Annotated in this window: 54 protein-coding genes (1 of these 54 running past the window's edge); 31 read left to right on the top strand and 23 right to left on the bottom strand. The window is 73.5% G+C overall.

Annotated elements, in window-relative coordinates; translation table 11 throughout:
* The 3 genes from ACFVFQ_RS09975 to ACFVFQ_RS09965 all read right to left on the bottom strand — a co-directional run.
* Positions 1–349: the 5' end (the start) of a glycine C-acetyltransferase gene (locus ACFVFQ_RS09975; RefSeq protein ID WP_383411728.1), read on the bottom strand. 845 nt of this gene lie to the left of the window's left edge; the window shows 349 of its 1,194 coding nt (coding positions 1–349); it begins with the start codon at positions 347–349; the stop codon falls past the left edge of the window.
* Between the two features lie 57 nt (positions 350–406).
* On the bottom strand, positions 407–1,435 hold the full coding sequence (tdh, locus tag ACFVFQ_RS09970; protein WP_383411726.1) for an L-threonine 3-dehydrogenase: 1,029 nt from the start codon (positions 1,433–1,435) through the stop codon (positions 407–409).
* 293 nt (positions 1,436–1,728) lie between these two features.
* On the bottom strand, positions 1,729–2,520 hold the full coding sequence (locus tag ACFVFQ_RS09965; protein ID WP_383411723.1) for a VOC family protein: 792 nt from the start codon (positions 2,518–2,520) through the stop codon (positions 1,729–1,731).
* A gap of 213 nt (positions 2,521–2,733) precedes the next feature.
* On the opposite strand from ACFVFQ_RS09965, the gene ACFVFQ_RS09960 reads away from it, so the two are divergent.
* The 4 genes from ACFVFQ_RS09960 (at position 2,734) to murJ (ending at position 8,085) form a co-directional block, all read left to right on the top strand.
* Positions 2,734–5,145 carry a SpoIIE family protein phosphatase gene (locus tag ACFVFQ_RS09960; protein ID WP_383411720.1) on the top strand — a complete coding sequence of 804 codons (2,412 nt, stop codon included), beginning with the start codon at positions 2,734–2,736 and terminating at the stop codon, positions 5,143–5,145.
* A gap of 100 nt (positions 5,146–5,245) precedes the next feature.
* Positions 5,246–5,437 (top strand): hypothetical protein, encoded by a 192-nt coding sequence (locus ACFVFQ_RS09955; RefSeq protein WP_383411717.1) that lies wholly within the window; start codon positions 5,246–5,248, stop codon positions 5,435–5,437.
* Positions 5,438–5,532: 95 nt separating this feature from the next.
* Positions 5,533–6,042 carry a DinB family protein gene (locus ACFVFQ_RS09950; RefSeq protein WP_383411714.1) on the top strand — a complete coding sequence of 170 codons (510 nt, stop codon included), beginning with the start codon at positions 5,533–5,535 and terminating at the stop codon, positions 6,040–6,042.
* Between the two features lie 231 nt (positions 6,043–6,273).
* Entirely contained in the window at positions 6,274–8,085 is a 1,812-nt protein-coding gene (gene murJ / locus ACFVFQ_RS09945; RefSeq protein ID WP_383411711.1) for a murein biosynthesis integral membrane protein MurJ, read from the top strand.
* Between the two features lie 46 nt (positions 8,086–8,131).
* Here the strand turns inward: murJ and ACFVFQ_RS09940 are convergent, their stop codons facing one another.
* Positions 8,132–8,590 carry an Lrp/AsnC family transcriptional regulator gene (locus ACFVFQ_RS09940; protein WP_383411706.1) on the bottom strand — a complete coding sequence of 153 codons (459 nt, stop codon included), beginning with the start codon at positions 8,588–8,590 and terminating at the stop codon, positions 8,132–8,134.
* 179 nt (positions 8,591–8,769) lie between these two features.
* Here ACFVFQ_RS09940 and ACFVFQ_RS09935 point away from each other — a divergent pair, with 179 nt between their 5' ends.
* Both ACFVFQ_RS09935 and ACFVFQ_RS09930 read left to right on the top strand, forming a co-directional pair.
* On the top strand, positions 8,770–9,414 hold the full coding sequence (locus ACFVFQ_RS09935; protein WP_383412336.1) for an AzlC family ABC transporter permease: 645 nt from the start codon (positions 8,770–8,772) through the stop codon (positions 9,412–9,414).
* Positions 9,407–9,736, top strand: coding sequence for a branched-chain amino acid transporter permease (locus ACFVFQ_RS09930; RefSeq protein ID WP_383411700.1), 330 nt, complete (start codon positions 9,407–9,409; stop codon positions 9,734–9,736). Before ACFVFQ_RS09935 ends, ACFVFQ_RS09930 begins: the two co-directional genes overlap by 8 nt.
* Positions 9,737–9,792: 56 nt before the next feature.
* Here the strand turns inward: ACFVFQ_RS09930 and ACFVFQ_RS09925 are convergent, their stop codons facing one another.
* Positions 9,793–10,821, bottom strand: a complete 1,029-nt coding sequence (locus tag ACFVFQ_RS09925; protein WP_383411695.1) for an alpha-hydroxy-acid oxidizing protein — start codon at positions 10,819–10,821, stop codon at positions 9,793–9,795.
* Positions 10,822–10,828: 7 nt separating this feature from the next.
* On the bottom strand, positions 10,829–11,503 hold the full coding sequence (locus tag ACFVFQ_RS09920; protein ID WP_383411692.1) for a nitroreductase: 675 nt from the start codon (positions 11,501–11,503) through the stop codon (positions 10,829–10,831).
* A gap of 111 nt (positions 11,504–11,614) precedes the next feature.
* On the opposite strand from ACFVFQ_RS09920, the gene ACFVFQ_RS09915 reads away from it, so the two are divergent.
* Both ACFVFQ_RS09915 and ACFVFQ_RS09910 read left to right on the top strand, forming a co-directional pair.
* Positions 11,615–12,046 (top strand): PPOX class F420-dependent oxidoreductase, encoded by a 432-nt coding sequence (locus tag ACFVFQ_RS09915; RefSeq protein ID WP_383411689.1) that lies wholly within the window; start codon positions 11,615–11,617, stop codon positions 12,044–12,046.
* Positions 12,047–12,257: 211 nt separating this feature from the next.
* A complete protein-coding gene (locus ACFVFQ_RS09910) occupies positions 12,258–12,425 on the top strand; it encodes a hypothetical protein (protein ID WP_383411686.1) in 168 nt (55 codons plus the stop codon).
* A 169-nt stretch (positions 12,426–12,594) separates the two neighbouring features.
* Here ACFVFQ_RS09910 and ACFVFQ_RS09905 read toward each other — a convergent pair whose 3' ends face one another.
* From ACFVFQ_RS09905 to ACFVFQ_RS09890, 4 genes are all read right to left on the bottom strand, one after another.
* Positions 12,595–13,482, bottom strand: a complete 888-nt coding sequence (locus ACFVFQ_RS09905; protein ID WP_383411683.1) for a GNAT family N-acetyltransferase — start codon at positions 13,480–13,482, stop codon at positions 12,595–12,597.
* 33 nt (positions 13,483–13,515) lie between these two features.
* Complete coding sequence (locus tag ACFVFQ_RS09900; RefSeq protein WP_383412333.1) at positions 13,516–14,967, bottom strand: amino acid permease; 1,452 nt, start codon at positions 14,965–14,967, stop codon at positions 13,516–13,518.
* 169 nt (positions 14,968–15,136) lie between these two features.
* Entirely contained in the window at positions 15,137–16,093 is a 957-nt protein-coding gene (locus ACFVFQ_RS09895) for a hypothetical protein (protein ID WP_383411680.1), read from the bottom strand.
* 219 nt (positions 16,094–16,312) lie between these two features.
* Complete coding sequence (locus ACFVFQ_RS09890) at positions 16,313–17,740, bottom strand: MFS transporter (RefSeq protein WP_383411677.1); 1,428 nt, start codon at positions 17,738–17,740, stop codon at positions 16,313–16,315.
* 488 nt (positions 17,741–18,228) lie between these two features.
* On the opposite strand from ACFVFQ_RS09890, the gene ACFVFQ_RS09885 reads away from it, so the two are divergent.
* Positions 18,229–18,774, top strand: a complete 546-nt coding sequence (locus ACFVFQ_RS09885) for a winged helix-turn-helix domain-containing protein (protein WP_383411672.1) — start codon at positions 18,229–18,231, stop codon at positions 18,772–18,774.
* A 54-nt stretch (positions 18,775–18,828) separates the two neighbouring features.
* Here ACFVFQ_RS09885 and ACFVFQ_RS09880 read toward each other — a convergent pair whose 3' ends face one another.
* Positions 18,829–20,562, bottom strand: coding sequence for an enoyl-CoA hydratase-related protein (locus ACFVFQ_RS09880; protein ID WP_383411669.1), 1,734 nt, complete (start codon positions 20,560–20,562; stop codon positions 18,829–18,831).
* 377 nt (positions 20,563–20,939) lie between these two features.
* On the opposite strand from ACFVFQ_RS09880, the gene ACFVFQ_RS09875 reads away from it, so the two are divergent.
* The 8 genes from ACFVFQ_RS09875 (at position 20,940) to ACFVFQ_RS09840 (ending at position 27,705) form a co-directional block, all read left to right on the top strand.
* A complete protein-coding gene (locus ACFVFQ_RS09875) occupies positions 20,940–21,104 on the top strand; it encodes a hypothetical protein (protein ID WP_383411664.1) in 165 nt (54 codons plus the stop codon).
* A 122-nt stretch (positions 21,105–21,226) separates the two neighbouring features.
* Positions 21,227–22,468, top strand: coding sequence for a hypothetical protein (locus tag ACFVFQ_RS09870; RefSeq protein WP_383411657.1), 1,242 nt, complete (start codon positions 21,227–21,229; stop codon positions 22,466–22,468).
* Entirely contained in the window at positions 22,465–22,995 is a 531-nt protein-coding gene (locus ACFVFQ_RS09865) for a hypothetical protein (RefSeq protein WP_383411654.1), read from the top strand. Before ACFVFQ_RS09870 ends, ACFVFQ_RS09865 begins: the two co-directional genes overlap by 4 nt.
* Positions 22,992–24,200, top strand: a complete 1,209-nt coding sequence (locus ACFVFQ_RS09860; protein WP_383411652.1) for an MFS transporter — start codon at positions 22,992–22,994, stop codon at positions 24,198–24,200. Before ACFVFQ_RS09865 ends, ACFVFQ_RS09860 begins: the two co-directional genes overlap by 4 nt.
* Before the next feature lie 264 nt (positions 24,201–24,464).
* On the top strand, positions 24,465–24,878 hold the full coding sequence (locus ACFVFQ_RS09855; protein ID WP_383411649.1) for a hypothetical protein: 414 nt from the start codon (positions 24,465–24,467) through the stop codon (positions 24,876–24,878).
* Between the two features lie 100 nt (positions 24,879–24,978).
* On the top strand, positions 24,979–25,581 hold the full coding sequence (locus ACFVFQ_RS09850; RefSeq protein ID WP_383411646.1) for a carbonic anhydrase: 603 nt from the start codon (positions 24,979–24,981) through the stop codon (positions 25,579–25,581).
* A gap of 17 nt (positions 25,582–25,598) precedes the next feature.
* Positions 25,599–27,053, top strand: coding sequence for a SulP family inorganic anion transporter (locus tag ACFVFQ_RS09845; protein ID WP_383411643.1), 1,455 nt, complete (start codon positions 25,599–25,601; stop codon positions 27,051–27,053).
* Positions 27,054–27,258: 205 nt separating this feature from the next.
* Complete coding sequence (locus ACFVFQ_RS09840; RefSeq protein WP_383411638.1) at positions 27,259–27,705, top strand: nitroreductase family deazaflavin-dependent oxidoreductase; 447 nt, start codon at positions 27,259–27,261, stop codon at positions 27,703–27,705.
* A gap of 76 nt (positions 27,706–27,781) precedes the next feature.
* On the opposite strand, the gene ACFVFQ_RS09835 is transcribed toward ACFVFQ_RS09840, so the two are convergent.
* From ACFVFQ_RS09835 to ACFVFQ_RS09825, 3 genes are all read right to left on the bottom strand, one after another.
* The gene (locus tag ACFVFQ_RS09835) at positions 27,782–29,947 is read right to left on the bottom strand and encodes an ABC transporter permease (RefSeq protein ID WP_383411635.1); all 2,166 of its coding nucleotides are present in this window, start codon (positions 29,945–29,947) and stop codon (positions 27,782–27,784) included.
* Positions 29,948–30,046: 99 nt separating this feature from the next.
* A complete protein-coding gene (gene modA / locus ACFVFQ_RS09830; protein WP_383411632.1) occupies positions 30,047–30,832 on the bottom strand; it encodes a molybdate ABC transporter substrate-binding protein in 786 nt (261 codons plus the stop codon).
* A gap of 178 nt (positions 30,833–31,010) precedes the next feature.
* The gene (locus tag ACFVFQ_RS09825) at positions 31,011–31,406 is read right to left on the bottom strand and encodes a molybdopterin-binding protein (protein WP_274917466.1); all 396 of its coding nucleotides are present in this window, start codon (positions 31,404–31,406) and stop codon (positions 31,011–31,013) included.
* A gap of 337 nt (positions 31,407–31,743) precedes the next feature.
* On the opposite strand from ACFVFQ_RS09825, the gene ACFVFQ_RS09820 reads away from it, so the two are divergent.
* Complete coding sequence (locus tag ACFVFQ_RS09820) at positions 31,744–32,166, top strand: molybdopterin-binding protein (RefSeq protein ID WP_383411629.1); 423 nt, start codon at positions 31,744–31,746, stop codon at positions 32,164–32,166.
* 19 nt (positions 32,167–32,185) lie between these two features.
* Here ACFVFQ_RS09820 and ACFVFQ_RS09815 read toward each other — a convergent pair whose 3' ends face one another.
* From ACFVFQ_RS09815 to ACFVFQ_RS09805, 3 genes are all read right to left on the bottom strand, one after another.
* Entirely contained in the window at positions 32,186–32,698 is a 513-nt protein-coding gene (locus ACFVFQ_RS09815; protein ID WP_383411626.1) for a molybdopterin-dependent oxidoreductase, read from the bottom strand.
* Between the two features lie 216 nt (positions 32,699–32,914).
* A complete protein-coding gene (locus tag ACFVFQ_RS09810) occupies positions 32,915–35,713 on the bottom strand; it encodes a molybdopterin-dependent oxidoreductase (protein WP_383411623.1) in 2,799 nt (932 codons plus the stop codon).
* A complete protein-coding gene (locus ACFVFQ_RS09805) occupies positions 35,710–36,552 on the bottom strand; it encodes an FAD binding domain-containing protein (protein WP_383411621.1) in 843 nt (280 codons plus the stop codon). The genes ACFVFQ_RS09810 and ACFVFQ_RS09805 overlap by 4 nt, the downstream gene beginning before the upstream one ends.
* Before the next feature lie 205 nt (positions 36,553–36,757).
* Here ACFVFQ_RS09805 and ACFVFQ_RS09800 point away from each other — a divergent pair, with 205 nt between their 5' ends.
* On the top strand, positions 36,758–38,266 hold the full coding sequence (locus ACFVFQ_RS09800; RefSeq protein WP_383411618.1) for a helix-turn-helix domain-containing protein: 1,509 nt from the start codon (positions 36,758–36,760) through the stop codon (positions 38,264–38,266).
* Positions 38,267–38,279: 13 nt separating this feature from the next.
* Here the strand turns inward: ACFVFQ_RS09800 and ACFVFQ_RS09795 are convergent, their stop codons facing one another.
* Positions 38,280–38,684 carry a molybdopterin-binding protein gene (locus ACFVFQ_RS09795; protein ID WP_383411615.1) on the bottom strand — a complete coding sequence of 135 codons (405 nt, stop codon included), beginning with the start codon at positions 38,682–38,684 and terminating at the stop codon, positions 38,280–38,282.
* Between the two features lie 151 nt (positions 38,685–38,835).
* Between ACFVFQ_RS09795 and ACFVFQ_RS09790 the strand changes: the two genes are divergently transcribed.
* The 9 genes from ACFVFQ_RS09790 (at position 38,836) to ACFVFQ_RS09750 (ending at position 45,343) form a co-directional block, all read left to right on the top strand.
* Positions 38,836–39,255, top strand: coding sequence for a hypothetical protein (locus tag ACFVFQ_RS09790; protein WP_383411612.1), 420 nt, complete (start codon positions 38,836–38,838; stop codon positions 39,253–39,255).
* On the top strand, positions 39,252–39,719 hold the full coding sequence (locus tag ACFVFQ_RS09785; protein WP_383411609.1) for a thiol-disulfide oxidoreductase DCC family protein: 468 nt from the start codon (positions 39,252–39,254) through the stop codon (positions 39,717–39,719). The genes ACFVFQ_RS09790 and ACFVFQ_RS09785 overlap by 4 nt, the downstream gene beginning before the upstream one ends.
* 78 nt (positions 39,720–39,797) lie before the next feature.
* Positions 39,798–40,448 (top strand): TetR family transcriptional regulator, encoded by a 651-nt coding sequence (locus tag ACFVFQ_RS09780; protein ID WP_383412330.1) that lies wholly within the window; start codon positions 39,798–39,800, stop codon positions 40,446–40,448.
* Positions 40,449–40,485: 37 nt separating this feature from the next.
* A complete protein-coding gene (locus ACFVFQ_RS09775; protein WP_383411606.1) occupies positions 40,486–41,274 on the top strand; it encodes a GNAT family N-acetyltransferase in 789 nt (262 codons plus the stop codon).
* A 179-nt stretch (positions 41,275–41,453) separates the two neighbouring features.
* Positions 41,454–41,639, top strand: coding sequence for a hypothetical protein (locus tag ACFVFQ_RS09770; protein WP_066979831.1), 186 nt, complete (start codon positions 41,454–41,456; stop codon positions 41,637–41,639).
* A gap of 11 nt (positions 41,640–41,650) precedes the next feature.
* Complete coding sequence (locus ACFVFQ_RS09765) at positions 41,651–42,352, top strand: hypothetical protein (protein ID WP_383411603.1); 702 nt, start codon at positions 41,651–41,653, stop codon at positions 42,350–42,352.
* Entirely contained in the window at positions 42,349–43,335 is a 987-nt protein-coding gene (locus ACFVFQ_RS09760) for a DUF6895 family protein (protein ID WP_383411600.1), read from the top strand. Before ACFVFQ_RS09765 ends, ACFVFQ_RS09760 begins: the two co-directional genes overlap by 4 nt.
* Entirely contained in the window at positions 43,332–44,276 is a 945-nt protein-coding gene (locus ACFVFQ_RS09755; protein ID WP_383411597.1) for a DUF6895 family protein, read from the top strand. Before ACFVFQ_RS09760 ends, ACFVFQ_RS09755 begins: the two co-directional genes overlap by 4 nt.
* Positions 44,276–45,343 (top strand): serine hydrolase domain-containing protein, encoded by a 1,068-nt coding sequence (locus tag ACFVFQ_RS09750; RefSeq protein WP_383411595.1) that lies wholly within the window; start codon positions 44,276–44,278, stop codon positions 45,341–45,343. Before ACFVFQ_RS09755 ends, ACFVFQ_RS09750 begins: the two co-directional genes overlap by 1 nt.
* Here the strand turns inward: ACFVFQ_RS09750 and ACFVFQ_RS09745 are convergent.
* From ACFVFQ_RS09745 to ACFVFQ_RS09735, 3 genes are all read right to left on the bottom strand, one after another.
* A complete protein-coding gene (locus tag ACFVFQ_RS09745; RefSeq protein ID WP_383411592.1) occupies positions 45,327–47,357 on the bottom strand; it encodes an ATP-binding protein in 2,031 nt (676 codons plus the stop codon). The two genes, ACFVFQ_RS09750 and ACFVFQ_RS09745, sit on opposite strands and share 17 nt — an antisense overlap.
* Positions 47,358–47,414: 57 nt before the next feature.
* Positions 47,415–49,313, bottom strand: coding sequence for an alkyl/aryl-sulfatase (locus ACFVFQ_RS09740; protein WP_383411589.1), 1,899 nt, complete (start codon positions 49,311–49,313; stop codon positions 47,415–47,417).
* Between the two features lie 78 nt (positions 49,314–49,391).
* A complete protein-coding gene (locus ACFVFQ_RS09735; RefSeq protein ID WP_383411586.1) occupies positions 49,392–50,471 on the bottom strand; it encodes a methyltransferase in 1,080 nt (359 codons plus the stop codon).
* Positions 50,472–50,755: 284 nt separating this feature from the next.
* Between ACFVFQ_RS09735 and ACFVFQ_RS09730 the strand changes: the two genes are divergently transcribed.
* Entirely contained in the window at positions 50,756–50,944 is a 189-nt protein-coding gene (locus tag ACFVFQ_RS09730) for a hypothetical protein (RefSeq protein ID WP_383411582.1), read from the top strand.
* 280 nt (positions 50,945–51,224) lie between these two features.
* On the opposite strand, the gene ACFVFQ_RS09725 is transcribed toward ACFVFQ_RS09730, so the two are convergent.
* Both ACFVFQ_RS09725 and ribA read right to left on the bottom strand, forming a co-directional pair.
* Entirely contained in the window at positions 51,225–51,665 is a 441-nt protein-coding gene (locus tag ACFVFQ_RS09725) for an SPW repeat protein (protein ID WP_383411576.1), read from the bottom strand.
* Positions 51,666–51,804: 139 nt separating this feature from the next.
* Complete coding sequence (ribA, locus tag ACFVFQ_RS09720; RefSeq protein WP_383411573.1) at positions 51,805–52,452, bottom strand: GTP cyclohydrolase II; 648 nt, start codon at positions 52,450–52,452, stop codon at positions 51,805–51,807.
* Between the two features lie 96 nt (positions 52,453–52,548).
* Here ribA and ACFVFQ_RS09715 point away from each other — a divergent pair, with 96 nt between their 5' ends.
* Positions 52,549–53,343 carry a creatininase family protein gene (locus ACFVFQ_RS09715; RefSeq protein WP_383411571.1) on the top strand — a complete coding sequence of 265 codons (795 nt, stop codon included), beginning with the start codon at positions 52,549–52,551 and terminating at the stop codon, positions 53,341–53,343.
* Positions 53,327–54,169 carry a RibD family protein gene (locus ACFVFQ_RS09710; RefSeq protein WP_383411568.1) on the top strand — a complete coding sequence of 281 codons (843 nt, stop codon included), beginning with the start codon at positions 53,327–53,329 and terminating at the stop codon, positions 54,167–54,169. The genes ACFVFQ_RS09715 and ACFVFQ_RS09710 overlap by 17 nt, the downstream gene beginning before the upstream one ends.
* Positions 54,170–54,782: the final 613 nt, after the last annotated feature.

Below are 54,782 nucleotides of genomic sequence, written 5' to 3'. Positions count from 1 at the left end.
CGTCGAAGCAGGAGGAGTAGAGGATCGTGTCCTCCTGGCCGAGGAAGTGGGCGATCCGGCGCTCCAGTTCCTTGTGCACCTCCTGCGTGCCGCAGATGAAGCGGACCGAGGCCAGGCCGTAGCCCCAGCGGTCCAGGGCCTCGTGGGCGGCGGCGATGACCTCGGGGTGGTCGGCCAGGCCGAGGTAGTTGTTGGCGCAGAAGTTGAGGACCTCGCCGGGCTGGCCGCCGGCGGTGACGCCCACGGTGGCGGACTGCGGCGTGCCGATCACCCGCTCCGGCTTGTGCAGTCCGGCGGCGCGGATCTCGTCGAGGGTGACGCGCAGGTCATCGCGTACGGCGTCGAACATGAAAGGGGTCTCCTTTTGGGGTGCGGGCGGGCGCTCGGGAAATTCCGGGAGCGGTGGTCAGGCGCTCCAGTCGAGGATGACCTTGCCGCCCTGGCCGCTGGCCGCGTCGGCGAAGGCGGCGTCGAACTCCTGGTACGGGTAGCGGCCGGTGATCACGGGCGCGAGGTCGAGGCCGCCCTCCAGCAGCACGGACATCGCGTACCAGGTCTCGAACATCTCCCGGCCGTAGATGCCCTTGATCGTGATCATCGAGGTGACGATCCGGGACCAGTCGACGGCGAACTCCTCGGAGGGCAGCCCGAGGACGGCGATCCGGCCGCCGTGCGTCATGTTGCCGATCATGTCGCGCATGGCCTCGGGCCGGCCGGACATCTCCAGGCCGACGTCGAAGCCCTCGCGCAGGCCCAGTTCGCGCTGGCCGTCCGCGATGGAGCTGCGGGCGACGTTGAGGGCGAGGCTCACGCCGACCTTGCGCGCGAGCTCCAGGCGCTGCTCGCTGACGTCGGTGATCACCACGTTGCGGGCGCCGGCGTGCCGGGCGACCGCCGCCGCCATGATGCCGATCGGCCCGGCCCCGGTGATCAGCACGTCCTCGCCGACCAACGGGAAGGAGAGCGCGGTGTGCACGGCGTTGCCGAACGGGTCGAAGACCGCGGCGACATCGAGGTCGACCGGGACCCGGTGCACCCACACGTTGGTCGCGGGCAGCGCCACGTACTCGGCGAACGCGCCGTTGCGGCCGACGCCCAGGCCGACCGTGGCGCGGCACAGATGGCGGCGGCCGGCCAGGCAGTTGCGACAACTGCCGCAGACCAGATGGCCCTCGCCGCTGACCAGATCGCCGGCCTTGATATCGGCCACGTCCCGGCCGGTCTCCACGACCTCGCCGACGAACTCGTGGCCGACGGTCAGCGGCGCGCTGACGGCCTGCTGCGCCCAGCCGTCCCAGGCTCGGATGTGCAGATCGGTGCCGCAGATACCGGTCCGCAACACCTTGATCAGCACGTCACCGGGGCCGATCGCCGGCTCCGGCACGTCCACCAGCCAGAGTCCCGGCTCCGCCTTCTCCTTGACCAGTGCCTTCACCGCAACGACTCCCGTGAGAAAGAGGTGACTGGAGCGACCTCACCGGGCCGATCCGGCCCACCGCCCTCTGGCCAGAAATCTTCCGTACGACGGCCCGTCCGGTCCATCGAGGATTTCTTAACCGCGCCCTCAGCTCCCCTTCAGGCCCACCCATGGCCAGGGGTTCCGGGCCGTCGCCACGACCCGCCACCGGAACGTCGCGCACCCGGCAAGTCCCGGCCCCCACAAGGCGTTTCGGCCACCCGGGCCACTCCACCACCCCCCAACCCACCCGCGTCCCACGGCACTTGCCCTCAGTCCGGCGCCCCCGGTGCCGTCACCGTGAACAGTCCGCCGTCCGGATCGCGCACCATCGCCTGGCTGCCCGACCCGTCCCGGGTCGCGGTCACCGGGGTGACGGTCCCGCCGGCCGCCACCGCCGCCTCGGTCGCCCGCCGCACGTCGTCCACGCGGAAGTGCACATGCCACTGCGGCCGCACCCGCGGGTCCGGGGCGGCCTCCACCGCGCCACCGCGCAGCGCAGCCACCACATGCGTCCCGTCGTGCACGATGACCTCGTCGTGCTCGTACGTCACCTGGCACCCGCCGGGCCGCTCGGTCGCCCAGTCGAAGACCTCGGCGTAGAAGATGGCCGCGTCGAACGCGTCCCTGGTCCGCAGCTCCAGGATCGCCGGCGCATGGCCCGTGCCCACCGACCAGGCCACCGTCTGCCCCTCCCAGAAGCCGAAGGTGGCACCGTCCCGGTCCGCGGCGAGCGCGGCCCGCCCGGGGCCGAGCTTGAGCGGCCCGACGGCAACGGTGGCGCCGCGCTCCCGGATCCGTCCCGCGGTGTCGTCGGCGCTCTCCACCGCGAAGTACGCGGTCCAGGACACCGGCACCTGAAGGCTCTGCACCAGCGCCCCGATCCCGGCGACCGGCTCCCCGTCGAACATCGCGACGGCGAACTCCTCGCCCAGCGTGGCCGGCCGGAACCGCCAGCCCAACACGGCGCCGTAGAAGCTCTCCGCGGCCCGCAGGTCGCCGGTCAGCAGGCTGACCCAGCAGGGCGCTCCGCGCACCGGCGCGGTCGGGCATGGGGACGGCATCGGCATCTGCCTCCTGTGGCTCGGGCCGGTCCGACGGGTGAGCGTGGATCAGCCCGCGCTGGTCGGCGGGGATCGCGGCGGGTCCTCGGCGCCCTCACCCCACTGTGCCAGCGACCGCCCGGCCCCGCAGGTCGCCCGCTCGGGGCAGAGTCGGTTGTGCTGCCGATGACCGGGCTCGATCCTGGAGGTACCGAACCGGGCTGGATTGATGCCATGAACGCGTGGACGGCGGCGACGAGCGCCGACTTCCGTGGGCCCCTCGACGTCACCAGGGCGGCCACGGCGGTACTGGACGCCCGGGGGCTGGTGATCGGCTGGAGCGCGGCGGCCCGCCAACTGCTGGGCTACGCACCGGAGGAGATCATCGGCCGGCCGGCCGCCACCTTCCTCCCGGAACCGGACCGGCCCCCGACGGGCGACCGCCCGACCACCGGGACGGCCACCACCGCGACGTGGTCCGCGCGGCACGCGGACGGCCACCGGCTGCCGGTCGCCCTCACGATGTGCCCGCTGGCCGATGCGCTGCCGGGCGTCGCGCCCGGCCCGGCCCGGGTGCTGGTCGCCACGGCGCTGGGCGACCTGCGGGCGTGGGAGTCGCGGCAGGCGATGCTGCACGGGCTGGCCACCCAGTCACCGGTGGGCCTGGCGATCTACGACGACGACCTCCGGCTGACGTGGTTCAACACCTCGTACGGGCGGGAGATCGGGCTGCCGCTGCGGGAGTTGATCGGCAAGCGGGCGGACGAGCTGTATCCGGGCACGTTCGTGACGGAGGGGTATCCCCGGACGCTGGACTCGGTGATGCGTCATGTGCTGGCGACCGGGCAGCCGTTCCTCGATCTGCACTTCGTCGGCGAACAGCCCACCGACCCGGGCACCGAGCACGTCTGGTCCTGCTCGTACTACCGGTTGCAGGACCCGGACGGGCGGGTGCTGGGGGTGTGCGAGGACTCCTTCGACATCACCGACCGCTATCAGGCGCAGCGCCGGTTGAAACTCCTGGTGGAGGCCGGCCGGAAGATCGGCACCACGTTGGACATGGTCGGCACCGCCCGGGAGGTCACCGGGGTCGCGGTGCCGGACTTCGCGGCCGCGGTCACCGTCGACCTGCTGGGGTCGGTGCTGGCGGGCGGCGATCCGGAGCCGGGCGCGCCCGGGGTGCCGGAGCTGGTCCGGGTCGCCGAGCGCTGCTGGGACGATCCGCCGGACCGGCCGCCGCGCCCGCCGTACCCGATCTCCTACGAGCCGGGCACCCTCCAGTACCGGAGCCTGTCGTCGGGCGGGATGATCCGCGCGGAGCGGACGATGGTGATGCCGCTGCGGGCCGGCGGCGCCTCGATGGGGCTGGTCACCTTCGACCGCGCGGACTCCCCGGCGGTCTTCGACGGCGGCGAGATCGACCTGGCCGACGAGTTGGTGATCCGGGCCGCCGTGGCGATGGACAACGCCCGCCGGTTCACCCGCGAACACGCCGCGGCGCTGACCCTTCAGCGCGATCTGCTGCCCCAGAACCTGCCGCCGCAGTCCGCGGTCGACATGGCCTACCGGTATCTGCCCAGCGACGACCGGGCCGGGGTGGGCGGCGACTGGTTCGACGTGATCGGGCTGTCCGGCACCCGGGTCGGGCTGGTGGTGGGGGACGTCGTCGGGCACGGTCTCCAGGCCGCGGCCACCATGGGCCGGCTGCGGACGACGGTGCGGGCGCTGGCGCGGCTGGACCTGGCGCCCGACGAGCTGCTGAGCAGGCTGGACGACCTGGTGGGGCAGACCCCCGAGGAGCGCGCGGCCGGGGCCGGCGCGGAGCCCGGCCCGGACGACGTGGCCGCCGGGGTGACCTGCCTGTACGCGGTGTACGACCCGGTGTCGCGGCACTGCACGATGGCCCGGGCCGGGCATCCCCCGCCGGCCGTCGTGTACCCGACGGGCGAGGTGTCGTTCCCTGACCTGCCGGCCGGGCCGCCACTGGGGCTGGGCGGCCTGCCGTTCGAGTCGTGGGAGACCGAGTTGCCGGTGGGCAGCCTGCTGGCCCTGTTCACCAACGGGCTGGTCCAGGGCCGCAGCGGGGACGTCGACGCCGGGCTGTCGATCCTGGGCAACGTCCTGCGGGAGCACCGCCGGCCGCTTTCCGACCTGTGCGACCGGGCGCTGGCCGCGCTGCTGCCGGACGGTGCGGCGCCCGACGACGCGGCGCTGCTGCTGGTGCGGACCCGGGAGCTGGACACCCGGCAGGTGGCCGCCTGGGAGCTTCCCGCGCAGCCCGCCGCGGTCGGCACCGCCCGGGAGCTGGCCACCCGGCAGCTCGCGGAGTGGGACCTGGCGGAACTGTCGTACGCGACCGAGTTGGTGGTCAGCGAGCTGGTCACCAATGCGGTGCGGCACGCCGCCGGCCCGGTGCACCTGCGGCTGCTGCGGGACCTGGCGCTGGTCACGGAGGTCTCCGACACCGGTCACACCTCCCCGCATCTGCGGCACAGCGCGGTCGACGACGAGGGCGGGCGGGGGCTGTTCATCGTCGCGCAGCTGGTGCAGCGCTGGGGGACGCGCTACACGCCGTACGGCAAGACGATCTGGGCGGAGCAGGCGTTCCCGCCGCACTACCCGGGGGCTCCGCGGCCGGTGGGCTGAGGCGGCGCCCCGGTGTACGCCGTGCGGGTCGCCGGGGCCGGTCCCATGATGGAAACCAGCGAGGTCCCGGCACTCGGCGGGCGCGGACAGAGGAGGACCTGTGACGACCAATGGCAGGAAGACCCCGGCCGAGCAGCGGCCGTCGGAGCTGTACACCGGTAGCGAGCGGCCCTTCGACGCGGAGGACCTGGTCAGGGCGTCCGGACGGGAGCCCACCCCGCAGAGCCTGGAATGGGCCCGGCGCCTGATCGAGGAAAAGGGCCGGGCCGCCATCGAGCGCTACCTGCCGTAACGGCGGCCTCCGCCACGATGTCACTAGGGCCCGGGCGCGGCGACGCCCGGGCCGCGGCGTGCCGCGGGAAGGGTCGGCCGCTAGCCTCTGCCCGCATGACCATCGATGAGCGGATAGACCCGCCCCGGCGCGCCGGTGAGCGGGAGACGCTGCGCGCCTATCTCGACTACCACCGCGCCACACTCGCGCGAAAGACCGAGGGCCTGACCGACGCCCAGTTGCGGCGGCGCTCCATGCCGCCGTCGAAGCTGTCCCTGCTCGGCCTGGTCCGGCACCTGGCCGAGGTGGAACGGGCCTGGTTCCGGCGGACGCTGGGTGGTGAGGACGTGCCGCTGGTCTGGTCCCAAGAGATGGACTTCCAGGCGGCGTTCGACGATGCGGAGGCCACCGGGGCCGCGGCCTTCGCCGCCTGGCAGGCGGAGGTGGCCCACTCCCGGCGCATCGAGGCGGCCGCCGCGTCGCTCGACGTGACCGTTCACCAGCCCCGTTGGGGCGAGGACGTCTCGCTCCGCCTGATCATGCTGCACATGATCCACGAGTACGCGCGCCACAACGGCCACGCCGACTTCCTCCGCGAGGGCATCGACGGGACCGTCGGCCCCTGAGCGACGCGTTCGCCGCGGGACACCCAACCGCGGCCGGCTGCACGAGAGTTGTGGGAACCCCACAACTCCGAGGCGCCCGCGTCCGGGCCCGCACGGCAAACTTCCGGCCGATCATGACGGAAAAGTCCCCCCATGCGGCATCCCGTGACGTCTCGCCCCGGGGAGGGTGCGATCGTGGCACCTCGATCCAAGGCAGGCCGCCGGGGCCTGTGGTGACGAGGAGGAACAGGCATGGCTGCGCCGAGTGAACGGCCCGACGGACGGGGACGAGCCCCCGACCCGCTGCCGGACGACACACTGCCGCTGCGCCTGTCCGCCCCGCGCACCCCGGCGGCCGTACTGCCCGGCGACGGCGAGCGGCACGCTCCCCCGCCGCGTGCGCAGGCCGAGCCGGAACCGAAGGGCGGCGGCGCCGCCCGGTTGGCCAAGTCCAGCGCGCTGATGGCGGCCGGCACCATCGTGTCCCGGATCACCGGCTTCCTGCGCACCCTGGTCATGGCGGCCGCGATCGGCGTCAGCACGCTCAGCGACTCCTACCAGGTCGCCAACGTCCTGCCGACGATGATCTACGTGCTGGTCGGCGGCGGGGCGCTGAACGCCGTGTTCGTACCGCAGTTGGTGCGCGCGATGAAGAAGGACGGGGACGGCGGCGAGGCGTATGCCAACCGGCTGCTGACGCTGGTCACCGTGGTCCTGGCCGGCGCCACCGTGCTCTGTGTGCTGGGCGCCCCGCTGCTGGTGCGCGTCCTGTCGCCGGACATCGCCGGCGACCCGTCGCGGATGGCGCTCACCGTCGCCTTCGCCCGGTACTGCCTGCCCACCATGTTCTTCATGGGCATCCACGTCGTGCTGGGGCAGATCCTCAACGCCCGTGGCCGGTTCGGCGCGATGATGTGGACGCCGGTGCTCAACAACGTCGTCACCATCGCCACGTTCGCCACCTTCATCTGGGCGTTCGGCGGCTTCACCGACTCCGGCGTCAGCCCGTCGACCATCACCCCCGAAGGCGTCCGGCTGCTGGGCCTGGGCACCCTGCTCGGCCTGGTCGTCCAGGCGTTGGCGATGCTGCCCTATCTCCGGGACGCCGGCGTCCGGCTCCGCCCGCGCTTCGACTTCCGCGGGCAGGGCCTGGGCAGGGCCATGGGGTTGGCCAAGTGGACGCTGCTGTTCGTGCTCGCCAACCAGATCGGCATGACCGTCGTCACCCAGCTCGCCACCAAGGCGGGCGCCGCAGCCGAGCGGGCCGGCCACACCGGCGCCGGCATCACCGCCTACAACTACGCGTACCAGATCTGGCAGATGCCGCAGGCCATCATCACCGTCTCGGTGATGACCGCGGTGCTGCCGCGGATCTCCCGCGCGGCACAGGAGGACGACACCGCCGCCGTCCGCGACGACCTCTCCTACGGCCTGCGGACCTCCGCCGTCGCCGTCGTGCCCTGCGCCTTCGCCTTCCTGGCCCTGGGCGTCCCGATGGCCGGCCTGCTCTACGCCGGTTCCGGCACCGAGGGCGCGCAGGGCATCGGCCATGCGCTGATGGCGTTCGGCCTCGGCCTGATCCCGTACTCGGCGCAGTACGTCGTGCTGCGCGGCTTCTACGCCTACGAGGACACCCGCACGCCCTTCTACAACACCGTCGTCGTCGCCTTCGTCAACGCCGCGGCCTCCTGGCTGTGTTCCGCCCTGCTCCCGGCGCAGTGGGCGGTCACCGGCATCGCCGCCTCGTACGGGTTGGGGTTCGCCGTGGGCATCGCCGTCGCCTGGCGCCGGTTGCGCAACCGGCTCGGCGGTGACCTGGACGGCCGCCGGGTGCTGCGCACCTACGCCCGGCTGTGCGCCGCGTCCGCGCCGGCCGCGCTCGCCGCCGGCGCGCTGGCCGCCGTGCTGCGCCACGCGGTGGGCAGCGACGCCCTGGGCTCCCTGGTCGCGCTGCTGGCCGGCGCCGTCGTGCTGGTGGGCGGTTTCCTGCTGCTGGCCCGGCTGTTCCGGGTACCCGAGCTCGATGCGATGCTCGCCATGGTCCGCGGCCACCTGGGCCGCTGAACTGCCGGGCCCGGGCCGCCCGTTGGGCCCGGGCCCGGCAGACCGCTCACACCTCCGTCTTGATCTTCTTCATGGTCAGATGGGACTCCACCCGCAGGACGCCGCGCAGCCCGGTGAGCTTGCGGGTGAGGAACTCCTCGTAGGCGGCGTGGTCGGCGACCGAGACGCGCAGGAAGTAGTCGGGGCGGCCGAAGAACCGGCGCAGTTCGACGACTTCTTCGTAGGACGCCACGGTGTTCTCGAACTCCTCGACCGTCTTGCGGTCGGTGGCGTACACCTCGACGTCGACCAGGACCTCCAGGCCGCGGCCGACCGCCGCGGAGTCGATGACGGCCCGGTAGCCGGCGATGACGCCGGCCTCCTCCAGGCGCTTGACCCGCCGCAGGCAGGGCGGCGGCGTCAGCCCGACCCGCTTGGCCAGCTCGACGTTGGTGAGCCGCCCGTCCTGCTGAAGCAGAAACAAAATTTCGCGATCGATGGCATCCAGGTCGATTCCATTACCCATGGAGCGATCATAGGGCCACAATCGGCAACCAAATAAGATCGAATTCGATCTAAAATTGCGACATGGCAATACCCCCGGCCACCGTCGACGGTCCCCCCAGGACCGATCCCCTCGTAACCCCCGCTCCCCCGCCCGCAACACCCGCGCCGTTCCGGGCCGCCGTCCGGGACTCCGCGTCCGTGGGCCTGGCGCTGGTGCCGCTCGGCCTCGCCTTCGGCGTGCTCGTCACGCACTCCGGGCTGGCCTGGTGGTGGGCGACCCTGTTCACCACCCTGATCTACGCCGGCTCGTTCGAGTTCCTGCTCATCGGCCTGGTCACCGCCGTCGCGCCGCTGGCGACGGTCGCGCTGACCGCCTTCCTGGTCAACATCCGGCACGTCTTCTACACGCTGTCGTTCCCCCTGCACCGGGTACGCGGCCGCCTGGCGAAGACCTACAGCACCTTCGCCCTCACCGACGAGACGTACGCGCTGACCACCACCGAGCAGGCCCGCTCCTGGCCCAGCGGCCGGATCCTCTGGCTCCAGTTCCTGCTGCACGTGTACTGGGCCGGCAGCGCCACCGTCGGCGCGCTGCTCGGTTCGCTGATCCCCGAGGGCGTGCGGGGCCTGGACTTCTCGCTGACCGCGCTGTTCACCGTGCTGGCCCTGGACGCCATCCGCGGCCGCCGCGGCGATCTGCCGACGCCCGCCCTGGCCCTGCTCAGCGCGCTGGCCGCCCGCCTCGCCTTCCCGGACCAGATGCTGCCGGCCGCCTTCGTCCTGTTCACCGTCGGCCTCCTGGTCCGACACCTCGTCGCCCACAGGAAGCCCGCCCATGCCTGACGCCCCGTACCTGATCGCCGCGGTGGTGGTCTCCGCCGCGGTCACCTGGGCCCTGCGCGCCCTGCCGTTCGCCGCCCTGGCCCCGCTGCGGGCGAGCAAGACCGTGCAGTACCTCAGCAGCCGGATGCCGGCCGGCGTCATGGTCATCCTGGTCGTCTACGCGCTGCGCGACCTCCCGGTGACCGAGCCGCGCGCGCTCGCCCCGCTGGCGGCCCTGGCGGTCACCATCGGCCTCCATCTCTGGCGCCGCAACGCCCTGTTGAGCATCCTCGGCGGCACCGCCGTCCATGTCGCCCTCGCCAGCACGGTCTTCGCGCCCTGAGCCCGGAGATGCCGCCGCCTACCGGGAGGCCGGGCTGAGGAGGCGGGCCCTCACCTTCACTCGGCGACCAGGTCGGGCGTGAGGGCGGCGAGGTCCGGGGCGCCCACCAGGGCCATGGCGTGGGCCAGTTCGGCGGTGAGGTCGGTGAGCAGCCGTTGCACGCCGAACGCCCCGTCGACGGCCAGCGCCCACAGGGCCGGCCGCCCGACGAAGACCGCGGTGGCGCCGAGCGCGAGGGCGAGGAGCGCGTGCCGGCCGGTGCGGAGACCGCCGTCGACGTAGAGTTCGGCGCCGCTGCCGGCCAGGGCCTCGGCGATCGGGCGCAGGGCCCGGGCGGTGGGGACGGCGCCGTCCAACTGTCGCCCGCCGTGGTTGGAGACCCAGATCGCGGCGGCGCCGGCCGCCAGGCAACTGCGCGCGTCGTCGGGCCGCAGCACCCCCTTGACCACCACCGGGAGTCCCGTGGTGGTGCGCAGCCAGTCGATGGTGGCGGGCGTCAGGTCGGCCGCCTTGTCCCAGCGCCAGTCGTCGAGCCCCCGCCGGTCGATGTTGGCCAGCAGGTGTTCCGGCGGGACGGTGTCCCAAACGCTCGGCCCGGTGCCGAACTTCTGCCCGATGACGGGGGTGTCCGCGGTCAGCACCACGGCCCGCGCCCCGGCCGCCTTGGCGCGCTCCAGCAGTTCCGCCGTCAGCCGCCGGTCCTTGAGGACGTATGCCTGCACCCACCACGGGGCGGGGCCCGCCAGGGCGGCGAACGGCACGCCCGCGTTGCTGGTGACGCAGGTCAACGAGCCGGCGGCGGCCGCGCCGCGCACCATGGCGGCCTCGCCCTCCGGGTGCGCCTGGCGTTGCAGCGTCGTCGGGGCGACCAGGATTGGGGTGTCAACGCCCGTGCCCAGGACGGACGTTCGGGTGGCGACGGCGCTGACGTCCCGCAGCACGTGGGGCAGCAGCCGCGGCGCGTCCCAGCATGCCGCGGCCTCCGCGGCCGACAGGCCGGCGCCGGCGCCCTGCCGGAAGTACGTCAGCACGGCGGCCGGCAGCCGCCACTCCGCCTCGCGCTCCCAGTCCTCAACGCGTCGCACGCCGGCGTCAGTTCCCCTCGTCCCCGACGAAGGTGACCGTCTCGGCGAGCGGCGCCCGGTCGATGCGGACGGACCCCACGGTCGGATCCTCGTAGCCGATCGACAGTCCGCAGAACAGGACCAGCCCGTCCGGCGGCGAGACGACCTCGGCGACCGAGGTGCGGTACTCCGACCAGGCCACCTGCGGGCAGCTGTGCAGTCCCTCGGCGCGGAGCAGCAGCATCACGCTCTGGAGGTACATGCCGAGGTCGGCCCACTGGGCCGCGCCCAGGTCGCGGTCGATGTAACAGAACAGCGCGGCGGGGGCGCCGAAGCAGTCCCAGTTCCTGGCCCGCTCCCGCCTGCGGGCCGCCGCGTCGTCCCGAGGGATGCCGAGCGCGCCGTACCGCTGGTCGGCGGCGGCCGATCGGCGTTCCGCATAGGGGGACTTGAGCTCGGCGGGGTACATCGCGTACTCGCGCGCATCGCCGGGGTCCCCCGCGGCCACCCGCTCGGCGGTGCGCTTCTTGAGCGCGGCCAGCGGGGCGCCCGTCACCACATAGCTGTGCCACGGCTGGAGGTTGGCACCGGACGGCGTGCGGGCCGCGGCGGACAGCACGCGCGCCAGCACCTGCCGGGGCACCGGCCGATCGGTGAAGGCGCGCACCGACCGCCGACTGTGCACCGCTTCGTAGACGTCCACGCCCAACGACCTCCCTCGGAAGCTCACTTCACCATGCGACACCCGAAGGCACCGGGGCGTCCACCGTAGACGGCCGGGAATAGCCGGTGCCGGGCGGCCCGTTGGCACGGCATGACTGCTACCCCTTTCGGCCCGCGCGCACTGCTCGCGGAGAGCCGGCTCGGCGTGCTGGCCACGATCAAGTCGGACGGCCGCCCGCAGCTCTCCCCCGTCCTGCCGTTCTACGACCGGGCGGCCGACGTCCTCTACGTGTCGATGACCGAGGGGCGGGCCAAGACGGCCAATCTGCGCCGGGATCCGCGGGCCGCGCTGGAGGTCACCAGCCCCGACGGCCGGGCCTGGGCCACCGCCGAGGGCACCGCGACGCTCGTCGGGCCGGGCGCCGACCCGCAGGCCCCCGAGGTCGAGGCGCTGGTGGAGTACTACCGTCGCGCCACCGGCGAGCACCCGGACTGGGACGAGTACCGCACGGTGATGGTCTCCGACCGGCGGGTGCTGATGACGATGCCGGTGGATCACGTGTACGGCGCCTCGCTGCGCTGAGGGAGGCCGCGCGTCGTCCGTGGGGCGGCGGGGCAGTCATCTCCCCGCCGCCGCGGGACCGTTGGGGCGGCGCGGTCGTGCGGGTCCCGAACGGCCGGAGGGCGGGCGGCGCCTCGGGCCGGGCACGAGAGTGATATCAAGGGCAGAGGTTGCCACTATCATCCAAAAGCGGTAATGGCCCTAGACCATCCCAACGCATATGATCTGCGGCATGGCGACTGCATGCGTCCCAGACGCCACCGCCGAGGCCAACCGCGCGATACGCGAATTCATGGCCGCCCGTACCGGTCGGCCGCTATGGCCCGAGGAACAGGAACAGTACGAGCAACTGCTCGCCACCTGGGCGGAGTCCGTGCGCACACGGACCCCCTCGATCTGACGGTCGAGGCTTTCGCCCCCTGGATGGCGCGCTAGGGGAGGCGATCCGCGACGCCACACCTCATACGTCGGCATCTGCTGCGTGAACACGTCCATGCCGCCCTGACCACCGCGCCCCGCAAGGGGACGGTGGCCGGGGCGGCGCTCCGGTGCCCGAACGGCCGTTGCGGTCAGCCCAGTTCGAGGCTGGTCACGCCGAAGGTGCGCCCGGCGGCCACCGGCGGGACGGGTCCGGTGTACATCCGGATGGTGTGCGAACGGGGCGTGAGGCCGCGGGCGGTGGCCAACGTGCGGGCGGCGGCGTTGGGTTCGGGGACGTCGAGGGTGACCTCGTCGGCGGGGTCGAGTTGGGCGGTGAGGGCGTCGAAGAGGGCCTCGGCGGTCTCCGGGGTGTCGGCGAAGAGCGGACCGATGCGGTAGCCGGACTCGGCCGGGCGGAGCACGCCGTACCCGACGACCTCGCCGTCGCGCAGACGGACCCGGGCGGTGCGGCCGGGGGTGGTCAACCAGCGGGTGACGAACTCCCGCCGGTCGGCGGGGAAGCAGCGGCGGTCGAAGGCGGCGATCGCGTCGTGGTGGGCGGCGGTCACCGGGTGGGTGTCCGGAGAGGGCCGGGCGCCGGGCGTGGGGCGGCCGGTGTAGCGGAGGGTGTCGTGCGCGGCGGTGAAGCCCGCGCGTCGGTAGGTGGCCTCCTGGGCGGGGACCGCGTCCAGGCCGACGGTCCGGGCGCCGACGTGCGGGAAGGCGGCGCGCCAGGTGGCCAGGCCCAGGCCCTGGCCGCGGAGGCCGGGGGCGACGAGGTAGAAGCCCAGGAAGGCGTAGTCCTCCGAGTAGTTGACGAGGGAGAGCGCCGAGACGGTGCGCCCGCCGCGGCGGCCGAGGAAGAAGCCGTCGGGGTCAGCGGCGTGGAAGCTGCTGATGTCGTCGTCGCCGGGGTTCCAGCCCTCCTCGGCGGTCCAGCCGACGACCTCGTGCCAGCGCTCCAACGGGGCGGCGGCGACGGTGAGTTCGCCGTCGGGGGCGGCGGTCTCGGTCGGGGCGGTGGTGGTCGGTCGCATCGGGGGTCGGGTCCTTTCTGTCGTGGGCGTGGGTCAGATGAGGTCCATGGCCGCGACCTCGTCCGGGCTGCCGTAGCTCACCGGCCCCTGGAAGCGGCGGCGGGCGGTGGCGAACCACCAGACCGTGGCGATCACCAGGACCACCGCGAGCGCGATCGGCGCGTAGTTGAAGGACTCCGGGGTGACCGGGTACTGCTGCGGCAGCATGAACAGCACGTTGCTGACGACGATCCAGAGCACGGCGATCGCGGCGACGGGTTTGCCGTAACGGCCGAGGTTCCAGGGGCCGGCCTGGAAGTCGTCGAGCCGGAGCCTGAGGAAGATGGGCACGCCGTAGGAGAGGAAGAGGCCGACGACGTTGATGCTGACCACGGCGGTGAAGGCGGTGTGCGACCACCAGCCGGGGATGACCAGGATCAGCGAGCAGACGGCGGCGAGCCAGACGGCCTTGACGGGGGTGCGGGTGCGGTCGGAGACCGAGTGCCACCAACGGGAGCCGGGCATCGCGCCGTCGCGGGAGAAGGCGAAGATCTGCCGGGTGTTGCTGGTCATGTTGGCGAGCCCGCAGAAGAGCATGGCGCCGATGACGATCAGCAGCAGGAACTTGGCGGTGTGCACGCCGAGCGCGTCGATGAGGATCTGCACCGGCGGGGCGTCGGCCTGCGCGGCGTGGTCGTAGTCGCGGATGGCGTACACCAGAGCGAGCATCAGGATCAGCCCGGCGAGCGCGGAGTAGCCGATCGCCCGCATGATGCCGCGCGGGGCATTGACCGTCGCCTTCACTGTTTCCTCGGACATGTGGAAACTGCCGTCGAAGCCGGTGAACGTCCAGCTGGTGACGAGCAGTCCGAGCATTCCGCCGTAAATGGCGTTGGTGAAGCCGGTGTTGTTGGCGAAGTGGGTGGCGAACGACGGCGCTTGGTGGTGCGCGGGAATGAGCGCGAGGGTGGCGACGATGACCACCATGCCGATCAACAGCCACCACACGGAAATGCGGTTGAGCAGCGCGACCAGCCGCACGGTGTAGGTGTTCGCGAGGGCTTGCACCAGCAAAATGGCCGCGGTGATGCCGACCGTCTGGGGGGTGGTGGGCTGATAGGCGGGCCATTGCATGGCGATGAACGCCTGGATGAAGGTGGCGGCGGCGAAGTTGGTGGCGGCGGTGCCGCCGACCTGGCCGACGAAGTTGAGCCAGCCGGTGTACCAGGACCAGGCGCCCTGGTGGCGCTTGGCCAGCTTGCCCGCCGAGAAGTACAGCGCGCCGCTGGTCGGGTACGCGGAGGCGATCTCGCCCATGGCGGCGCCGACGAACAGCACCATGACCGAGACCCCGATCCAGCCGAAGATCAGGATGCGGGGGCCGCCGGCGTTCAGTCCGAAACCGAAGGACGAGAAGATGCCGGAGATGATGTTGATGATGGTGAAGGAAATGGCGAAGTTGTCAAAGGCGCGGAATCTTCGGGTGAGTTTCCGCGGATAGCCCATGGCGTGCAGGGTCGCGTCATCGTCGAGGGCGGCGGGGTCCACGCCGGCCTGGTTTTTCGAGCGGTTTGTGACGCGGGGCGGGGAGGACGTACGCTCGGGCACTACCGAAACCTTTCTGTTGGTGGGGGTCAACGGTCCGGTGGGGTATGTGGGGAATTTATTCGGCGCATCACGGATCGTGCGGAACGGGGAGTCCGCACGCCCTTCGAGCCCTGGTCAATTGCTCTTCGGGATCGCCGAAGGCACTCCAGGGCATCCGGGACGCATAGGGGCCCATGGCGGTGAGGACCTCGCGGGCCTCGAATTCGTGTTTCGCCATGAAAAGCGCATGGGCGAGATACGCCAGGTCCACGACCGGGGTGAAGCGGTAACCGGCCACGGTCGGGAACCAGTTGCGGTGGATGCCGGTCGCGGCGGTGATCCACTGCGGCTGCTCCCAGGTGCGGTCGGCCAACAGCGCGGCGGGGTTGTAGTCCTCGACGAGCGCCACCAGGGGCAGCAGTCGGAGCGGCGAGGTGGCCGCCGCGCGCTGGCTGAGGAAGGCGGCGACATCCCAACTCGCGCTGGACGAGCCGCCGTGGCGGGTGAAGAAGAAGGACAGGAAGCGGTGGTGCGCCTCCCGGTGCCAGGGGTCGAGCCGGAGGATGTGCGCGAAGAGGTACCAGGGTCCGGCGGGCGAGGTCAACAGCCCCTGGGGAGCGGGGTCCTGGGGGCGGTCGAGTCTGGCCAGGGCGAGCTGGGCGACCCAGGGGGTGGGGTCCTCGGGCGCCAGTTTCGCGGCCCGTTCGCAGGCGGTGCGCGCTATCCGGTCCAGGGCGCCGGCCCGCCGGTCGCCGGCATCGGCCATCCGCAGCGTCCGCAGCATCGCCACCCGGGCCCACAACAGGGCCGCCTCCGGGCTCGGTTCCTCGGCCAGCCAGCGCTCGGCCAGGTCGGAGCCGGCGGCTTCGGAGGCCAGGACGAGCGAGCGGTGGGCCCGCAGCTCGAAATCCCCGCGGGTCTCCCGCAACACCTCGTGGGCGCTGAAGTAGCGCCCGGCCCGGACATCCATACACGCCTGTGCCAGCGCCCGGTCATCTGCTGCTGGACTCCATACGTACTGCCCCTCGAATGAGCCGGCCGGCATGTTCCCCTCCCGGTGTGCGCGGGTGACTTGCGGCGCCCGCGCATTCCGTCCATGCCGAATTCGGCTGGACCGCCACCGCTGGTCAGTCGGTGGCGGCCCATACCCTACTCATTTCCTCCTCTTTTCGAAAACAGTCGTCTGGAATATCTGGTTCCGCACCTTTTCGCCGGCAGGAGATTGAATCGCATACCAACGGGCCGGAGCTTTTGACCGGCATATTCACTCCTTCTCGCAGACCAGCCAGGCCACCAGCCCCCCGAGCGCCGCGATCGCGCCCGCCACCAGGAACACCGCACCCAGCCCCGCCGCGTACGCCCCGGGGGACGCGCCGGCGCCGGCGCCCGGTACGGAACGGTGGAAGACGGTGCCCAACAGGGCGATGCCCAGGGCGAGTCCGAGCTGACGGGCGCTGTTGGAGGCCGCGCTGGCGACCCCGCTGTGGGCCGGGTCCGCCGAGGCCATCGCCAGCGCCGGCAGGACCGGGGAGACCAGCCCGGCACCGATGCCGGTGACGACCAGGCCGGGCAGCAACACCGGCCAGGACGAGCCCGGTTGGACCAGGAGGAGCAGCAGGTCACCGGCGGCCACCAGGAGCGTGCCGCCACCGACGCTCCACCGGGGCGGCATCCGGTGCAGCGCTCCCCCGGTCAGCGCGGAGGTGGCGAAGAAGGCCACCGGCTGGGCGGTGAGGACCAGCGAGGTGGCGAACGAGCTGAGCCCGACGCCGTTTTGGAGCCAGAGGGAGAGCACCGGCAGGAGGGCGAACGCGCCCAGGTAGTAGGCGCCGGAGGCGAGCAGCAGCCCGTTGAAGGCCCGGGCGCGGAAGAGGCCGAGCGGCACCATCGGCCGCTCCGCGGCGCGTTCCACGAGGGCGAAGGCGACCAGCAGCGCCGCCCCGAGCCCGAAGCCCGCCAGGGTCGAGCCGGCGCCCCAACCGGCCTCGCCACCACGGATGAAGCCGAAGGTGATACCGGTCGCGGCGAGGCTGAAGGTGGCGATTCCCGGCCAGTCGATCCGGGCTGCGGTACGGGCGTGGTCGGCCGGCACCTTGGTGGCCAGCCAGAGCGCCACCGCACAGACCGGCAGCGCACCGTAGAAGATCCACTGCCAGGACAGCAGTTGGGTGAGCATGCCGCCGGCGACGTTGCCGATGCCGGCGGCGGCGCCGGCGACCGCGCCCCAGACGGCGAAGGCGCGGGCCCGGTCCCGTCCGGTGTAGGCCAGGCCGATCAGCGGGACGAGGGTGGCGAACATCGCGGCACCCGCGATGCCCTGCACCGCACGCGCGGCGATCAGCAGGTGGACGTTTCCGGCCAGTGCACAGGCCAGGGTGGCGGCGGTGAAGACGGTCAGGCCCAGGACGTACAGGCGCTTGCGGCCCAGGGCGTCACCGAGCGAGCCCATGCCCAGCAACAGCCCGGCCAGAGCGAGGGTGTAGACGTCGATGACCCATTGCAGGGCGCCGAAGTCGGCGTGCAGTGCGCCGGCCATCCGCGGCAGCGCCACCGTGACGATCGTCGCGTAGACCAGCAGCAGGAAGGTGCCCAGGCAGGCGGCCACCAGCGGCAGCCATCTGCCGCTGGCCGGTGGGGCGTTGTCGGGCAGGGGGAGGGTACGGGGCGGCCGGGCGGCCGTGTGCGCGTCCATGGCCCCACCCTGCGGTAAGGGTCTTGTACGGCTGAACCCTTACGGGAGACTCCCGGAACCGATAAGGGAGTTGTAAGGAAAACGAGGCCCCGGGAGTTGATTCCCGACCGCCGGTGGTGCGGTCCTTCGGGCCGTCGGCCAGCCGGAAGGGCAAAACATGAAATCGGCTCAAGAACGCCCGTCATTAGCGGAAGCTACTATCCGGAAGCGCGCGATCACATGTAGCGTTCGTTCGCACCGGTGCAGTGACGGTTCTTCTCGTCACCGCTGAGCACGGGCACGGGCGCGAACGCACTCCCCAACAGGGAGGGGAGGGCGATTGCCCCGCCGAGCGCACCCGCATCACGAGTGCCGGGGCGTCGGCCCCGCTCCGCACCGGACCGCGCAGCGACCGCGGTTGCAGCAAGAACCGTGGGTCGCACGTCGAGCACCGCCATGTCTGTCCGAACACGCCTGCTTTGCAAGAGGAATGGGCCCAGATCATGTTTATGAACGCGTCGACGACCCCCCTTGCGTTGCGCCCGGATGCCGATTTCGGCCGGCCGGCAAAGGTCGGCCCCGGCGGAGGACCACCCCTGGCGGTCGACCGGCTCCCCGATGGGAAGTGGCAACTCACCCTGCACGACCTGGAACCCGTATCGGTACACCGACTGGCCTCCGACAAGGTGCACATCATCCTCGCCCCGTCGTCCTGCACCGCCCCGTCCATGCTGCCCCCCGGCCCGCAAGAGCCGACCGGGGAGACCGCGGCGGAACCGATCGAGATCGACACCGCGGCCCGTACGGTCGCCATCGACGGGCGCCAGCTCGACATCCCCCGGCTGGAGTTCGACCTGCTGGCCCACTTGGTGCTGCACCCGCGGCGGGCCTTCACCCGACAGCAGTTGATGGTCGCGGTCTGGCCCGACTGCCGCTCCAGCGCGCGCACGGTGGACGTGCACATCGCCCGGCTCCGGCGCCGACTGGGCCCGCGCCGCCGGAAGTTGATCAGCACCGTCTTCGGCGTCGGGTACAAGTACCTGCCCACCGCCTGAGTCCCGGGCGGGCGGGGCGGGCCGGGGCCGGCGCACGGGCGGCCGCCGGCCCGCTCAGCCGGAGGTGCCCGCCGTGCCGTCCGCCCGCGCTGCGGGGACGTTGAGGTGCTCCGGGGTGCCGGCCGACGGCTCCTTGCGGACGAAGGCGCGGCGCAGCGCGTGGTACGGGGCACCCGGATCGAAGAAGGTGCGGTGCATACGGGCGAGTTCGTCGTCCCGGTAGGCGGCGAGCGGCCGCGCTGCCTCGTCGCGCTCCCGGCGGTCCTTCTTCGCCGCGATCCGGGACTGGACGCCCAAGGAGGCGGCCAGCCGGCGGGCGAGTCGTCCGACGCGGTCGCCGAACTCCCCCGCGGGGCAGTCGACGATCCGGTCGACCAGGCCGAGCCGTTGGGCGCGGGCCGCGGTGATCGGCAGCGCGCGGCGCATCAGGTAGTCGGCGGTCTCCGGGCCGACCCGGCGGGGCAGGGTGTACGTCCAGTATTCCGAGCCGTACAGGCCCATCAGCCGGTAGTGCGGGTTGAGGACCGCGGCGGCGCGGCTGACGACCTCGTCGGCGGCGAGCGCGAGCATCGCCCCGCCGGCCGCCGCGTTGCCGCCGAGGGCGGCGACCACCAGCCGGTCGGTGGTGGTGAGTACGGCGTGGACGAGGTCGTCGAGGGCGTTGATGTTGGCCCAGGACTCCGCGGCGGGGTCGGCGGCGGCCTCGATGACGCCCAGGTGGATGCCGTTGGCGAAGAAGTCCCGCTGTCCGCCGAGGACCAGGACGGAGGTGGGGCGGGTGCGGGCGTACTCGTAGGCGGCGAGCAGCCGGCGGCACTGGTCGGTGCTCAACGCGCCGCCGGGGAAGGAGAAGCGGAGGAATCCGACCGGCCCGTCCTCGTGGTAGCGGATGTCGGTCCAGGTGCGGTGGGTGTCATCGGGTTCCAACGGGGCCGGGATCTCGGGCAGTGGGGGGAGCCGGTCGCCGAGCGCCAGGGTGGCGGGCAGTTTGACGGGAGCGGGTCCGCCGGGGGCGCGCGCCGGGCGGAGTTCGGGGATCCAGACGGCGCCGTCGACGGTGGCCCGGCAGAGCGCGCCGTGGCGGGTGGCGAGCAGTTCGCCGGGGCGCCCGGTGAGGGTGCCCTCCCGGTGGCCGCCGTGCAGGAACCAGGTGCCGCCGAGGAGTTGGTCCCGGACGCCGGGGCGGGAGTCGGCGGCGCGGAGGGTGCGCAGCACGGACTCGGTGGGGTCACCGGCCCAGTCGATCCGGCGGTCGTCCTGACGGAGCCGCGGGCGGGGGCGGCCGAGGAGGCGCTCGGCGGGCAGGGTCTGCTGCGGCTGCGGGCGGTGGGTGCCGGCGGCGAAGCGGTCGACGGCGGTCAACAGCGCCACGAGCGCGGCGTCGGCGATCTCGTTGCGGTACAGGTCGCTCTTGCTGACCTCGGGGACCGGGCACTCGGCCGTCGCCCAGATGTCGCCGCCGTCCATCTCGTCGTTGGCCTGGAGGACGGTGACGCCCCAGCGTTCCGCGCCCAGGTGGACGGCCCAGTCCACCGAGGAGGGCCCGCGGTCGCCGAGCGGGCCGGGGTGGACGATCAGGCAGGGCCAGGCGGAGAAGACCTGCCGGGGGATGGCGGTGGTGAGCATCGGCGCGACGATCAGGTCCGGGGCGTGCCGGGGCACCAGCGCGGCCAACGGGGTGTCGTGGGTGACCAGTTCGACGCCGAGGTGGTGGCCGCGGTCGGCGAGTTCGGCGTGGACGCGCTGGGTCAGGCTGTTGAAGGCGCCGGCGAGGAGCAGGATGCGCACAGCGGGCTCCCTGAGGTGGCTGGAACCGGTGGACGTGGCGATCGTTCCGCGTGCACCGCGGGTGGGTGGTGGACCCGCTGGGCAGGTCACCCGATCGCATCCGGGCCGGGGCCGCCAGGCGGTGGACGAGGGAGGACGGGCTGCGCTTCGCGGCGGCCGCGGCCCGTTAGTTGACTACCCGTCAGAATTTCCGGGACCGCCCTTTCCGGCGGAATCCCGCCAAAGTTGGCGCACCGCCCCTCGTTCCCCACTGCTTCATATTGCCTTTCATTGACAGCCACTTGGCGATTCTTTTACTTTCGAAGCGTCGGCATCGGCGCAGGTCAGTACGGACCGCAGAGTGCCGCACTCCCCCTTCCCACACCTTTGGAGGTCCCATGGAGCAGCTCATCAAGAAGATGGCCCAGGACGACGTCTGGCAGAGCTGGGTGGCCGCCAACTCCGCCGGGCAGGACCCGCGGGCGGCGAAGCACGGCTGCATCAGCGCCGCCCCCAAGGCCGGCTGCATCAGCGCCGCGCCCAAGAGCGGCTGCATCTCCTGACACCCGGCTGACGGCCCCGGCGGGCCACCGGCGGCCAACTCCCCCGCCATCGGCCCGCCGCGGGCACCGCGCCACCCACGCAACGGGGCGAGACCCCCGCCCGTACACACCCGAGGTATCCCATGGAAGGCCAGCCGACCGCCGAGGTCATCGAGCAGATCCGCGACATCCCGATCTACCGCGAGGCACTGGCGAAGGGCCATTTCCCGGTGCTCGACAAACCACAGATCGCCCGCGGCTTCCCGGACAACTGGATGACTGGGCAACTGGCCGCCGCGCTGGAGTCCGGCGAGGCCGAGTTCGTGCTCTCCACGGGCACCAACCACGCCCGCATGCAGCTCATCCGGCCCCCGTACTTCCTGCTGCACTCCTACTACCAGCTCTGGAGCGAGCACCCCGACCTCGCCGCCACCTGGGAAGCCGGGTGCCACCGGGTCTCGTTGACCACCGTCCTGGCGACCGAGCACGTCGCGCGGGTCAACGCCGCCAAGCGCGGCGCCGCGCCCGACCCCGTGCCCGGCCCCGAGGACCGCCGGCTGGACGACCGCACCAGCTATCTGAACCTGCGGCTCGACCCGGCGCTGTGGAGCCGCGACGACACCGTCCGGATGCTCGACGAGATCCGCACCGCCCAAGAGGCCCACCCCCAGGGCTGGTACCACCTCGACTGCTCCGGCTACCATCTCGCCCACCTGGTGCGGAAGGTCGGCGAGTGGGGGCTGTGGGACGACTTCCCGCCGCCCGCCAGCATCATCCACGCCTACGAGTACACCCCGGTGAACGTGCGGCGGTTCCTGCACCAGCACTTCGCCTGCCCGATCATCGACCTCTTCGGCAGCACCGAGCTCGGCTACCTCTACTCCAGCGACCGGCGCGGCAACTACCGCCCGCACCTGGACAAGATGAGCGTCGAACTGCACCCCGTCGCGCCCGACAGCACCCTGTACCACCTCGTCGTCACCAGCATCCGCAACCCCTACATGCCGCTGGTCCGCTATCGCTCGGGCGACTGCGTACGGACCACCGACGGCACCCCGGACCCGCAGCGGATCGCCCAATTCTGCGGCCGCGAGAAGGAGTTGCTGACCACCCGGCACGGCCCGGTGGCCCAGGGCGACCTGGACCGCTGCGTCGCCGCGGCGACCGCGCAGATCTTCGTCCACCAACTGCGCCTGGAGGGCACCGCCGAGGCCCGCCTGGCGTACACCACCTTCAACGGCGCGCCCCTGAAGGCGAGGGAGTCCACCGCGCTGGAGCGCGCCGTCGGCGAACTCACCGGCCGGCACTGCCGGCTCGACCACCGCCCGCACATCCCCATCGGCCGCTCCGGGAAGTACTCCTGGCTCGCCAGAGGAGAGGCATGACCCACCGGACCACCGCACCGGCCCCGTCCCCGCCGGTCACCGCCGAGGACCTGCGGGACCTCCTCGGCCGGCCGCTGCACGACGAGGTCCTGGCCCACTTCACGACCCTGACCGGGGAGCCCGAGGAGTTCGTGGCGCGCCAGCTCACCGAGTGCCTGCGCTACCTCTACCTCGTCTCGCGCCACCGCGACCGGCTCGGCGGGCTGTTCCTCCCCGTCGAGCAGGACATCGACGAGATCTGGCACTACCTCATCCTCCAGACCCGGGAGTACCGCGCGCTGTGCGAGGAGCGGCTGCCCGGCCGGTACTTCATCGAGCACCGCAGCATCGGCTACCAGGAGTACCAACAGGAGCCGGGGCGCGAGCGGGCGCTCGACGAGGCGCTGCGCTGGATCCCCTTGTACTGCCGGGAGTTCGGCCCGTTCGACGAGGGCGCCCTGCCGCACTGGACCATCGTCCGCTTTCTGCACCGGCAACTGGGCTGGTCCCTGGCGGAGATCGCGGCGCTGGAGCCGCGGGCCGCATGAGCGTCGCCGCACCGCGGCGGCCGCTGACCGTCCTGGTGTGCGCGCAGGTGCTCAGCGGGGCCGGCCTGGCGGCCGGGATCACGGTCGGCGCGCTGCTGGCCGAGGACCTGCTCGGCTCGACCGGGCTGGCCGGCGTGCCCAGCGCCCTGTTCACCGGCGGCGCCGCGCTGGGCGCCGCAGCCATCGGCCGGCTCTCCCAACTCCGCGGCCGCCGCCTCGGACTCGCGCTCGGGTACGGGGCCGGTGCGCTCGGCAGTCTGGGGGTGGTGGCCGCCGCGGCGCTGCACAGCGCCCTGCTGCTGTTCCCGTCCCTGCTGGTCTACGGGGCGGGCACCGCGACGAACCTGATGGCCCGTTATGCGGGCGCCGAACTGGCCCCGCCTCAGCGGCGCGGGCGCGCGGTGAGCACCGTGCTCGTCGCCACCACGCTCGGCGCGGTGGCCGGCCCCAACTTGGTGACGGTGACCGGGGACGTGGCCGTGGCCTGGGGCGTGCCCCGGCTCGCCGGCCCGTTCCTGCTGGCCGCCGCGGCGTTCGGGGCGGCCGCCGCCGTCCTGGCCGTCCGCTGGCCGGCGGTGGGGGAACCCGCGCCGAGCGGGGCCGACGCACCGGCGCCGAACGGCCCCGTACGGGTGCGGCGCCGCCCCCTGGCGGCCGGCGCCGCCGTGATGGTCCTCACCCAACTGGTGATGATCGCGCTGATGACCATGACGCCGGTGCACCTGCGGGCGCACGGCCACGGCACCCAGGCGACCGGGCTGGTGATCGCCCTGCACGTCGGGGCGATGTTCCTGCCCTCGCCGCTCACCGGGGCGCTGGTCGACCGGATCGGCCCGCACCGGGTGGCGGCGGCGTCCGGGGTGACGCTGCTCGGCGCCGGGCTGCTCGCCACCCTCGCCCCACCGCACTCGGTGGCCGCGCTCGCCGTGGCGCTGGTACTGCTGGGCGTGGGCTGGAACTTCGGGCTGGTCAGCGGCACCGCCCTGGTCACCGACGCGCTGCCGCCGGCCCGCCGCGCCGCGACCCAGGGGCTGGTCGACGTCGGGATCGCGCTGGCCGGCGCGACCGGCGGGGTCGCCTCCGGACCGGTGCTGGCCGCCGGCGGCTTCCCCGTACTGGCCCTGGTCTGTGGGGCGTTGGCGCTGGCGGTGGTCCCGGTGGCGGTACTGGCCGCGCGGGACGACGGCGGCGGCCGGTGCCCCTGAGATGGAAGACCAGTCCTGAAAAAGGCCGCAACATGCCGCAACCTGGCGTCATTTATCGTTTTCATGCCGGAAACCTGGATGGTGCACTATGAGAGCGCGGTCCCCCAGGGACGCGAGCGGTGCACTGCGCACGCGACCGGAACCGCACCCCGACGACCAGGACCGTGCGCACCCACGGCCGACCGCGCCACCGGCGCGCGGCGGCCCGCCCCCTGCCGAACGACCGGACGACCCCGACGACTTGGGGCGAAGCGGAGGACGACGATGCGGAAGGACACCGGGAAGCCGGGCATACGCCCCCGGATACCCGCCGCGTGCCGACTGCCGCTGACCGCGCTCGTCGTCGTCCTGACGTTCCTGCTGGGCGCGGCGGCACCGGCGTGCGCGGCCCGCTCCGCGCCACCGGCCGCCGCGGCGCCCGGCGCCAAGACCGCCTCGGCCGCCAACACCAACTCCGAGGAAGAGAAGCACTCCAAGCGCGAGACCGAGCGCAGCCGCCCCCGGCGGCTGACCCCGGCCGCGGAGGGCGTTCCGGCCACCCGGCGGCCGCTGCCGCCGTGCCTGAGCGGCGCGAGCGGCGACGACGGGACTCCGGCGCGGTCCGCCGCCGCCCCCGACGACCCGAGAGCCGCGAGACCGGCCCAACTCCCCCTGCTGCACTGCGTCTTCCGCTGCTGAGCGGACCCGTGGCGACCGGCCCCGCGCCGCGCCCCGCCACCCTCCGTGCCACATCCACGCCATCCCCACGGTGGCTTCACCCTCAGCAGGAGACCTCCTCGTGGAGACCTTCATCCAGCACGCCCGGGGCCTGACGGCCCGTATTGCCGCACACCGCGAAGAACAGGAGACCTACGGTCGGCTCGCGGCCGGCCAATCCCCCCTCGCGCTGTTCATCACCTGCTCCGACTCCCGGGTCGTCCCGTCCCTGATCACCGGGGCCCGGCCCGGCGAACTCTTCGAACTCCGCACGGCCGGCAACGCCGTGCCCGCCTACCGGGAGGAGATGCCGGCCAGCGCGGAGGCCGCCACCATCGAATACGCGATGCGGGTGCTGCGCGTCGCCGACGTCGTCGTCTGCGGCCACTCGCACTGCGGCGCGGTCGGCGCCCGGGCCCGTGGCGAGGACCTGACCGGCGCCCCCGCGGTCCGCGACTGGCTGACCCAGCAACTCCCCGACGCACTACCGGCCGACGACGGCCCGGCCGCCACCTTGGCCGTGCAGCGCCATGTGCGCCAGCAGGTGGACCGGCTGCGCGGCTACCCGTGCGTCCGGGAGCGGTTGGACGCCGGTGACGTGCGGCTGCACGGCTGGTTCTACGAGGTCCACACCGGTTCGGTCTCCGTGCACCGGCCGGCCTCCGACGCGTTCCTCCCCCTGTGAAGGCGGGCCCGTACGTGATGAAGCGATTCCCCTTTCTCCGGGCGGACTTCACCGCCTCGCTCGTGGTGTTCCTGGTCGCCGTCCCGCTGTGCGTCGGGGTGGCGGTGGCCTCCGGCGTACCGGCCGAACTGGGGCTGGTCACCGGCATCGTCGGCGGACTGGTCACCGGGCTGCTGCCCGGCTCCAGCCTCCAGGTCAGCGGCCCGGCCGCCGGACTGACCGTGCTGGTCTTCGAGGCGGTCAAGGAGTACGGCCTGGGCGTACTGGGCGCTCTGGTGTTGACCGCCGGACTCCTCCAACTGGCCATGGGTGCACTCAAGTTGGGGCGCTGGTTCCGGGCGATCTCGGTGGCCGTGGTGCAGGGCATGCTGGCCGGCATCGGGCTGGTGCTGATCGCCGGGCAGCTCTACGCCCTGGCCGACGCCAAGGCGCCGGGCAGCGGCCTGGCCAACATCGGCGCGCTGCCGCGGCTGGTGCGGGACACCGCGGGCTCCCCCGCCGCGCTCTCCGCGGTGACCGTCGGGGCCGGCACCATCGCCGTGCTGGTGCTCTGGCCCCGGTGGCGGCGCGCGGCGCGGGTCCTGCCGGCGCCGCTGGCGGCGGTCGCGCTGGCCACCACCTCGGTCTGGGCGCTGGACCTGCCGGTCGCCCGGGTCCGGGTCAGCGGGCTGCTGGACGCGATCCAGCCGCCGGGCCTGGCCGACATCGGCCGGCTGACCGAACTCGGCGTACTGGGCACGGTGTTGGCGTTCACCCTGATCGCCTCCGCGGAGTCGCTGTTCAGCGCCGCCGCGGTGGACCGGCTGCACGACGGGGCCCGGACCGACTACGACAAGGAGCTGATGGCCCAGGGCGCCGGCAACACGCTGTGCGGGGTCCTCGGCGCGCTGCCGATGACCGCGGTGATCGTGCGCAGCGCCGCCAACGTGCAGGCGGGGGCGCGCACCAAGGCGTCGCGGGTGCTGCACGGGGTGTGGCTGCTGCTGTTCGCCGCGGCGTTCCCGGCGGCGCTGGGCGTGGTGCCGGTCGCCGCCCTGGCCGGCGTACTGGTGCACGCGGGCTGGAAGTTGATCCCGCTACGGGAGCTGCGGCCGCTGTGGCAGGCGCACCGCGGTGAGGCCGTGGTGCTCTGCGTGACCGCGCTCGCCATCGTGACGGTGAACATGTTCGAGGGCGTGCTGATCGGCCTGCTGCTGGCAGTGACGAAGACCGCCTGGGAGACCTCGCAGGCGCATCTGGAGGTGCAGATCCCGAGCGTCCCCGGCCCGATCCGGGTCCGGGCCGTGGGCAGTGCGAGCTTCCTCCGACTGCCCAAGCTGCTCGACCAGTTGGAGTCGCTGCCCACCGACCGGGACGTGGAACTCGACCTGAGCGGACTGCGCCACGTCGACCACGCCTGCCAGGCCGCGCTGGACAACTGGGCGGAGCAGCACCGCCGCAACCGGAGCCGGGCGGTGGAGCTGGTCTCCTGACCCCTGCGCGCCGGGCCGCGCTCCCCCACGGGGGCGCGGCCCGGCCAACGGCGCTGGGCGGCGCGGTGGAAGGCAGGGCCGGAAAATCGATCCGCGGAGCCGGAATGATCGCGGCGCCCTGGCCGTTGACCCCGACACGAGGCGATCTCGACGGAAGACGAAAGACGGCCGGCAGACAGCCGGCAGACGGCGGAAGGCGGACGCAATGCCCCTGCAAGGAGAGTACGAGCCGAGCCCGACGGCATGGGTCCGCGAACAGGTCGAGCTGTACGAGGGCTCCGGCGGCACCGACGGCACGACGCTGAACGGCCTGCCGGTGATCCTGCTGACCACCCGCGGAGCCAAGTCCGGCAAGCTCCGCAAGAGCCCGTTGATGCGAGTGGAGCACGAGGGGGCGTACGCCGCGGTGGCCTCCCTCGGCGGCGCGCCCAAGAACCCGGTCTGGTACTACAACGTCCTCGCCGACCCCCGCGTCGAGCTCCAAGACGGCACGGTCCGGCGGGACATGACGGCCCGCGAGGTCACCGGCGAGGAGAAGGCGCGCTGGTGGGCCCGCGCGGTCGAGGCGTTCCCCGACTACGCGGAGTACCAGGCGAAGACGGACCGCGAGATACCGGTCTTCGTACTGGAGCCGGCAGCCGCACCGCACTGACGGGGAGGGCGCCGCATTAGCCGGGGCAGCGCGCTGACGGCCACCCACCGCCCCGGGGCTATTTCCTGACGCTGCGTCAGATCTCCACCAGCGTCACCTCGGTGGCCTTGACGCTGGTCCAGACGGCGGCACCGTCGGCGAGGCCGAGTTCCAGGGCCGCGGCCGGGGTGATCTCGGCGACGAGGTCGGGCGCCTCGGGCGAGGTGACCAGGACCCGCAGTCGGCTGCCCGCGGCGGTGATCTCCCGTACGGTGCCGGGCCAGACGTTGCGCGGGCTGCCCGCGGGCCGGTCGAGGTGCACCGAGACCGCCTCGGGAGCGATCACCGCAAGCGCCCGGGTCCCGTCCGGCAGCGGATCGGCGACGACGAGCCGGTCGCCGTCGGTGAGCGTCAGCCCGCCGTCGGCCGCGGTGCCGGACCAGGCGTTGCGGCCGAGCATCCGGGCCACCCAGGGTGAGCGCGGGTGGCGGGTGACCTCGGCGGGCGGGGCGTCCTGGAGGGCGCGGCCGCCGTCGAGGACGAGCACCCGGTCGGCGAGCGAGACCGCCTCGACGGGATCGTGGGTGACGATCAGGCAGACCCCGCCGAAGCCCGCGAGATGACTGCGCAGGGTGTGCCGGACGTGCGCGCGGGTGGTCTGGTCGAGCGCGGCCAACGGCTCGTCGAGCAGCAGCAGCCGCGGCCGGGCCGCCAACGCCCGGGCCAGCGCGACGCGTTGGGCCTGGCCGCCGGAGAGCTGGGCGGGCCGGCGGTGGGCGAGCGCGCCGACGCCGAGCCGGTCGAGCCACTGCTGCGCGGTGCGCCGGGCCTCGGCGCGCGGGACGCCCTGGGCGCGCAGCCCGTAGGCGGTGTTGGCCAGTGCCGTCAGATGCGGGAAGAGCGCGCCGTCCTGGGGCACCCAGGCGACACCCCGGCGGTGCGGGGGCAGCGCGGTGGCGTCGGTCTCCCCCAGGCGCAGGACGGCCCGGGCCCGCGGGGTCAGCCCGAGCAGCGCGCGCAACAGGGTGGTTTTACCGGCGCCGTTGGGCCCGACGACGGCGACGGTGGTGCCGGGCTCGGCCCGGAGGGTGAGGGCGGTGAAGCCGGTGACCTCGGCGTCCAGCGGCCAGCGTTCGCGGGCGGACGGTTCCGGCGCGGCCGGCTCCGGGGCTCGGGCGGCAAAGGCGGGGTCAGCACTGGTCGACCCATGCGCCGTGCTCCCGGCCCGAGTTGGCGCACCCCCGGCCCTCGCGCCGCCACTACCGCCGCCCCCGTAACCGCCCCCGCCAGCGCCCCAGTCAGCACTACCGTCGGAGCCGCCCACCACAGCACCCTCATCAGGACCAGGATCAGCATCAACGCCCCCACCAACGGACCGCCACCAACGCCCCCCGCCGTCCCGACCAGCGCGCCGGGAGCGCTCGTTGGGCCCGCGCCCGCCCATCCAGCGCCCGCGCAGGCAGACCAGGACGGCCATGGCGATGACGAGCAGCAGCAGGGAGACCGAGGTGGCGGCCTCCGGGGAGTCCTGGAGCAGCAGATAGACCTGGAGCGGCAGGGTCTGGGTGGTGCCGGGGAGGTTGCCGGCGAAGGTGATGGTCGCGCCGAACTCGCCGAGCGCGCGGGCCCAGGTGAGCGCGGCGCCGGCGGCCAGTCCGGGGGCGACCATGGGCAGGGTGACGGTGCAGAAGACCCGTACCGGGGAGGCGCCGAGGGAGGCGGCGGTCTCCTCGTAACTGGGGCGGAGCCCGGCGAGGGTGCCCTCCAGGCTGATGACCAGGAAGGGCATCGCGACGAAGGTGGCCGCGACCACCGCGCCCGAGGTGTGGAACGGCAGCACGATGCCGAAGGTGTTCTCCAGCCAGGGGCCGAGGAGCCCGCGCCGGCCGAAGCCGAGCAGCAGGGCGACACCGCCGACGGTCGGCGGCAGCACCATCGGCAGCAGCACCAGCGAGCGCACCAGCACCTTGCCGGGGAACTCGACCCGGGCCAACAGCCAGGCCAGCGGCACCCCGAGGAGCAGCGACAGACCCAGCGCCCAGCACGACACCAACAGCGAGAGCCGCAGCGCCTGGAGCACCGCGGGACTGGTCAGATGGGTGCCGAGCTCGCCCCAACTGGTGTGGCCCAGCACGCCGATGAGCGGCAGCAGCAGGAAGGCGACGGCCAGCAGCGCGGGAACGGCCAGTGCCAGGGGGGTGCGGGCACCGGGCGCGCGGCGCCGGGCGACGCGCACCGGATCGGGGGTGCGAAGGCGGCTCATCGGGAGTCCTGGGATCGGGTCGGGCGGCGGGGCCGGGGGTCCGGCGGGCGGCGGGGCGGGCCGCTCCCCCGGACCGGACGGCCCCGCCCCCGCGCGCGGTTACGGCTTCTGGAAGCCCGCCGCCTGGAGCAGCCGCTGCGCCTCGGGGGTGCTCAGCCACTTGACGAACGCGGCGGCCGCGGCGGAGTGCTGGGAGGACTTCAGCGTGGCCGCCGGGTAGGAGGCGACGGCGTTCTGCGCGTCGGGGATGTCGATGGCCTCGACCTTGCCGGGCGCGGTGGCGGCGTCCGTCTTGTAGACGATGCCGGCGTCCGCCTCGCCCAGTTCCACCTTGCTGAGCACGGCCCGGACGTTGGGCTCCTGGGAGACCGGCTTGACGGTCAGCTTCTGGGCGTCCAGGACCTTCTTGCTGTAGCGGCCGACGGGCACCTCGGGGGCGGCCAGCACCACCTTCAGCTTGCTGTCGGCGAGGTCCTTCAGCGCACCGACCTTCTTGGGGTTGCCCTTGCCGGTGGCGATGACCAGGCGGTTCTTGGCGATGACGGTGGGCGCCCCGGTGTCGGCCCTGAGCCCGTCCATGGTCTTGGTGTCGGCGGTGACCAGGGCGTCGGCGGGGGCGCCCTGCTTGACCTGGGCGGCGAGCTCCTGCGAACCGGCGAACGAGAAGGCGACCTTGGTGCCGGGGTGTTCCTTCTCGTAGGCGGCGCCGGCCTTCTTGAAGACGTCGGTGAGCGAGGCGGCGGCGAGCACGGTGAGCTTGGTGGTGCCGCTGCCGTCCTTCTTGGCGCCGTCGTCGCTGCCGCCGGAGCAGGCGGCCAGGGGGACGAGGAGGGCGACGGTGACGAGCGCGGAGGCGGCGCGGCGCCCGGTGACGAGAGGGGACATGGTGCGGGACTCCTTGTGACGCGGGCGAGGCGGTCGCCCGGGCGGACGGGGACATCAGCCGCGCCGAGTGGGGTCTCCCCCGCTCCAGGACGTACGAGAGCTCGGGGAAGGGCGACGCCGCTGGGCGGCCGTCCCGTTGGGGACGCACGGACCGGCCGCCGGTTGGTGCGGTCGCGGGTCAGGTGCGGTCGATGTGCACGCTGGTGGATTTCACCCGCGCCACGGCCTGCATGCCGACTTCCAGGCCGAGTTCCTCCACGGCCTCGCGGGTGAGCAGGGACACCAGGCGGTGCGGGCCGGCCTGGATCTCGACCTGGGCGGCGACGTCGCCGACCTTGACGGCGGTGACGATGCCCGGGAAGGCGTTGCGGACGGAGGTGTAGGCATCGTCCTCCTCGCCTCCCGCGGACTGGCCCACCTCGATCGAGAAGGCGGCCAGGTCCCGGCCGTCGATGAGGCGGCGGCCGCTGTCGTCGCGGTGGGTCGCGACCCTGCCGGCGTCCGCCCAGCGGCGCGCGGTGTCCGGGCTGACGCCCAGCAGACGCGCCGCCTGGCCGATTGTGTAGGACTGCATGTGCGACACAATATGAGCTAATGCCTCGCATTTACAATCCTTAAGGCATTCCTCTATAGCAGATGCAAGGGCTATTGGAGGAAGGAACGAGCGCTGTTTCCGGGTACCGGAATCCCGGGCAAACGCGGCCGGAGCAGGGCCGGAGCGCCGCACCCGGTGGGCCGAATCCGCCGAGGAATTCCCGTCCGAACGCGATTAGAGTGCGAGGGACCGACGGGGCGATTCCCGACATTCCGGAGCCCCGTTCCGCGGCGGTTTCCGGCGGCGGTGACCCGCACCGCATTCACCCCCGCGGATATCCCCGCCCGTCTCCACCGCCCCCGAGGAAGTGGTTCCCATGACCCTGAGCATCCGCAATCAGCTCCCCGGCACGGTTCTCGGCATCGCGTCGGGAGAGGTGATGTCGACCGTCGCGGTGCGGCTGGCCGGCGGCCAGGAGATCACCGCCGCGATCACCGTGGAGGCCGTCAACGACCTCGGAATCAAGGAGGGTTCGCCGGTCCGCGTATTGATGAAGTCCACCGAGGTCGCGCTCGCCACCGGCACCATCGACGGGCTCAGCATCCGCAACCGGATTCCGGGCACCGTCGTCGCGGTGGCCACCGGCGGCGCGATGGCCGGGGTCAAGGTGGCCGTGGCCGGCGGCGAGTTGACCGCGGCGGTCACCAAGGACGCGGCCGCCGAACTGGGCCTGGCCGCCGGCTCCGAGGTGACCGCACTGGTCAAGTCCACCGAGGTCGCGCTGGCCGCCGAGCGCTGACCGGGCCGCGGGCCCTCAACTACCGCCCCTCCGGCACCGGGCAGGCACCGACCCAGATGCCGGTGATGGCGCTGATGTAGCGGGCGCCGCAGCGATCGGACGGCACCACGAGTTGGCTGCCGTCGCCGTCCAGCGGCCGGCCGTCCAGGGCGGTGGCCAGCAGGATCGGGGCGTCGCCGAAGTCGGCGTCGATCTCCGCCCAGGACAGCACCGCGTGGTGGCCGTCGCCGCCGGTGACCGTCAGCAGGAAGCGGGAGCGGTCCTTGCGCCGCCGGGCGTCGAAGGCCGGGCCGGCCGCGGCCAGCACATCACGCAGCAACGGGCCGTCGAAGGTGTGGTGCTGCGGCCCGTTGGCGGCGCAGTCGAAGACCACCGGGGCGTGCCGCTGCGGCCAGCGCTCCCGCAGATCGGCGACGGTCAGCGCGAGCGGGCGCCGGAGTTGACCGCTGATCAGGAAGGGCCGGGCGGCGGACCGCGCGGCGTTTGACGCACCGCGGACGGCGGTGGCGCGGGGCGGACTGAGACGGGTCATGGTGTCCCCCTGGAGAGGATCCGGGCGGCGGCTGCCTCCCTCTGATGCCCAGACGGAAGTGGCCCCAATCACATCTGCCATCCCACTACGCACGTTCCCCTTGCACAAGTGAGGCACATGGACGGATGGGACGGCAGATCCGAGAACGACCCCGGTGCGTCCCCGGACCCACCGCGCCCGCGCCGCCCGCCGCAGGACCGGCACGGCGGGCGGCGGTCACACCGAGCCCTCCCGCGGCAGGTGCGCCCGGGCCGACCAGCCCGCCGGTGCGCCCGCGGCCCGGTGCTCCGCCAGGGCCAGCCACACCTTGTCGCGGAGGAACGGCACCTCCGTGAAGCGCACCCCGGTGGCATCCCGCAGCGCGTTGCCGAAGGCCGGCGCCACCGGGTTGAACGGGCTCTCGCTCATCGACTTGGCCCCCAACGGCCCGATGGCGTCCGAGGTGTGGGTGAAGTGCACCTCGGTGCGCGGGACGTCGGCGTAGGCGGGCAGCCGGTAGCGGCGGAAGGCCGGGGTCAGGACCCTGCCGTCGCCGTCGACCAGGACCTGTTCGAAGAGGGTGGCGCCAAGCGCCTGCGCCACCCCGCCCTCGACCTGGCCGCGGCACTGCATCGGGTTCATGACCCGGCCGGCGTCGGCCGAGTGCACGCTGCGCAGGATCCGGATCTCGCCGGTGTCGGGATCGACGGCGATCTTGAACCACTGGGCGTTGAAGGCCACCGAGCGCGGCGATCCGCCCCAGTGTCCGGCCGTGGTCAGCTCCTCGCCCCGCGCCCGGGCGGCTTCGTGCAGCTCCTTGAGCGGGACCGCCCGGCCGGCGCACTCCACCGCGTCGGCGAGCAGCCGGCACTGGCTCCGCGGGGTGCGGGCGTGCTCGGCGGCGAAGGTGAGGATCTTCTCGGCCAGCCCGTTGGCCGCCCGCATCACGGCCTTGCCGGCCACCACGGTGCCGGCCGAGCCGAAGGCACCGGTGTCGTGCCGGACGACGTCGGTGTCGGACTGTCGGATGGAGATCCGGTCGACGGTGGTGCCGAGCGCGCCGGCGGCGATCTGTCGGTGGACGGTGGTGGTGCCGTTGCCGAACTCGGCGGTGCCGACGGCGATGTCGTAGCCGCCGTCGTCCAGCAGCGTCACCGTGGCGTCGGCGTAGTGACCGCCGGGCGGGCCGGTGGCGATCATCGCCATGGCGGCGCCCTGGCCGACCAGCCAGCCCTCGGGGGCGTCCGCCGCGCCGCGGTCCTCGGCCATCGCGTCGCGGACGACCTTCAGACACTGGTCCAGCCCGTAGCTGGCGATCTGGAGGTCCTCCTCCTCGCCACCGGGGGTGACCATGTGCTCCCCGGGGCCGATGACGTTGCGCTCCCGGAAGACCAGCGGATCGATGCCCAGGCGGCGCGCCAGCTCGTCCAGGGCGGACTCCACGGCGAAGGTGACCTGACCCAGCCCGTAGCCGCGGAAGGCGCCGGCCGGGACGCAATGGGTGTAGACGGAGAAGGCGTTGACCTTCTTGTGCGGGGCGCGGTAGACGGCCATCGACTCGCCGACGCTGTGGAACATCACCGCCGGGCCGTGGTTGCCGTAGGCGCCGGTGTTGGCGACCACCCGGAGTTGAAGGGCGGTCAGGGTGCCGTCCCGTTTGGCGCCGGCCTTGACGCCGATGGTGAACGGGTGCCGGGTGGTGGCGCCGAAGAACTGCTCGGCGCGGGTGAACTCCAGCTTCACCGGCCGGTGTAGCCGCCGCGCGGCCAGCACCACGATGTCCTCGGTCAGCATCTCCTGCTTGCCTCCGAAGCCGCCGCCCACCCGGCCGGCGACCACCCGGACCCCGTCCTCCGGCAGGTCGTAGAGGGCGCACAGGGCGCGCCGGGTCAGGAAGGGCACCTGGGTGCTGGAGCGGACCACGATCCGCTCACCGGCGCCGTCCTGGCGCTCCTCGAAGTAGGCGAGGGCGCCGTGCGTCTCCAGGCTCGCGTGCTGCACCCGTTGGGTGCGGAAGGTCTCCTCGTAGACCACGTCGGCCTCGGCGAAGCCCCGTTCCACGCTGCCGATCTCGCCGTGCACCTCGCCGACGACGTTCTCCAACGGGCGGGCGATCCGGGAGGTTTCGGGGTCCTTGGGGTGCACCACCGGGGCGCCGGGCCGCATCGCCTCCTCCGGGTCGAGGACGTGCGGCAGCACCTCGTACTCCACCGCGATCTTGCGGCAGCCCTCCTCGGCGGCGGCCTCGGTGTCGGCGACCACCGCGGCCACCCGTTGGCCGACGAAGCGGACCACGTCGTCCAGGACGCGGGTGTCGTCGGGGTCCTCGGTGGGGTGCTCGTGGCGGGCGGAGGAGAACAGCCGCTCGGGGGCGTCGCGGTGGGTGAGGACGAGGTGGACGCCGGGGACCCGCAGCGCGTCGGCGGTGTCGACGGCGACGATCCGGGCGTGCGGGTGCGGGGAGCGCAGCAGCTTCATGTGCAGCAGGCCCGGGACCTCGATGTCGAAGGTGTAGCGGGCGGTGCCGGTGACCACCTGCGGGCCGGCGGGGGCACCGAGGTTGGCGCCGACCGACTCCCCGGGGCGGGGCTCCTCGACGTGCGTGACGCCGCGGATCGCGTCCTCGATGGCCCGGTAGCCGGTGCAGCGACAGAGGTTGCCCTTCAACGCCCGGGGCAGGTCGGTGAGTTGGTCCTCGGTCAGCTTGGCGGTGGTCATCAGGAAGCCGGCAGTGCAGAAGCCGCACTGGAAGCCCTGGGCGGCGAGGAACGTCCGCTGCACGGGGTGGAGTTCGCCGTCCGGTTCGGCCAGCCCCTCGACGGTGGTGACCCGGCGCCCGACGGCGCGGGCGGCCGGGTAGAGGCAGCTGTGCACCGGTTCCCCGTCGACGTGGACGGTGCAGGCGCCGCAGTCCCCGGCGTCGCAGCCCTTCTTCACCCCGAACCAGCCGCGATCCCGCAGATAGGTGCGCAGGCACTGGCCGGGCCGGGGCGCGGCGTCGAAGTCCCGGCCGTTGACATGGACGACGTGGCTCATCGGGCGGCCTCCGTGGCGGACGGCGGGCGGGGGGCGAGTGCGGCGCGGACCTCCTCGGCGAGGCGCAGCGCCATGTGGCGGCGCCAGGCGGGCAGTCCGTGGAGGTCGTCGAACCACTCGGCGTCGGTGACGGCGTCGTCGAGGGTGGCGCGCAGCGCGGCGGCGGTGGGCGGGGTGGGGAACCAGAGGCGGAAGGGGCGGACGGTGGCGGCGGTGACGGTGACGGCCAGCGAGCCGTCCAGCGGGTCGAGGGCGCCGATGACCAGGGCGGCGGAGCGGCCGAGCCCGTAGAGGGAGACCTGACGGAAGGCGGTTTGGCAGGTCAGGGAGCGGGCCGGCAGGGTGACCGAGCGGAGGAGTTCGCCCTCGGCGAGGTCCTTGCGGCCGGCGCCGGTGACGAAGTCGGCGACCTTGACCCGGCGCCGGGAGCCGTCCTGGGCCTGGAGCAGGCAGCTGCCGTCCAGGGCGGCGGTCAGCGAGATCATCGGTCCGGCCGGCAGGCCGTTGCAGAGGTTGCCGCCGACGGTCGCCATGTTCCAGATCTTGAACGAGGCGAGGAAGGCGCGGCAGCACTGTTCGAAGAGCGGCGCGGCCGGGACGGGGAGGGCGGCCGCGAAGCGGGAGAGCTGGGCGATGGTGCAGGTGGCGGCGATCTCCAGGGAGCCGTCCGGGAGTTGACCGACCGGCCGCCAGCCCATCCGGCCGAGGTCCACCAGGCGGCGCAGGTGCGGCTGGGGTTCGGAGAAGAGGTAGGTGCCACCGCCCAGCCAGGCGTCGCCGGGGCGCCACGGGGCGTGCAGCCGGGCGTCTTGCACCTCCAGCACGGTGTTCAGGTCCATGCCGCCGAGTGAAGCAAGGCGGCGGCCCGGCGCACGACTGGTCCGCAGCACGGAAAACGCACCAAAGCGCCGGCCCGTAACTGGATGATCAACCAAGGGGGATATCGGCGAGCTCGGCTGGCATTTACGATGCCAGGATCCGCATTTGCCTCGTGAATGTGAGATGCCGGGCCGGATGCTCGGCAGCCGTCCAAGGAGCCACCGCATGCACGTCCACGACCTCCTCCAGCTCGATGCGCTCGATCTGACCCTCCTGTGGGGGGAGGAGCCGCTGCTCGCCCAAGAGGTCAGCGGCGTCACCGCTACCGACCTGGAGGCGCCGGCGCGGTTCCTCCAACCGGGAGAGCTGGTGTTGAGCGGGCTGGTGTGGTGGGCGCCCGAGGACGGCCGAGAGAAGGCGGACCGGTTCGTGGCGGCGCTGGCCGAGGCCGGTGCGTCCGCGCTGCTGGCCGGCGAGGAGACCCACGGGGCGGTCCCGGAGGTGCTGGTCGAATCCTGCCGCGCCCATCGCGTCGCGCTGCTCGCGGTGCCCGCGCACATCACGTTCCGGGACATCACCGAGGCGGTGTACCTGCGTCGGTGGGGCGACCTCAGCCGCCGCCCGGCCGGCCACTACGCGCTGCCGGAGAACGTGCGCACCGAGCTCGCCGGGCTGCTCGCGTCCGGCGCCGCGCCAAACGCCCTGCTGGACCGGGCGTTCGCGCACCTGGGCGGCCCGGTCTGCTGGCTGCTGACCGCCACCGGCCGGGTGGTCGCCAGCACCCCCGACGCACCGAAATTGACGCCTCGTCAGGCGCGCCGGGAGCTCACCGCCGGCGCCGGCACCACCCTGCGCATCGAGGGGGCCGCCGGCCCGTACGACGGCTGGTTCCTGCGGCTGCGCGGCGCGGACGACGCCCCACCGCGGGTGCTGCACGAGATAGCCGAGGTCCTCGCCCAGCACCGGCACCACGCCGCGGCCCGGGAGACCGCCGCGCGCCGGGCCGCGGACGCGCTACTGGCGCTGATCGCCGAGGGGACCGGGGCGTTCGACGCGGCGCTGCACGACTGCGGGTTGCCCGTCGACGGCCCGTTCCGGGTGGTGGTGGCGACGCTGGGCGACGCCGAACCGGGGCCGGCGGACCGGGCGTTGGCCGAGGCGCTGCACCACCACCGCGAAGCGCCGTTCGCGGCCGGCCTCTTGCCGGACGGCCGGGCGGCCGCGGTGGTCGCCGGGGCGCACGACGAGGGCGTCGACGCCCTGCGCGAGGCGTGGCCGGCGCTGCACGACTGCCGGCCGGGGACCCCGCTGCACGCCGGCGTGAGCGGCCCGGCGGCCACCGCCGCCGACCTCAACGCGGCACTCGGGCAGGCCGGTTACGCCCTGGCCGCGGCCCGCTCGACCGACCCGGCGGGCGCCGGCGTCACCTCCGTCGACGATCTGACGACGCTGGGCGCGCTGCTCTCCGGGGTGCCCGCCGAGGTCCGCGCGGCGTTCAGCAGCCGGGTGCTCGGCCCGCTGGCGCGCGCCGGCAGCGCCTCGCACCGGATGCTGCTGGAGACGCTGGAGGTCTTCCTCGCCCAACACGGCTCCTGGGCCCGGACCGCGGAGATCCTGCACCTGCACGTCAACACCGTGCACTACCGCATCCAGCGGATCGAGACCCTCACCGGCCGCGACCTGTCCCGGCTCGACCACAAACTCGACCTGCACGCGGCCCTGTTGTGCCGCTGACCCGGCCGGCCGGCTAGGGCCTGTCCGGCCGGTCCACATGCACATGGGTGGACTTGACCCGCGCGGTGGCCTCCATGCCCACCTCGATGCCCAGCTCCTCGACGGCCTCCCGGCTGACCACCGACACCACCCGGTGCGGCCCCGACTGGATCTCGACCTGCGCGAGCACGTCGTCGAGGGTGACCGCGGTGACGATCCCGGCGAAGGCGTTCCGGACCGAGGTGCGGACCTCGCCGGGCACCGGATGCGCCCCCGCGGCCCGCTCCTTGGCGAACGCGGCGAGACTCACCCCGTCGATCGCGCGGTTGCCGGCGCCGTCCCGGTCCATGCGCAACTGCCCGCCGTCGGCCCACCGCCGAACGGTCTCCGAGCTGACACCCAGCAGCCGCGCTGCCTGACCAATGCTGTACGAGGGCACGCCCGCACTCTAGATGACCAGCGCGCGACGGCCGACGCCCCGCCCCTCCCCCGTCCTTCCGCGCCCCACCCCCTCGCTTGAACGTGTTCAAAAACAGGTCTACAGTCACCGACAACACAACTTTTGAACACGTTCAAGAAGGAGTCGGGACGTGGACCTCACCGTCGTCGCGTACGTCATCTATCTGGTCGTCAGCATCGGCCTGACCATCTGGGTCGCCCGCACCCTCAGCCGGAACGGGCGGCTCTTCCTCGCCGATGTGCTGCACGGGAACGAGAAGTTGGCGGACGCCGTCAACCACCTCCTCGTGGTCGGCTTCTACCTCGTGAACCTCGGTTTCGTCGCGCTGTACCTCCAGGACGACGCCACCCTCGCCTCGTCCCGGCAGATCTTCGAGGCGCTCTCGCAGAAGCTGGGCGTGGTGCTGCTGGTGCTCGGGCTGATGCACCTCGGCAACGTCTTCGCGCTCAACAAGTTCCGCCGGCGCGGGATGCTGGACCGGGAGCCGAACCCGCCGCTGCCGCCGAACGCGTACACCTACCCGGCGCCCGCCGGACCGGTGCAGGGATGACGGCGGCCACCGTCGCCGTGGGCCGGGGCGCCGCACTCGCCCCGGTCCGCCGGCTCACCGTGCTCTACGACGCGCAGTGCCCACTGTGCTCCTTCGTCCGCGACTGGCTCGGCCGGCAGCGCCAGTTGGTGCCGCTGGACCTGGTGCCGGCCGGCTCGCCGGAGGCCGAGCGGCTGCTGCCCGGGCTCGACCACGCCGTCACCCTGGAGGAGATCACCGTGGTCGGGGACGGCGGGCAGGTGTACCTGGGCGCGGCCGCCTGGGTCGCGTGCCTGTGGGCGCTGTCCGCGTACCGGCCGTTGGCCCACCGGCTCAGCAGGCCCGCCGGGTTGCCGTTCGCCCGCGGCGCGGTGCTCGCGGCGGCGAAGTACCGCGCGGCGCACCGCCCCGGACCGGCGTACCCGCCCGAGGATCCCCGGGGTGCCCCGGAGGGCTGCCGCGGCGGCTGCGCGGTGCGCGATTAGGCTCGGGGCGTGCCAGAGCAGAACCAGCCCCGCCCGGCGAAGAGCGAGCAGACCCGCACCCTGATCCTGGAGACCGCCATGCGGCTCTTCCGGGAACGGGGTTACGACAAGACCACGATGCGGGCCATCGCCAAGGAGGCCGGCGTCTCCGTCGGGAACGCCTACTACTACTTCGCCGGCAAGGAACACCTGATCCAGGGCTTCTACGACCGCATCGCCGCCGAGCACCAGGCGGCGGTCCGCGACGTACTGGACCGGGAGACCGACCTGGAGGCGCGGCTGACCGGGGTGCTGCGCGCCTGGCTGGACATCGCCGCCCCGTACCACGAGTTCGCCGCGCAGTTCTTCAAGAACGCCGCGGACCCGGACAGCCCCCTCAGCCCCTTCTCGGCCGAGTCCGAGCACGCCCGCGAGGCGGCCATCGACGTGCACCGCGAGGTGCTGTCCGGCTCTAAGGCCAAGGTGCCGGACGAACTCGCCGACGTGCTACCCGAGTTGATGTGGCTGTCCCAGATGGGGCTCGTCCTGTACTGGGTCTTCGACCGCTCCCCCGGCCGCGAGCGCAGCCGCCAGCTCGCCGCCCGCGGCGCCCGGCTGACCACCCGCGGGGTGTCGCTGGCCCGCTTCCGGGTACTGCGACCACTGGTCCACGAGGTGCACGAGCTGTTCACCGACTTCCTCCCCGGCATGGCGCAGACCGCGGTAGCCCGCAAGGGGACCGCGAAATAACCGGTCGGCCGCCCCGCGCCCCGCCCATACTGTGCCGATGAACCTGACGGACACGGATCTCGACGCGGTACGCGCACGCTACGACCAGCAGTTGCGACGGGCCGCCCCCGCCGACCCCGGCACCTCGGTGGAGCGCGACGGGCCAGTGGTACGGCAGACCGGCGGGCCCGACGACTGGAACGGCGTCCTCTGGTCGGACCTGGACGACGCCACCGCCGACGCCGCCATCGCGGCGCAGCGCCACCACTTCGCTGCCCGGGGCCTGACCTTCGAATGGAAGGCCTATAGCCACGACCGCCCCACGGACCTCGGCGACCGACTGCGCGCGGCCGGCTTCATCCCCGGACAGCCGGAGTCCCTGATGGTGGCGCAGACGTCCGCCCTCACCGCGCAGCCCGAGCTCCCGGCGGGCGTGCGACTGACGACCGTGACCGGCCCGGCCGGGGTGGAACTGGTGGTGCGGGTCCACGCCGAGGTGTTCGGGACGCCCACCGAGCACCTGCGGCACCGGCTGCTCGCCCAACTGGCGCGGGCCCCGGAAGCGCTGGCACTGGTGGTCGCCCTGGCGGGTGAGACGCCGGTGTCCACGGCCCGCCTGGAGCTCCCGGCCGGCACGGACTTCGCCGGCCTATGGGGCGGCGGCACCCTGCCCGCCTGGCGGGGCCGGGGCCTCTACCGGGCACTGGTCGCCCGGCGGGCAGCGCTCGCCGCCGCGCGGGGATTTCGCTACCTCCAGGTAGATGCCTCCGATCAGAGCAGCCCGATCCTGTCCCGGCTGGGCTTCTCGACGTTGAGCACGACCACGCCGTACGTCCGCGAGCCCTGAGCTCGGGGAAGATCAACTCCCGCGCATATGCGCCGAGTTGTGACGGTGATGGCGGACGACCCGCCCAACAGGCCCCCGACGGCGCCCTGCGACGGTCACTCTCCGTCGGATTAGTCCGGATTGCGGCGGTTTATGGCTGATGTAAGCCTGATATCCCATTCGTCGAAGGAGTTGATCGCATGGTTACGGATCGCACAGCGCCGGTCGAGACGGCCGCCCTGGCCGCCGAGGTCGAGGGACTGCTCAGCCCTGCAGAGCCCGACGGTGTCTACCGGGACACCCGCGAGTGCGGAGGCGGACTGCTGCTGCTCGGCCTGCTGCTGATCTCGCCCCCCACCCCTCGCCCGAAGACCGGCGTTCGCTGAGGGGAATCGCGTTGGCTGAACAGACGCAGGGAGCAGTCCCGCTCAGCGCTGTGATCGCCGATGCCGCAACCGGGGTCGCCCTCGCCCTCCAGGGTGGGGGCGACCCCTATGCGCTCTCCCGGATCCTGCGCCAGGGCGACCCGCTCGCCCCGGCCGCGGTCCGGGTCCTGGGCGCCGACGCGCTCGCGCCCTACGCACTGGAGCACCGGGCGGTGCCGGTGGGCGCGGACGACGAAGCGGTGGTGCGACAGACGCTGGCGGCCTTTCCCCCTGGTACGGACGCCTCCGAGGTGTCGGCGTGGAGCTACCGCGGCCTGGTAGAGGCCACCCACGCCTACCTCCCCACGGGCGCGCAACCCTGGCCGCGCCCCCCAGAGACCGGCGCGGAGTGGACCGGCACCGACCCCTGGCCGCAGCTCGCCCACCGGGTCTCCCAGCTCGCCGCGCTGGCGCTGCCCGGCCTGGCCGACGACCTGGAGGAGCAACTGGCCTGGCGCACCGATGACTTGGCGCGCGGGTTCGTCCGGGCGGTGCGCCGCCGGGACTGGTTGCAGGCCGCCGGCGTCGGCCGCTGGCTGGCCCGGCTCCCGGCCGTGCCGCCGACCCTGGGCCTGGACGCGGGGCTGGCCTTCGTCCGGCAGATGGGCGGCACCGACCCACGGGTGTCGCTGCATGTGGTGGCCGCGCAGCGGTTCTTCGGGCGGGGCTGGTGACCGCCGGCCGGGGCGACCCGGAGCTGCTGGACCACCTGGTCGGGCGGAGCCTGGGCTGGCTGACCGAGCGGCGGGAGCACTTCCGGCTCCCGCCGGACGCGACGACCGACGCCGACCCCAACCTCACCCTCAAACCCCTCGGCGAACTGGCCGAACTGACCCAACTGATCGCCTCCTGCCACCCGCGGTCCGACTTCCGGAGCGCGGCGCAGGGGCTGTTCGCGTTCGCCTGGCAACAGACCCACGAGGGTGAGCTGTTCGCCGAGCTGATCCGCGGGGAGCCGCACGCCACCTACCCGGTGGAGATCTACGGCGCCTTCGCGCAGGCCGGGCTGCGGCACCCGACCGTCGAGGAGCTGGTGCTCACCACGACCGGACTGCGCGGCTGGCGGGTGGCCCGCGAGGACCACACCCGCACCCTCGGGGTGCTCAACGCCGAGCGGCGGATCGGGCTGGCCCAACACGCCGCGTTCGAGGCCGAGTTCGCCCTGACCGGGCTGGGGCTGCTGCCCGAGCCCTGGGCGCTGGACCGGAAGGCGGCGTACGGCGTGACGCACGACGTCTTCCACCTCACCGACTGGGGCCGCAACCGCCGGCGGCTGCCCCCGGAGGCCGCCGGCTATCTGCGGCTCTGGCTGCCCTCCTGGCTGGAGAACTGGCTGGAGGAGCAACTGTGGGACCTGGTCGGCGAGTTGCTGGCGGTCGCCGCATGCCTGCCGGCCGCCCCGTACGACGCGGCGGCCTGGCGGCGGCTGGCCGACGCGCAGGCCGCCGACGGCGGCGTGCCCGAGACCGGTGCGGCGCCCCTGCCGGACGACCCGACCGAGGCGTTCTGGGCCTGCTACCACTCCACCCTGGTGACCGCGTTCGCCGGCACCCTCGCCCGTATCGCCGCGCAGGAGGCCGGGGCCGACCCGGTGCCGGTCGGTGACGCGGCGGCGGTGGCCGGGCGGGCGCCCTGCGAAAGCGAGGCTGCACTGTGACCCCGACGGCTGCGTCCCTGGCCACCCCGGCCTCACCGGCCCTGCTGCACCGGGTCGGTGACCGGGCCCTGGGCTGGCTCGACGCGCACCGCGAATACTTCCGGCTGATGCCCGAGGACCGCGCCACCGGCAGCGCGACGATCGAACGACTCAAGCCCATCGGCGAGTTGGCGATCAACATGCAGGTGCTGTTCCGGGAGGGCGTGGCCGGGTCCCGGCAGCGCACCCGGGCCGGCGCACTGCTGGACTTCGCCTGGCGGGAGCTGCTCGACGGCGGCAATGTGCTGGCCGCGCTCCAGCGCGACGAGCCGCTCTCCCCGGTGCCGCTGGAGGTCTACGCACCGTTCCACGAGCTCGGCCACCGCCACCCGGGGCTGGAGGCGGCCCTGGGCACGTCCCGGCAGACCGGGACCTGGACGGCGCTGGAGATGGTGCCCAACCGGCGGCTCGGGGTGCTCAACGCCGAGCGCAAGCTGGGCCTGGCCCCCAGCGCCGACTTCGGCGAGGCGCTCGCGTGCACCTGGCTGGGCCGGCTGCCCGAACCGTGGACGGTGCAGCTGCACATCGCCTACGACATCACCCACACCGTCTTCCACGTCACCAACTGGGGCGAGGCGCCGGACCGGATTCCGCCGGACATCGCCGGCTACCTCAGCCGGTACCTGCCGGCCTGGTTGGAGGACTGGGCGGAGCTCGAACACTGGGACCTGGTCGGCGAACTCCTGGTCGTGGACGCCTGTTTGCCGCGTCCCGCCCTGGACGCCCGGCTGTGGCAGCGGTACGCGGCGGCCCAGGCGGAGTCCGGGGCGATGCCGATCCAGCGGGCGATGCCCGAAGGTTCGCCGGACGTGGTCTTCGACCAGGTCCACCACCCCACCCTGGTCGCCGCGTTCGCCTCGGCGATGGCCACCTCCCGCGCGCTGACCTCCGACGCCGACTGATGCGGACCGCACCCGGCGGGCCGGCCACCGAGGAACGGCTGGCGGACACGCTGGCCGGCATCGACGCCCCGGACGTCGTGCTGGCGGTCACCCGGCAGGGCCACCGGAGCGTGCTCAGCGGCGGCAGCGCGCTGGCGCCGCCCACCCCGCGCCCCGCGCTGCGCTACGAACTCGGTTCGCTGTCCAAGACGTTCACCGTGCTACTGCTGGCCGAGCTCGCGGTGAACGGGGAGCTCTCCCTGGACGATCCGCTGACCGCCCGCCTCCCCCGCCTGCCGCTGACCCACCCGCGCTCCGGCCGGATCACCCTGCGGCACCTGGCCACCCACACCTCCGGGCTGCCCCGGATCCCCACCGACCTGCTGCTCGGCGCGCTGGTCCGCCCGTACGACAACGGCTACTCCGGCTACGACACCGAGCGGCTGCTGCGGACCTTTGCGCGCACCCGGCCCCGGCACCGGCCCGGCACCCGCTGGCGCTACTCCAACTTCGGGCTGGCGCTGCTCGGTCCGGCGCTGAGCCACACCACCGGCACCGCCTACCCGGACCTGCTCGCCGCCCGGGTGCTCAAGCCGCTCGGCCTCACCGGCACCACCCTGGCACCCGGTACGACCGGCACCGACGCCGTCGGCCACCGGGCCAACGGCACCACCCCGGTGCGCTGCACCGACATGGGGGCCTTCGCCGCCGCCGGCGCGGTCCGGGCCACCCCCGACGACCTGCTGACCTATGTGGAGGCGCACCTGTACCCCGGGGGCAGCCCGCTGGCCGCCGCGCTGCGCGCCGTGCAGGTGCCGCTGCTGCGGCGCGGCTGGCGACACCGCAACACCCACACCCTGACCTGGTACCAACACCCGGCGCCGCGCGGCCCGTTGCTCTTCCATGTCGGGGCGACCTTCGGCCAGCAGGCGTTCGTCGGCTACCACCCGGCGTCCGGGACCGGGCTGGTCGCGCTCGCCACCCGCCGCGGCCGCAGCTGCCGGATGGTGACCTCCGCCTACGAGTTGCTGTACGCGCTCGCCGGCGACGACGGTCCCGCCGGCGAGCCGGTCACAGCTCCCCGGTGAGGATGCGGCCGAGCAGCACCTCGGGGTCCTGCTCGGCGGCCCGCCCGAAGGCCGCGGCGTACGCCGCGTCGCCCATCGCCGCCCGGGCCCGCCGCTCGCACTGCTCGCGCACCGCGCGGAGTTCGGGGGTGCCGCGCTGCGGATGGCCCACCGAGCGCCAGATGGCCTGGCCGCCGCCGTAGACCTGGGCGGCGACCGCGCCCCTGCCCTGGGCGGCGACCGCGGCGGCCAACAGGTCCAGGCCGAGCGCGATCCCGAAGTTGTCGCCGATCCGCCGCTTGGCGGCGAGCATCGCGCGGGCGTGGTCGGCGGACTCCTCTGGCCGGTCCTGGAAGAGGGCTACCAGGGCGAGTTGGTAGTCGGTGTAGGAGCGGGACCAGTATTCGCCGCGCTGGACGCAGCCGCGGCGCAGCGTGGTGGCCAGGCGCCGCGCCTCGTCGAGCCGGCCGAGGGCGGTGAGTGCGAAGAGCCGCACCAGGTGGCAGCGGAGCCGGCTGGCGGAGCCGAAGGGGTCGTCCGGCGACGGCCCGAGGACGCGCTCGGCGGTGGCGTGGGCGGTCAGCGGACGGCCGGCCATCAGGTGGGTCAGGCCGATGAGGTAGCCGGCGGCGAGCATCGCGTCGTGGTCGGCGGCCTCCCGGGCGGCGCGGGCGCATCGCCGGCCCAGGGTCTCGGCGGTGTGCAGCTCGCCCTGGAGGAGCACCGCGACGCCGAGCGCCCACAGGGCGCGGGTGTGGGCCGCGCCCGGCTCGTCCTGGGCGGCCAGCGCCCGCTCCAAGTAGTCGCGGGCCTCGTGCAGATGGCCGCAGCAGGTCCAGAAGAAGCCGATGGCGGCGCCGAGTTCCTGGGCGCCGGCGGGGTCGTTGGCCAGGAGGTGGTCCAGGGCGGTGCACAGGTCGACGTACGCCTCGGCGACCCTGCCGTACCAGGTGACCTGTTCGGGGCCGAGCCAGCCGCGCTCGGCGCTGCGGCCGAGGCCGACGAAGTGCGCGGCGTGCCGGTCGGCGACGATGACCGTCTCGTCGAGTTCGGCCAGCCACATCCGGCCGTACTCGCGCAGGGTGTCGAGCATCCGGAAGCGGTTGCCCTCGCGGGTGAGCACGGACTTGGCGGCCAGGCCGGTGAGCGCGGTGCGCACGCCGTCGGCGGTGAGCGGGCCGTCGGCACAGACCGCGGCCGCGGAGCCGGCGTCGAAGGTGCCGCGGAAGACCGAGAGGCGGGCCCACAACAGCCGCTCCAGCGGGGCGCACAGCTCGTGGCTCCAGCCGATGGCGGTGCGCAGGGTCCGGTGGCGGGGGGTCCAGGGCATGCCGGTGCCGTCCAGGGCGTCGAGGCGGGAGCCGAGCCGCTCGGCGACCTGGGCGAGCGGGCGGTGCGCCAGTTGGGCACCGGCCAGTTCCAGGGCCAGCGGGATGCCCTCCAGGCGGCGGCAGATGAGCTCCGCGGCCTCGGCGTTGCCCGGTTCGGTGAGCCGGAGGTCGGGGGCGGCGGCGCCGGCCCGCTCGGTGAACAGCGCCAGCGCGTCGTTGTCGCCGGTGCACGGCAGCGGGCCGATCTCGGTGACGCACTCCCCCGAGAGGCCCAGCGGCTGGCGGCTGGTGACCAGGACGGTGACGCCGGGGGCGGCGGTGACCAGGTCGCCGACCAGGTCCCGGCAGGCGGCGACGAGGTGTTCGCAGGAGTCCAGGACCAGGAGCAGGTGTTTGTCCGCGAGCCATTCGCAGAGCAGCGCCATCGGCATCCGGGTCGAGTGGTCGGCCAGCCCGACCGCGTCGCAGACGGTGGCGACCAGCAACTGGTCGCCGTGTAAGGGCCATAGTTGGGCCCAGCGGACGCCGTCGGGGAACCGGGCCGCGGCAGCGCCGGCGGCCCGGACCGCGATCCGGGTCTTGCCCACGCCGCCGGGGCCGGTCAGGGTGACCAGCCGACGCTGCGTCAACTCGCTGCTCAGATGCCGAAGTTCGGCTCTCCGGCCGACGAAGCTCGTCGACTCCTCGGGAATGTTGCTCGCCACCGGGCCAGTTTGCCCCACACCCGGGGGCCGCCGTACCAGCCGTGGAGTGGGCGTGCATCAGGGCGTGACCAGGGGGAAGTTGGGGTCCGGGGCGCTGAGCAGGGCGAGCAGTGCGCGCAGGGCCGCTCCCGGCTCACCCTCCTGAGTGACGGCGGTCGGGACCTTACCGCCGAGCAGTTCCCTGAGCTGGGGGGTGGTGAGGGTGAGGGTCGGGCGCGAGGCGGCGTCGGCGGTGGGAGCGCCGGGGGTGCTGAGGTGGGTGAGCGCGCCGTTGGAGAGGGTCAGGTGCCAGGTGCGGTCCTCGTCGGCGAGGTAGAGGTCGAGGGTGAGGCTCCGGTGCCAGGCGCGGGGGCCGTCGACGCGGATGGCCAGCGAGTCCAGGAGCTGGTCGACGGTGCGGGCGCGGACCAGGTCGGGGGCGGGGGCGTCCGGGCCCGCGGTGTCGGGGCGGACGACGGCCGGGGTGCCGCGCAGTTCCCTGGCGGCGGTGAGGTAGTAGTTGCGCCAGGTGCCGTTCTCGCAGCCGTGGCCCAGCCGCTCGTAGACGGCGGCCAGTTCGCGGCGGGCGCGCGGGTCGTCGGGGGCGGCGAAGACGGCGTGGTTGAGCAGGGTGGCGGCGAACCGCAGGTCGCCGTCGTCGGCGTAGCGCTTGCCGGCGTCCACGGTGGCCGCGACGCCGCCGAGCGTCTCCACGTAGCGCCGGGCCTGTTCGACCGGCGGGTGCTCCCACAGGTGGGCCGGGTTGCCGTCGAACCATCCGAGGTAACGCTGGTAGATCGCCTTGACGTTGTGGCTGAGCGAGCCGTAGTAGCCGTGGTGCGCCCAGAGCCGTTCCAGCGCCGGCGGCAGCCGCAGCTCCTCGGCGATCTCGGGGCCGGTGCGGCCCTCGTTGAGCAGCCGCAGGGTCTGGTCGTGCAGGTACGCGTAGAGGTCGCGCTGGCCGGCGAGCAGCCGGCGGATGCGGGCGTTGCCCCAGGTCGGCCAGTGGTGGGAGGCGAAGGCGACCTCGGTGTCGGTGGCGAAGAGGGCCAGCGCCTCGTTGAGGTAGTGGGCCCAGCGGCGGGGGTCGCGGACCACGGCGCCGCGCAGGGTGAGGACGCTGTGCATGGTGTGGACGGCGTTCTCGGCGGTGCACAGCGCCCGGTGGGTGGGGACGGCGAAGTTCATCGCGGCGGGGGCGTCGGCGCCCGGGGTGAGTTGGAAGACCAGGCGGACGCCGTCGACGATCTCCTCCTGGCCGGTGCGGGTGATGTCCACGGTGGGCGGCACGAAGCTACGGGTGCCGGCGGAGGGGACGGTGCCCAGGCCGCAGCCGATCTGGCCGTCGGGGGCGGCGGGGAGCTGGGTGCCGTACATGTAGACGGCGCGGCGGGCCATCGCCGGGCCAGTGTAGAGCTGTTCGGCGACCGCGCTGTCGCGGAATCCGGCGGGCGCCAGGACCGGGACGGACGGGTGCCCGGTGGGCAGCACGCCGCGGGCGCCGCCGAAGTGGTCGGCGTGCGCGTGGGTGTAGAGCAGGGCGGTGACCGGCCGGTCGCCGCGGTGCTTGCGGTAGAGCTCCAGCGCCGCGGCGGCGGTCTCGGTGGAGAGCAGCGGGTCGACGACGAGGACGCCGTGGTCACCCTCGATGAGCGTCATGTTGGCGAGGTCCAGGCCACGGGCCTGGTAGATGCCGTCGGTCACCTCGTACAGGCCGTGCCGGGCGACGAGCCGGCCCTGCCGCCAGAGGCCGGGGTGGGCGGTGTCGGGGCGGTTGCCGGCGAGGAAGGCGTGGCGCTCGGCGTCCCAGACCACCCGGCCGTCGGCCGCGGTGATCCGGGGCGGGTCGAGGGGGGCGATGAAACCGCGGTCGGCGTCGGCGAAGTCCTCGCGGTCGTCGACGGGCCGGGCGTCCTCCCCGGGCACAGCGGTCACGGCGCGCCACCTCTCCGGGACGGCGGGCCAGCACGGGAGCATGGCCCACACGTTCGATTTAACCGAAGGTGTCCGGTCGCCGCACGCGTGGGCCGGGCCCGCCGCCGGGTCAGGCCGTGATCAGACCGGTTCGGCCTCGATGAGGGCGTAGCGGTTGGGGCGCGGGAAGGGGGTGACGGTGCGCAGCGCGAAGCCGGCGGCGCGGCACAGCCGCTCGAAGTCGTCCCGGGTGCGCTCCCGGCCGCCGAGGTTGACCAGCATGTTGAGGTCGGTGAGGTAGCGGATCCCGTCGCCTTCGGCGTTGGCGGTCGCCGGCAGGACCGGCTCGATGATCAGCAGCCGCCCGCCGTCGGGGACCACCTTGCGGACGTGGCCGAGGATCCGCCCGCACTGTTCGTCGTTCCAGTCGTGCAGCACGCTCTTGAGGAGGTAGACGTCGGCGCCCTCGGGGGCGGTGGCGAAGAAGTCGCCGGCCACCAGGGAGCAGCGGTCGGTCAGGCCGTCCTCGGCGAGCCGGGGGCCGGCCTGGGCGAGGCCCTCGGTGCGGTCGAAGAGGATGCCGCGCAGGTGTGGGTGGGCTCGCAGCAGGCCGGCGAGCAGGGTGCCGTCACCGCCGCCGATGTCGGCGACGGCGGTGTGGCGGTCGAACGGGAAGGCGGTCGGCAGCAGCCCGGCGGTGTGCGCGGTGCCCTGGCTCATCGCGGCGTTGAACTGCTCGGAGAGCTGCGGGTGTTCGGCGAGGTAGCCGAAGAAGTCGGTGCCGTGGACGGCCTCGAAGGACGGCCCGCCGGAGCGGACGCTGTCGTCGAGCCGCTCCCAGGCGCGGAGCATGGCGGGGTGGGTGAACATCTCGACGAAGGAGTGCATCGAGCCGGGGGCGTCCCGGCGCAGCAGGGCGCCGGCCGGGGTGGCGGCGAAGCCTCCGGGGGCGGGCTCGGTGAGCAGCCCCAGCCCGGTCAGGGCCCGCAGCAACCGCGTCAGGGTCCCGGGCTCGGCGACGCACTCCGCGGCGAGGTCGTCCGCGCTGCGCTCCCCGTCGCCGATCCGGCCCAGCACGTCGAGGCGGGCGGCGGCGGCCACCGTATGGGCGGCCATGGCGCCGAAGGCCAGCTTCACGAGGGTGTTGCGGGACTCCTCTAAGGAGTGGGGCTGTTGGGGCTCGGGGTGCGGGTGGTTTTGCTGCGGCGTGTCGTCGGGCACGGTGTGGTCCCCCTCCGGTGATGTCCGGTCAACGGCGTTAGGCGCGAGCCCCGGGAGGGCACAACAACGCCTGTGTGCCGTTGCGCACCACCGCAGGGCCATCAATGGGGAGGTAACCCTAAGTCGGCCCGATCTTCGCGGCAACGCCTTATTCGCCATCTGCCCGTTCGGCATGACCGGCAGTACCACCGGGAGAGGAGGGACGCTCCCTGTCCCCCGACGACGACCGTCAACTCCGCGACCTCGCGGAAGAGTTCCCGCCCGACGCCGCCCCCTACCCGCCCGTGCGGACAACGGCGGCCCCCGCGGCACCGGTCCGGCGCGGGGCGGTCTGGCTGATACTGGCCACCGCGGTCGCGGCCCTGGTCACCGGCGTGGCCCTGGCGCACGGACTGATCCTGGCGGGCGGACTGGTGCTGGCCGGGGTCGCCGGCCAACTCGTCGCACCGCCCGCCCGCGACCACCGCCGGTAGCCGCGCGGGAACCTCCCGTACGCCGCCGGACATGGCCGGCCCGCTTGCCGTCGCTGTGGGACTCCGAAGGGCAAGCGGGCCGGTGGTTCATGACGCGCCCCGGGGGAGCGTGTCCTTAGGGTCTGTCCGATGGGTCAAGGTCGGGTAGGCCGGGGCGTCTGGTGCGGTGCATCGCAAGGCGCCGGAGCGGCCTGATAGCGGAGCTATTGGGACGGTTCGGCAACGCCGCGAGGTGCCGTGCCAGGCGTCGCGGCCCCGGCCGTGACCCATCGGACAGGCCCTAGGTGGCGCGGCGGCTCCTCGATGCCACGGCGACGCACAGCGCGCCCAGCAGGAACGTCAGGGCGCCGATGACGACGTTGTTCCAGATGACTCCGGCGTCGGGCCCGCGCCCGACGACCCACGGCGAGATGACCAGCCAGACGCCGATCGCGCACATCGCGCCGCTCAGTCCGTACATGCGCTCAGGGGTGGCGGTGAACCCGATGGCCAGCAGGGCGATCGCGACGCCGACGATGATGTTGTGGGGCATCAACGACGGCTGCGAGGCCGTGAAGTGCACGACCCATGGGGATACCGCGCAGTACAGGCCGATCACGAACACCGGCCCGTCGACGAGCACCACGTCCCGCCCGCCGAGCGTCCGCTCGAACCGGGCTCTCATCTCGGAAGCATCGGGGTGACCGGCGAGATCTCCCCTGGGGTGTGAGACGTCGGCCATACGACTCGCCTCCTTCGATCACGCGTCGGGGCCGCATGTGCGTGGCATCACCGCACACCCTCATTTTGCGCTTATGTCACCTTTATGTGTAGAGGTCCCCGATGAGAATTTGGCCGGATCCGGCGGGTGGCGCCGCCGCTCAGGGCGGGCCCGGGACGCCGCCCAGATGGGGCAGGTCATGGCCCAGCCGCTCCCGTTTGGCGCGGAGGTAGCGGAGGTTCTCCGGACCCGGCGCCACCAGCAGCGGGACCCGCTCGGCGACCGCCACACCACACCGCCGCAACGCCTCGCCCTTGCGCGGGTTGTTTGACAGCAGCCGCACCGAGCGGACGCCCAGGTCACGGAGGATTCCGGCCGCGGCGCGGTAGTCGCGGGCATCCACCGGCAGCCCGAGCGCGAGGTTCGCGTCCACCGTGTCCAGGCCGTCGTCCTGTTGGAGCCGCATCGCCCGCAGCTTCGCCAACAGGCCGATGCCACGCCCCTCGTGCCCCCGGAGGTAGACCAGCGCGCCGCGCCCCTCCTGGGCGATCGCCCGCAGAGCCGCGGCCAGTTGCTCGCCGCACTCGCACGCCCGGGACCCGAAGACCTCGCCGGTCAGACACTCCGAGTGCAGCCGGGCGAGCACCCCCTCACCCGCCGACTCCCCCTTGACCAGGGCGACTTGCTCCGTCCCCGTTCGGCGATCCAGATAGCCCACCGCCCGGAACGCACCGTAGGCGGTGGGAAGTTCGACCTCCACGACCCGTCGCACGTCCGGGTCCTCGGCGGCGCCATCGGAGTCCGTCATGGCATGATCGGACCCGCCCGGCGGTCCCGCACCACCCACCGCCGGCTCGTCAACTCCCGCCTCTTACCGCCGGATTGCCGCCGACCGGAGCCGCCGATGCCGACGACCGAACCCCCCGAACACCCACGTCCCCCCGCCGCGGACCGGAGTCGCCCCCGCGCCGCGCGGCCGGCCCCCGGACTGCCGACCGACACCACCGAGGACGTCCGCGCCCGGCGCCCCGCGCTGGCCCTGCTGCCCGTCGGCAGCTTCGAACAGCACGGCGCCCACCTGCCGTTGACCACCGACACCCTGATCGCCTGCGCCATCGCCGAGCAGCTCGCCGCCCGCCACGAGGCGCTGCTGCTGCCGCCGCTGCCTCTCTCCTGCTCCCACGAGCACGCCGACTGGCCCGGCACCGTCAGCCTCTCCGCGCGGACCCTGCACGCCGTGGTCACCGATGTCGCCGCGTCGCTGCGGCGGTCCGGCCTCACCGCGCTGGTGCTGGTCAACGGCCACGGCGGAAACTACGTGCTGCGCAACGTCGTTCAGGAGTCCTCGGCGGCCGACGGGATCCGGATGGCGCTCTTCCCCGGCCCGGCGGACTGGGCCGCGGCCCGCGACCGCGCCGGCCTGGCCACCCCCGCGCACGCCGATATGCACGCCGGCGAGACCGAGACCTCGATCCTGCTGCACGCCCGGCCCGACGTGGTCCGGGACGGCTACGCCGACGCCGACCACCGCGCCGACGAGCGGCCCCACCTGCTCAGCCTCGGGATGGCCGCCTACACCACCTCCGGGGTGATCGGCACGCCGTCCCTGGCCTCGGCCGAGAAGGGCGCGGCGCTGCTCGCCGGGCTGGCCGAGGCGTTCGACGACTACCTGGAGGCGTGCGGTGTCCCCGACGACTGAGCCGCTCGACGCGGACGCGGCCTGGGAGGCGCTGCTCGCGGTCCGCGACGCCGCCGGCGCCGGGGCCGCCGGGCTGCGGCTGGACGGCGACGGCACGGACCACTGGGCGCGGCCGGCCACGCCCGCCGCGCAGGAGCTCGCCGCGCGCTACCTCCCGCTCTGCCTGGCCGGCCGCCACGTGGCGTTCGCCCAGCTCGGGCAGAGCCTGGACGGCTTCATCGCGACCCGCACCGGCGACGCGGACTACGTCACCGGGGAGGCGGACCGCCGCCATCTGCACCGGCTGCGGGCCCTGGCGGACGCGGTGCTGGTGGGCGCCGGCACCGCGGTGGCCGACGACCCCCGACTGACCGTCCGGGCCTGCCCCGGGCCAAACCCGGTGCGGGTGGTGCTCGATCCGCGCGGGCGGGTGCCGCGGACCCGAGGGGTGTTCACCGACGGGGCCGCACCGACGCTGTGGGTGGTCGGCCCCGAGGCGGCCGCGGGACGCGTCGGGGACGGGGTCGAGGTGCTGGCGCTGCCGGACCGGGCCGCGTTCGCCCCGGCGCGGCTGCGGGCGGCGCTGGCGGCGCGCGGCCTGGGTCGACTGCTGGTCGAGGGCGGCGGTGTCACCGTCTCGCGGTTCCTGAGCGCGGGCGCGTTGGATCGGCTGTATCTGACCGTGGCGCCGGTCCTGCTCGGCGACGGCGTCCCCGGACTGCGGTTCCCCGGGACGCCGGTGATGCGCCGGGCGCTACGCCCGCCGGTCCGGCGCACCGCGCTTGGCGCCGACACGCTCTTCGCCCTCGACCTTGGGCCTGCGGCCGGCTGCTTCCCACGTGGCTGACTTTCCCGCCGTGCGGGGTGCTGTTGTTTGCGCCTGGCGGCGCTGGCTTGTTGTCCGCGTTTCCGCTGCCTTTCCGCTGCCTTTCCGCTGCGCGGGGCGGGGCGGGTTGTCTGGTCCGCTGCGCGGGGCGGTGCCGCTGCGCGGGCGCGCCGACTTGTTGTCCGCTGCGCGGGGCGGGTTGTGTTGTCCGCTGCGCGGGGCTGTTGGGTGCGGTGACGGGCCTCCGGGGTGGGGGTGCCAGACTGCTTCGCTTTACGTCTGGCACCCCCACCCCTCCGGCCCGTCCCCTCCCGTGGGTGGGTGGGAAAAACGGGGTGGGTGCCACGTCCGCCCGGTGGGCCAACTCGGGTCGCTGGGCCAGCTCAGGCCGGTGAGTCAATTCGGGCCGGTGGGCCAACTCGGGCCGCTGGGTTGAGTGGTGACCGTCAGAGGACGAGTGACCCCAGCCACCGGGCGACGGCCGTCAGGGGACCACAAGGACCAGCCCCCACCCACAGAAATCGACCCACCCACGGGAGGGGACGGGTCGGAGGGGGCGGTATGCCAGACGTAAAGCGAAGCAGTCTGGCCAAACCCCCCCCGCGGGCCGTCACCCCAGCCCCCAGCCCCCCGC

Origin of the sequence: Streptomyces sp. NPDC057743 (assembly GCF_042798755.1) — a bacterium.
GTDB lineage: Bacteria > Actinomycetota > Actinomycetes > Streptomycetales > Streptomycetaceae > Streptomyces.
The sequence above is the reverse complement of the archived record's forward strand: the minus strand, read 5'-3'. Positions and strand labels throughout refer to the sequence as shown.

What these genes read in the sequence shown, in the direction of transcription:
- ACFVFQ_RS09965 (WP_383411723.1), bottom strand. Translation starts at nt 2,520, where the DNA reads ATGCCGTCCCCATGCCCGACCGCGCCGGTGCGCGGAGCGCCCTGCTGG.
- ACFVFQ_RS09960 (WP_383411720.1), top strand. Translation starts at nt 2,734, where the DNA reads ATGAACGCGTGGACGGCGGCGACGAGCGCCGACTTCCGTGGGCCCCTC.
- ACFVFQ_RS09950 (WP_383411714.1), top strand. Translation starts at nt 5,533, where the DNA reads ATGACCATCGATGAGCGGATAGACCCGCCCCGGCGCGCCGGTGAGCGG.
- murJ (WP_383411711.1), top strand. Translation starts at nt 6,274, where the DNA reads ATGGCTGCGCCGAGTGAACGGCCCGACGGACGGGGACGAGCCCCCGAC.
- ACFVFQ_RS09940 (WP_383411706.1), bottom strand. Translation starts at nt 8,590, where the DNA reads ATGGGTAATGGAATCGACCTGGATGCCATCGATCGCGAAATTTTGTTT.
- ACFVFQ_RS09930 (WP_383411700.1), top strand. Translation starts at nt 9,407, where the DNA reads ATGCCTGACGCCCCGTACCTGATCGCCGCGGTGGTGGTCTCCGCCGCG.
- ACFVFQ_RS09915 (WP_383411689.1), top strand. Translation starts at nt 11,615, where the DNA reads ATGACTGCTACCCCTTTCGGCCCGCGCGCACTGCTCGCGGAGAGCCGG.
- ACFVFQ_RS09910 (WP_383411686.1), top strand. Translation starts at nt 12,258, where the DNA reads ATGGCGACTGCATGCGTCCCAGACGCCACCGCCGAGGCCAACCGCGCG.
- ACFVFQ_RS09905 (WP_383411683.1), bottom strand. Translation starts at nt 13,482, where the DNA reads ATGCGACCGACCACCACCGCCCCGACCGAGACCGCCGCCCCCGACGGC.
- ACFVFQ_RS09900 (WP_383412333.1), bottom strand. Translation starts at nt 14,967, where the DNA reads ATGGGCTATCCGCGGAAACTCACCCGAAGATTCCGCGCCTTTGACAAC.
- ACFVFQ_RS09895 (WP_383411680.1), bottom strand. Translation starts at nt 16,093, where the DNA reads ATGCCGGCCGGCTCATTCGAGGGGCAGTACGTATGGAGTCCAGCAGCA.
- ACFVFQ_RS09890 (WP_383411677.1), bottom strand. Translation starts at nt 17,740, where the DNA reads ATGGACGCGCACACGGCCGCCCGGCCGCCCCGTACCCTCCCCCTGCCC.
- ACFVFQ_RS09885 (WP_383411672.1), top strand. Translation starts at nt 18,229, where the DNA reads ATGAACGCGTCGACGACCCCCCTTGCGTTGCGCCCGGATGCCGATTTC.
- ACFVFQ_RS09875 (WP_383411664.1), top strand. Translation starts at nt 20,940, where the DNA reads ATGGAGCAGCTCATCAAGAAGATGGCCCAGGACGACGTCTGGCAGAGC.
- ACFVFQ_RS09870 (WP_383411657.1), top strand. Translation starts at nt 21,227, where the DNA reads ATGGAAGGCCAGCCGACCGCCGAGGTCATCGAGCAGATCCGCGACATC.
- ACFVFQ_RS09865 (WP_383411654.1), top strand. Translation starts at nt 22,465, where the DNA reads ATGACCCACCGGACCACCGCACCGGCCCCGTCCCCGCCGGTCACCGCC.
- ACFVFQ_RS09860 (WP_383411652.1), top strand. Translation starts at nt 22,992, where the DNA reads ATGAGCGTCGCCGCACCGCGGCGGCCGCTGACCGTCCTGGTGTGCGCG.
- ACFVFQ_RS09855 (WP_383411649.1), top strand. Translation starts at nt 24,465, where the DNA reads ATGCGGAAGGACACCGGGAAGCCGGGCATACGCCCCCGGATACCCGCC.
- ACFVFQ_RS09845 (WP_383411643.1), top strand. Translation starts at nt 25,599, where the DNA reads ATGAAGCGATTCCCCTTTCTCCGGGCGGACTTCACCGCCTCGCTCGTG.
- ACFVFQ_RS09840 (WP_383411638.1), top strand. Translation starts at nt 27,259, where the DNA reads ATGCCCCTGCAAGGAGAGTACGAGCCGAGCCCGACGGCATGGGTCCGC.
- ACFVFQ_RS09835 (WP_383411635.1), bottom strand. Translation starts at nt 29,947, where the DNA reads ATGAGCCGCCTTCGCACCCCCGATCCGGTGCGCGTCGCCCGGCGCCGC.
- modA (WP_383411632.1), bottom strand. Translation starts at nt 30,832, where the DNA reads ATGTCCCCTCTCGTCACCGGGCGCCGCGCCGCCTCCGCGCTCGTCACC.
- ACFVFQ_RS09825 (WP_274917466.1), bottom strand. Translation starts at nt 31,406, where the DNA reads ATGCAGTCCTACACAATCGGCCAGGCGGCGCGTCTGCTGGGCGTCAGC.
- ACFVFQ_RS09820 (WP_383411629.1), top strand. Translation starts at nt 31,744, where the DNA reads ATGACCCTGAGCATCCGCAATCAGCTCCCCGGCACGGTTCTCGGCATC.
- ACFVFQ_RS09815 (WP_383411626.1), bottom strand. Translation starts at nt 32,698, where the DNA reads ATGACCCGTCTCAGTCCGCCCCGCGCCACCGCCGTCCGCGGTGCGTCA.
- ACFVFQ_RS09810 (WP_383411623.1), bottom strand. Translation starts at nt 35,713, where the DNA reads ATGAGCCACGTCGTCCATGTCAACGGCCGGGACTTCGACGCCGCGCCC.
- ACFVFQ_RS09805 (WP_383411621.1), bottom strand. Translation starts at nt 36,552, where the DNA reads ATGGACCTGAACACCGTGCTGGAGGTGCAAGACGCCCGGCTGCACGCC.
- ACFVFQ_RS09800 (WP_383411618.1), top strand. Translation starts at nt 36,758, where the DNA reads ATGCACGTCCACGACCTCCTCCAGCTCGATGCGCTCGATCTGACCCTC.
- ACFVFQ_RS09785 (WP_383411609.1), top strand. Translation starts at nt 39,252, where the DNA reads ATGACGGCGGCCACCGTCGCCGTGGGCCGGGGCGCCGCACTCGCCCCG.
- ACFVFQ_RS09780 (WP_383412330.1), top strand. Translation starts at nt 39,798, where the DNA reads ATGCGGCTCTTCCGGGAACGGGGTTACGACAAGACCACGATGCGGGCC.
- ACFVFQ_RS09775 (WP_383411606.1), top strand. Translation starts at nt 40,486, where the DNA reads ATGAACCTGACGGACACGGATCTCGACGCGGTACGCGCACGCTACGAC.
- ACFVFQ_RS09770 (WP_066979831.1), top strand. Translation starts at nt 41,454, where the DNA reads ATGGTTACGGATCGCACAGCGCCGGTCGAGACGGCCGCCCTGGCCGCC.
- ACFVFQ_RS09750 (WP_383411595.1), top strand. Translation starts at nt 44,276, where the DNA reads ATGCGGACCGCACCCGGCGGGCCGGCCACCGAGGAACGGCTGGCGGAC.
- ACFVFQ_RS09740 (WP_383411589.1), bottom strand. Translation starts at nt 49,313, where the DNA reads ATGCTCCCGTGCTGGCCCGCCGTCCCGGAGAGGTGGCGCGCCGTGACC.
- ACFVFQ_RS09725 (WP_383411576.1), bottom strand. Translation starts at nt 51,665, where the DNA reads ATGGCCGACGTCTCACACCCCAGGGGAGATCTCGCCGGTCACCCCGAT.
- ribA (WP_383411573.1), bottom strand. Translation starts at nt 52,452, where the DNA reads ATGACGGACTCCGATGGCGCCGCCGAGGACCCGGACGTGCGACGGGTC.
- ACFVFQ_RS09715 (WP_383411571.1), top strand. Translation starts at nt 52,549, where the DNA reads ATGCCGACGACCGAACCCCCCGAACACCCACGTCCCCCCGCCGCGGAC.